Here is a 55,277-nt window from a genome sequence, read left to right on the forward strand (position 1 = left end):
CGCCGAACTGGTAGGCCTGCTTGAGGTAGGAGTCCGGCTCCATCCGCGCCACCCACGCGGTCAGGTCGACCGCCACCTGCTCGTAGGCGATCGTGGTCTCCAGCACCGAGGACACTCCGGGCAGCAGCCAGTTGACCACCTTCTGCTGCTGCGCCTCGATGTAGCGCACCCGGGCCAGCAGCTGCTTGATCTCCGGGTCCGGGCAGTGGCGAGCCAGGTGGTGGCTGAACATGATCGCCTCCACCTCGATCCCGTTCATCGTGATGATCCGGCACCTGGTGTAGGGATCGGCGTGGTCGGGATCGATCGGGACGACGTTCAGCTCACGCCAGTTGCGCAGTTGCTTGTCCAGCGGGATGCCCCGCTCCCGCAACGGGTTGAAGGTCATGTCCATGCGCTCCTTCGCGCTCGTCCGGAATGCCGCGGTCCGCCCGCCTACCCGAGGCTTCCCGGAGCAACCTCTGGCCGCCCTCGGCGAAAGCTCCGCATTCGGTAAGGATCGCGACATGCGCCGGTCTCCGCCCGGCTCCGCTCGTGGTCCAGGCGGGGCCCGAGCGGGCGCGGGAGACGGGCCTGAGCGCGGGCATCGGCGCCAGGGCGTGGCTCGGCGCGGGCACGGACGGCGGCGCGGGAGCGCGGACGCCGCCGGCGGACAGGACCAGCAGGACCGCGAGCGCGGCCAGGCCGAGGGCCACCAGCAGCACGCACCAGAGCTCCCGCCAGGTGGTGTGGGCGGCGTAGCGCTGCGCCCCCGCCCTGCGGCAGGCGGCGTTGAGCGACTCGACGCGGCGGACGAAGGCACGGTCCCCGCGGCGGAGTTCCTGTTCGATCTCGCCCAGGATCCGGCGTTCCCGGTCCGACAGGTCCATCGCCGGGCACCGCGTCAGCCGGACGAGGGCGACGGCGGCCGGCCGCCGGGCTTGGTCGTCGTCATGTCAGGCTCCCGTCCCATCAGGCCCAGTGACGTCAGATACGGTCACAGGCGTAGTCGGTCACCGGCGCCGAGCGGGGGTGAGGGCACGGATCATCGTCGATCGGTACGCGTTCTCCTCACCGGAATGTTGTGCTGCATACCCAGCGATTCCCGGTTCATCCCCCGGTGATCGGGAATCGGGTGATCAGCCGGTTCCCGCGCTGAGCGCTCGCGCCACGGGGCGGCGGGCCGCCAGGCGGGCGGGCAGGGCGGTGAGCGCGGCCGTCGCCAGGAGGGTCGCGAGCGCGCCCGCGAGCAGCCAGGACGAGGGCGCCTCCACCGCGTTCCTGGCGGCGAAGATCGAGAGCAGGCCGCGGCCCAGGGGGATGCCGATGACGGCGCCGGGCAGGGCGGGCAGGAGCTGGGCGGCCGACAGCCCCGCGGAGATCTGGCCGGGGGTGGCGCCGAGCGTGCGCGCGACGGCCATGTTCGCCTCGGCCTCCATGGCCGTGGTCCAGGTGAACATGATGGTGTTCACCACGGCGAGCGTGATGAGCAGGACGGCGACGGCGAGCATGAGCCGGCGGTCGTGCTCGCCGCGCAGGTTGGGCAGGACGGAGGAGCCGCCCAGGCCGTAGCCCCGCTCCGTCTGGGCGTGCAGGGTCAGCAGGGCCACGATCGCGATCACCGTGACGGCGGTGGAGCACGCCTGCAGCACGGCGCGGCCCGGCCGGCGGGCGGTCAGCCGCAGCCCGAGCAGGAGCGGCGTGGGCAGCAGCGCGGACAGCGCGGTGAGCAGGGGACGGTGGCGGGGCGGGCGGGCGGTGGCGGTCAGCGCCGTGACGGTCGCCGTGCGCATGGCCCGCAGCGTGGGGCGCAGCGTGGACAGCACCGCCACCGCCACGGCGAGCAGGGTCGCGGTGACGACGGCGGCCGTGCCTGGCCCGGCCGCGTCGCCGATCCGGCTGTCGGTGGGGCTGGCGATGGCGGGCACGCTCAGCCGGGCGATCAACAGCCCCAGCGCGTCGCCGGCCAGCGCCAGCGCCAGGTATTCGGTGAGCAGCACGGTGGCGATCAGGCCGGGGCCGGCGCCGACGGCCTTGAGCAGCCCGGCCCTGCGTGTCTGCGCGGCGGCGCGCCCGGCGGCCAGCGCCGCCACCCCGGTGATCGCCAGGAAGCCGATCAGCCAGCTTCCGACGACCAGGATCGGCTGGCTGCTCCTGAGCAGGGTCAGGTCCTGCCTGGCCGTGAACTGCCAGGGGTGGAAGCTCAGCCGCAGACCGGCCTCGCGGTGGGCCTCTCGGTGGGCCTCGCGGAAGGTCTCGGCGCGGGCGGGGTCGCGCAGCGCGAGGTCGAGGGCGAGGGTCACCGGCAGGTCATGGGAGGCCGCGAGTGTCTTGGCGTCCGATGTGGTCATCCAGGCCAGGCCGCTGTAGTCGCTGCCCGCGCCGCCGGGGCCGATCTGCGCCGCTCCCGGGTAGACGGAGGTGGCCGCGGTGACGGCGATCCCGACGACGGGGTACGACCGGCCGGCGATGGTGACGCGGTCGCCGACGCCGACGCCGAGCGCGGTGGCGAAGCCGCGTTCGAGTACGGTGCCGCCGGGGCGTACCCAGTGGCCCGAGGTCGTCAGCGGGCGGTTGACCGCGCCCGGCCGCTCCGCGAAGCCGTGCACCACCACGTTGGAGATCCGGCCGCGGACGGCGAGGTCGGCGTAGACGATGCGGTAGGGGCCGTGGTGGGCGGTGACCTGCGGATCCCGCGCCAGCGAGGACAGGGCCGAGGTCACGGCGCGCCCGGACTCGCCGGAGAGCACCACCATGTCCGGTCCCGCGGTGGCCGCGCGGGTCTGCTCGTACAGCGCGTCGCTCACGCCGTTCAGTGACAGGCCCAGGGCCATCGTGGCGGTGGCCACGGTCACCGCGAGCAGCAGCATCGCCGCCTGGAGCCGGTGCCGGCGCACGTCGGCCGGCACCAGGCGCAGGACGAGCACGAGGGAGCCCATGGCGTTCAGTCCCCCAGCCCGATCAGCCCGCCGAGCCCGCGCGGGCGGGCGGCGGCCATCCGCAGGTCGTCGACGAACATCCCGTCGCGCATCGAGATCAGCCGGTCCGCCGTGGCCGCCACCCGCTCGTCGTGGGTGACGATCACGAACGTCTGCCCGGCTGAACGCAGCTCCCCGAAGATGCGCAGCACGTCGTGGGTGGCCGCGCTGTCGAGGTTGCCGGTGGGCTCGTCGGCCAGGACGACCAGGGGGTCGTTGACCAGGGCGCGGGCCACGGCGACCCGCTGGCGCTGCCCGCCCGACAGCTGGGCGGGCAGGTGCCGGGCGCGCGCGGCGAGCCCGACCCGCTCCAGCAGCCGGCCGGCCCGCCGCCTGGCCTGGCGGCGTGAGCGGCCGGCCAGCAGCGCGGGCAGCTCCACGTTCTCCGCCGCCGTCAGCTCCTCCATCAGGTGAAAGGCCTGGAAGACGAATCCCACCGAACGGCGGCGCAGGCGGGCCAGGGCTCGCTCGCTCAGCGTGTCGACGCGCCGCCCGGCCAGCCACACCTCTCCGCCGGACGGCCGCTCCAGGCCGCCCAGCAAATGCAGCAGTGTGGACTTGCCACAGCCGCTGGGGCCCATGATCGCCAGTGTCTGGCCCTGGGGCACCTCCAGGTCGATCTCGTCCACGGCGCGGACCCCGCTCTGGCCCTGGCCGTGCAGTTTCACCAGGCCGCGGGTCACGACCGCGGCGGCATTCGACCCGTTCATCCGTCCTCGGCTTCGTCGTCGGCCCTGGACCAGGCTCGTTCGCAGGCGTCGAGCCAGCGCAGGTCGGCTCGCATCCGGAGCATGACCCCTTCCAGCAGCAGGCCCGCGCCCGGCCCCGCCATCCCCCCAGGCTCTGTTCGCGCCGACCCTGTGTGCGCCGGTTCTGCCAGCGCCGCCTGCTGGGCCTCGCGCAGGCGGCGCAGCAGCTCGCGGCGCTGGGCCGCCACCAGCTCCACCGGGTCGGCGAGCCGGGCCGCCGCGGCGGCGGCGAGCTTGAGATGGAACTCCGCCAGGTCGGGTTTCGGCCAGCCCACCTCGGCCAGCCAGGCGGCCACCCGCTGCTGCCCGGCCGGCGTCAGCGCGTGGACCTTGCGCTCGGGCCGCTCGGGCAGGCCGTCCTCGCGCTCGGAGGTCACCAGGCCCGCTCGCTCCAGCCGGGCCAGCGTGACGTATATCTGCCCCCGGTTCATCGACTCGCCCAGCGGGCCGAGGCTGCGCCGCAGCCGTGCGTGCAGCTGGTACCCGTGCGACGGCTCCTTGGCGAGCATCGCCAGCACCGCGTCCTGCATGACACCCCCTAACGGTTGGGCAATAGATAGCGGTTACCCATAGAAGGTGTCAAAACAGCGCGAAATGGAACGTTCTACGCCGAGGGCAGCGCCCTCAGGCGGGCGGCCACTGGCGCAGGGCCAGGTCGGCCACCAGTTCGAGGTCGTCGCGGGCGACGCCGCCGGCGGCCTGGACGGCGATGCCGTTGGCCACGGTCATGAGGTAGCGGGCGAGCAGCCCGGGATCGGACCCGGCGGGCAGGTCGCCCTCGTCCACGGCCCGCTGGAACCGTTCTTTGAGCAGCGTGACGCCGTTGTCGCGCCAAGCCGCCAGCGTGTCGCGGGCGCCGCGGCCGGACTCGCCCGCCGCCAGCGAACCCTGCACGCCGAAGCAGCCGGCGGGGCAGCCGGGGCGCGTGGTGGCCTCGACGGCGCCGGCGAGGAAGGCGGCGGCGACCTGCCGCGCGACCGGCTCCTCCAGAGCCCGGGGGACGTACGCGGCGGGGCCGTCGTTGTAGCGCCGCAGGGCCAGGTGGAACAGCTCCTCCTTGCTGCCGAAGGCGGCGTACATGCTGGTGCGGCTGATGCCCATGGCCCTGGTCAGGTCGGTGAGGCTGGCGCCCTCGTAGCCCTGCTCCCAGAAGACGCGCATGGCCCGGTCGAGTGCCTCGTCCGGGTCGAAGCCACGCGGCCGGCCGATCGGCGCCTTCCCCTGGGTCTGCATGAGGCGAGTCTACCGCTTTTTGTACCGGACAGTGCGGAAGTGCTATCGTCGACTTCTGTACCGATCGATGCATAAATATGACGAGGTGAGAGCCATGGGAACGCTGGAGAACAAGACCGCCGTCATCACCGGCGGCGGAACGGGCATCGGCCTGGCCACGACGCGGCGGCTGGTGGCCGAGGGCGCGCACGTGTTCATCACCGGGCGCAGGAAGACCGTCCTCGACGCGGCGGTGGAGAGCATGGGCCCGGCGGCGGTGACGGCCGTGCCCGGCGACATCGCGGAGCCGGCCGACCTGGACCGCCTCTACGCCGCGGTCAGGGATCGGGGCCGGGGCCTGGACGTGCTGTTCGCCAACGCCGCCGCCGCCTCGTTCGCGACGCTGGAACAGACCACCGAGGAGCACCTGGACCAGATCCTCGGTGTCAACGTCCGCGGCACGCTGTTCACGGTGCAGAAGGCGCTGCCGCTGCTCAACGACGGCGCGTCGGTGATACTCAACTCCTCGGTACGAGCCGGCGACGGCGTCGCGGCGTTCGGCGCGTACGCGGCCTCCAAGGCGGCGATCCGATCCTTCGCCAGGACCTGGGCCAACGAGCTCAAGGACCGCGGCATCCGGGTCAACGCGATCTCCCCCGGCACCATCGACACGCCCGGGCTCGACGGGGTGGCCGAGGGGACGGAGGACGCGGCCCGCGCCAAGGCACGCTTCATCGAGGCCGTCCCGCTCGGCCGGATCGGGCGCGCGGACGAGGTCGCCAACGTGGTGGCCTTCCTCGCCTCCGACCAGGGCAGCTTCTTCCTGGGCGCCGACCTGGTCGTGGACGGTGGCGAGATGCACCTCTGAGCAGCGCTTCGACGAAGCGCCGCTCCATCGGGGCGCCGCTCCGCCCGAGCGGCGCCGCACCGGGGCATCGCCGGCACCCGACCGCCGCCGCACCCGAGCGCCGCCTCATCCGAGGATTACCTCACCGCAAATTGACGAATCCTCTTTCCTGTAACGGAGTTCCGGCGTAGCCTCGGGAGTGACGGTGAAAGCCGTCCACATCAGGCCGACCTACTCCCCCGGGGGTTGCTCATGCCCGTCAACCGCGCGCACTCGCCGACATGCTGAGGACGACGGCCACCACGCTCAGCGTGAACAGCCGCCTCTCCCCCGCCGGGGTGCACGTCACCGTGGCGGGGGAACTCGACGCCACCAACGCCGGGCGCCTGGAGTCCGCCATCGCCGGCGCGTGGCGGCCCGGCCGCCCGCTGATCCTGGATCTGCACAGGCTCACGTTCATGGACAGCAGCGGGCTGCACGTGCTGCTGCGGGTGCGGGCCGACGTCCTGGCGGGGGCGGGCAGCCTGCGGCTGGCCTCCGTACAGGATCTGCCGGCACGGCTCCTTCAGATCACCGGGGTCTGGGACACCCTGGACATCTACGACAACATGGCGGAAGCCGCCGCCGCGCTCGCCCCGTCCCTGGTCGCCGACCTCGGCTGAGCCCGTCGCGGCCCTGGGCCGGTGACGTTCACTGCTCGCCGAGGCCGGTGCAGTGGGTGATCGTCGCGTCGTCCGGCCGTACCGCGTGGCGGGCCTCCGCCTGCCGGACGCGGCGGATGATCTCGGCGGGCCCGTCCGAAGCCAGCACGGCCAGGACCTCGGGCCAGCCGGTCCTGAACTCGTCCGCGAGGCGGGCGGCTCCGTTGCTGAGCAGGACGGCGCCGGACAGCTCCACGATCGGGCAACTTCCCGTGACGGCCTCGCCGGCCGCCCGCGGGTCGTCCTTGGCCAGCCAGAAGCCGCCCGGCGCGTTCCTGTGGGAGCGCAGGTCGTTCAGGATCCGCTGGTATGCGTCGGTGCCCTGTCCCGCTGCCTCCAGCGCGGGCACGTACGAGCTGCTGATGACCACCTCGCGCGGGTCGGTGACGACGATCGGCGCGCCGTCCGCCCGGTCGAGCACGAGGAACGAGTCGCCGAGCACGAGGTATTCGAGGACGCCGCCGGAAACGCGCAGCATGGCGACGGTCGCCGAAGGGCCGATGGGGTCGGCGACGGCGCAGGTGCCGCGGTGGGCGTCCGTCACCCGCTCGATGGCCTCGGCGAGCAGCTCGCGCAGGCCGCGGTCGGGTCCTGACGCGAGCAGGGCGAGGAGGGTGGCGCCCAGGCGGGAGGCGTACCAGGCGACGCCGTGGCGGCACGTCGCCTCGGCGCCGGGGATGCCGGCGCCGTCGACCAGCACCGCTCCGGCCGGGACTGCGCCGGTGAAGTCCTCGTTGACGCGGCCGGAGCGCGCCGCGACGCTCGCCATCGACACCCGCATGCCCGCCATCCTCCCGCCGATCAACGTGCCGACCATCCAACCATCGGCGCTAGCGTCCCCGCGGTCAGCCGAACATGCCGACGACGTACGCGCCCGGCACCAGCGCGACGGTGAGGGCGACGGCCCACCAGCGGGGGGCCGGGCCGTTCCGCAGCAGCCCGAGCCCGAAGGGCACCAGGGCGACGGCGAGCCCCGCCAGGGCGAGCACCGAGATCGGGTCGCTGCTGCCCTTCAGCACGCCCAGCGGCAGCGCGTGCCCCAGCGCCAGCGCCACGCACCTGACCACACCGAACGGACCCGCGCCGAACGCCCTGGCGCGGAAGGCGCCGACGGCGAGCACGATCCAGCCACCCATGATGCAGACGGAGGTCGCCTTGAAGACGTGGAAGGCGCCGTAGGTGTCCGCCACGGCCCGCCGTGCCGCCTCCAGCCCAAGCTCGTCCACCATCTGGAACGCCAGATGGCTCACGCCGGCGTGGAAGACCCGCCCGAACAGCCCGAGCACGACCAGCATGGCGCCCCACCCGGCCCAGCCGGGATGCGTCACGGCGATGCGCCGGGCCAGCGCCGTGGTGGCCGGCCAGAGCAGCACCACGCCGGCGGCGAACAGCCCGTACGACACGGCCATCCGTCCCGGATCGGCGGCGTAGGCGGCGAGCTGGCCGGGAAAGAAGTCGTCCGCGCCGATCCGGGTGAGGACCGCCGCGATGAGCAGCAAGGGCCCCAGCACCGCGCCGGCGCCTTCGGCCCAACGGCCGGGAATCGAACGTGTGTCTGTCATGCCGACCATCCAAGTGCCGGCCGGGCCCGCGCACACGGGCGCGCGGGTGAGACCTGGAGGTAGTCCTGGCACTAGCCGCCGTTCCCATCGGGAAGATGTTTGAGCTGTTTCGGCGGGGTAGGCCCCAGGGTTTGCGAACGCGGCCGGAGTGCGGAGTAGGTGGCCTTCATCCCGATCGCGCTCATGCCGACCTTCGCGTCGGCGAGCTTGGTGGTCAGCGTACGGGGCAGGCCGGACGGGCCCAATACGAGCGTCCAGTGCACCTTGACGCCGGGGGCGAGCTCCCACCACACGGTGTCCCTGGTCCACGCCGAGACGCGGCGCAGGTCCTTGACGCTCATGCTGCCCGTGTATGTCGTCCCCTTGCGGGCGGAACGGGACAGCAGGGCCTTCAGGGTGCTCGGCTCGGCGGCGTTGACGAAGTCGCCGAACATGGCGGTCGTCCCGCACGTCCAGCCCGGCGACTGCCTGAACCAGGTCTTGCCGTGTCGTCCTGCTCGTCGTCGCCGCCGCTCACGTTCAGCTTGGCCGTGAGGTCGGAGGCGGCGATGCCGCGCCGGTCGAACCGCACCCGCCCCGAGCGGGCCAGAGTGGAGGCGGACTTGCCGACGGTCCGCTGCTTGAGCGTCACCCCTTTGCCGGGTGAGAGCTGGGCGCGCAGGGCGGCGAGCGGGTCCTTGGGGGCGGCCAGCGCCGGCGTGCCGGTCGCCAGGACGACGCCGTCGGCGACGAAGCATAAGATCACGTCTTTCACGCCGATGATCATGCTGGTCGCAGATCACGACGGGACGACGTTTCCACCCTCCGGCGCCCGGCCGCGGCCGCATTTTTCCGGAGACCGAGATTTACATGGAATTTTGTCTGATTTGTGGCGTTTGTCGCTAATTTGAGGAATGTACGGCGAATTTCGCAGCCGCAGTGATCCATACCGGATCTGGAGGCATCATGAGCATGTACGCGGCCCGGATGCACGGCCTCAAGCAGCCGTTGCAGATCGACGAGGTACCGATTCCCGAACCCGGCCCCGAGGAGGTCCTCGTCAAGGTCCGGGCGACGGGGATGTGCCGGAGCGATTACCAACTCATCGACGGATATTTCCCGATCGACCTTACGTTCCCCTACATTCCCGGCCACGAGGTGGCGGGCCAGGTCGAGCGGCTCGGCGCCGACGTTCCCGCCTCGGCGGGCCTGGCGGAAGGGGACCTGGTGGTCGTCTATCCCGCCTGGGGCGACGGCACCTGCCGGCAGTGCCACGAGGGCAATGAGCAGCTGTGCACCGGCAGCGGCGGCTGGATCGGCTTCGGCCCGCCGGGAGGCTTCGCCGAATACGTCAACGTGCCCAGCCGTCATCTCATCCGGATCGACCCGGACGCGGGCCTGGAGCCCGAATACCTCGCGCCGCTGGTGGACGCCGGGCTGACCCCGTACCGGGGGATGAAGCGGCTGCGTGCCGCCGGCCGGCTGGCGCCCGGACGCACGGTGGCCGTCAGCGGGATCGGCGGGCTGGGCGGCTACGGCGTGCAGTACGCGCGCCTGCTCGGCGGCGGAGCCACCGTGGTGGCCTTCGCCCGCGACGACGCCAAGCTCGCGCTGGCCAGGGAGAACGGCGCCGACCACACGATCAACACCCGCGGCAAGACGCCTGATCAAGTACGGGCCGAGCTCGCCGAGCTGACCGGCCGCGGCGAGATCGACGCCGCGCTCGACTGCTCGGGCGCCTCGCAGTCACTGGAGCTCAACGCCGCGCTCCTGGCGGCCGAGGGCACGCTCGTGTCGGTGGGCCTGATGGGTGACAGCGTCGAGTTCCCGGTGTTCCCGTTCGTGTCGGGTGAGCGGACGTTCTCCGGATCCTTCTGGGGCAACCACAACGACCTCACCGAGGTGCTCGCCTACGCCGGCCAGGGGCGGGTCAAGCACACGGTCACTCCGATCAGCCTCGGCGACATCAACGACAAGCTGGACGAACTGGGCCGGGGCCACGTGATCGGCCGCGTGGTCGTCGTCTTCGACTGATCTGTCATCAGCGCAGATCGAGGGGGAAATGTCATGGCGAAGTTCCTGTTCGTGATGACCGGTGCGGCGTACTGGACGCTCAAGGACGGCACCAGGCACGCGACCGGGTACTGGGCCGAGGAGTTCGTGGCCCCGTACCGTGCGTTCACCGAGGCCGGGCACGAGATCACGGTCGCCACTCCCGGCGGGGTGGTGCCGTACGTGGACATGATGAGCCTGCGGCCCGACCTGGCCGGAGGCGCGGAGACGGCGCTCGGCCTGGAGGAGACGATCCGGTCGGCGGAGGCGCTGCGGCGGCCGATCATGCTGCCGGACGCCCGCCTGGACGACTACGACGCCCTCTACCTTCCCGGCGGCCACGGCCCCATGGAGGATCTGTGGCAGGACGCGGACGCCGGCCGGCTGCTGACAGCGGCGCTGGCCTCCGGCAAGCCGCTGGCCATCGTCTGCCATGCCCCGGCCGCGATGCTGGCCACCCGGATCCACGGCCGGTCGCCGTTCGCGGGCCGGCGGGTGACCGCGTTCACCAACGAGGAGGAGAACGCGGTCGGGCTGGCGCCGATGGCGCGCTGGCTGCTGGAGGACGAGCTGGTCGCTCTTGGCGTGGAGTTCAGCAAGGGCGAGATGTGGCGGCCGTACACGGTGACCGACGGCAACCTGTTCACCGGGCAGAATCCCGCTTCGTCGGCGGAGCTGGCCGGGCGGCTGCTCAAGGTGCTGTGAACCGCCACCGAGCCGGCTTCGGCCGCCGACCGTCCGTTGACCATTCGTGACCGGCTTCGGCCGCCGCTAACCGTCCGTCTTGCCCTGCCGGGTGCGCTGGTAGTGGCGCCTGGCCTTCATGCGGTTGCCGCAGCCGGCCATCGAGCACCATCGGGCGTTGTTCGGCCTGCTGTGATCGATCAGGAAGAGCCGGCACTCGTCGTTGGCGCAGGCACGCAGCCGCCCTGGGCCGGACACGCGCAGCGCGTCCCACGTCAGTACGGCGCGCGCCGCCGCGACGCGCCCGACGGGCAACCGCGGGGTCCACTCGATCCCCTCGTCCCCCTCGCCGCCGAGCGAGGCCAGGAACGACACGCCCTCGACGAAGCGGGCGAGCGCGGCGGGGGGCGCGTCGCCGCGTACGACGTCCTGGAGTGCCGAGCGGGCGTCCAGCGCGGCGCGCCACTCCTCCTCCGAGGCCGGCTGACCGTGCGCGGAGAGCCAGCGCAGCCCGTCGGCGGGGTCTGCCAGCAGGTCGGACGGCTGTCCTTCGTGTACGGGCGTGGTGTTCAGCAGGTCGAGGAGCAGCTTCTCGTCGGTATCGATCACCATGACGAACCTAACCTCCAAAGTCTCCTTGACAGGTTACACCAGGCCATGCTTGAGTCTAACCATCAAAATGACTTATAGGAGTTAGACATGACTGCCGTTCACCACCGCTACGCCACCGTCCAGGGCCGGCGGCTGTTCTACCGGGAGGCCGGCCCCGCGGACGCGCCGGTCATCGTGCTCCTGCACGGCTACCCGACCAGCTCATTCATGTTCCGCCACCTGATTCCCGCGCTCGCCGACCGCTATCACGTGATCGCGCCCGACCACCTCGGGTTCGGGCTGTCGGACGCCCCGCCGGCCGACGAGTTCGACTACACCTTCGACGCCCTCACCGGCCTCACCGCCGGCCTGCTCGACCAGCTGGGCGTGTGGCGCTACGCCGTATACGTCCAGGACTACGGCGCCCCGATCGGCTGGCGGCTGGCCCTGGACGACCCGGCGGCCGTCACGGCGATCATCACGCAGAACGGCAACGGGTACGCCGCCGGCTTCGTCCCGGAGTTCTGGCAGAGCGTGTGGGACTACCACCGGGAGCAGACGCCCGAGACGGAGCGCGCGATCCGCACCGCGCTGAGCCTGGAGGCCATCCGCTGGCAGTACCTCACCGGCGTCCCGGACGAGAGCCTGGTCAGCCCCGACACGTGGCACCATGACCACGCGCTGGTGTCCCGTCCCGGCAACGACGCGATCCAGCTCGCCCTGTTCCGCGACTACGCGACCAACCCGCCGCTGTACAAGGAGCTGCACGCCTACCTGCGGGCGAACCAGCCGCCGCTGCTCGCCGTGTGGGGCAAGGGCGATGAGATCTTCGGGCCCGACGGGGCTCGCGCGTTCGCCCAGGACGTCCCGAACGCGGAGATCCATCTGCTGGACGGCGGGCACTTCCTGCTGGAGAGCGCGGGTGACGAGGTGGCCGGCCTGATCCGCGACTTCCTGTCCCGCACCACCGCCGACCGCTGACCCGGCACCGGCCGTGCGGCGCCGGGCCTGCGTCGGCTGGGTGGAGCCCGCGCTCAGGCGGCGGTAATGACCTCGCCCGCGTCCTCATTCTGGTCGCGGGGGAAGAAGGGCAGGTCGAGGTAGACGGCGTCGGCGGCGGCCAGGATCTTCTCCGCGTCGTCGACCGGCGGGTGGATGGCCTGGTTGATCAGCTTCTTGACGGCCGCGCCCTCGGCTCCCGAGGCCATCACCCTGCGATTCCAGCCCCGCGTGAAAATCGCGCCGGCGCCGCCCAGGTCCAGGCAGGTGACGTACGGGCCGGGGGTGAACTCGCGGGGCGGCACTCCGAGCAGGTCGGCCGCCGCGTTGTAGCCGGCGACCTTGCCGAGCGGAGTGGCGTGCTGGCAGGCCTGCATGACCGTGTGCTCGGCGTCGTACGCCGCCGCGGCCACGTCCCCGGCGGCGAACACCTCGGGCAGGGCCCGCAGCCACCGGTCCACCGGCACCCGGCCGAGACGGTCGAGATCGTCCGAGATCTGCCGGGTGAGCCCGCCGGCCCTGAGACCCGCGGCCCAGACCACCACGTCCGCCGCCACCTTGGCGCCGCCGGACAGGACGGCATACCCGTCGCCGACCTCCGTCACCGTGCTGCCGAGCCGGCGTTCGATGCCCAGTTCGTCCAGCGCGGCCTCGATCTCCGCGCGCGGGCCGGGGCCGAGCTCGCGCCCGACCACGTCCGACCGGTCCACGAGCAGCACCCGGCCGCGGGCGGCCAGTGCGGTGGCGGCCTCCAGCCCGACGAACCCGGCGCCGACGACCACGGCGGAGTGACCGTCGCCGCCGCGCAGACGACGTTCGAGCCGCCGGGCGCCGTCCAGGGTGTCGATGTCGAAGAGCCGTTCGGCTCCGGGCAGCCCCTCGGGCCGGACCAGCTCGCTGCCCGGCGCCAGCACCAGGCGGTCGTAGCCGAGCTCCCTGCCGTCGGCCACGACCACCCGCCGGCTGGTGTCGATCGTGTGCACCGAGGCGCGCACGTGCTCGACGCCGATCGGGCCGAGGATCCGGCGGAGCTCGACCCTGGCCGAGTCCGGATCCGGCTCGTAAAGCCTGGGCCGCAGCACCAGGTGGTCGTTCGGCGCGATGAGCGTGATGCGCAGACCATCGTCCCCACGGACCGGATCAGCGTCGCCACGGGCTTCTCTGCGGGCCAGCGCCGCTCCCGCCGCGCTCCACACGCCCGCGAAACCGCCACCGATGATCACTACATGTGCCACTGTCTCGTCCTCTCCGCAGTGCCGCCCCCGGAGGTCGGGGTGCGGGTCGGCAGGGAGACGAGACAGCGTCCTCAGATGTGACCGAGGAGCGCAAGCTTGTCGGGATTGACCAGTCTTCTGAAGGTCGTGATCCGCCCGCCGGCGATCTCCACCGTGTCGAGCCAGACGAGCCGGTCGCCGTCGTAGGTCGCCAGGGCCGGCTGCCCGTTCACCTCGATGATCCGGTACGAGCCGGGCCGCCTCAGCTCGACCTGCCCGACCGCCAGGCGCGCGATCCGCTCAGCACCCTCGATCGGCCTGCGCGCGGCGGTCGCCCGGCCGCCGCCGTCGGCGACGTAGACGGCCTCGGGGTGCAGCAGGCTGACCAGCCCGGCCAGGTCGCCCGCGTCGGCGGCCGCCCTGAACGCCCTGAGCACACGTTCGGTCTCCGCCCTCGACGCCTGAGGCCGCTCCTGAACCTCCGCGACCCGGGCCCGCGCGCGGGAGGCGAGCTTGCGTCCCGCGGCGGGCGTGCAGCCGAGCACCTCGGCGATCTGGTCGAACGGGAAGCCGAAGACGTCGTGCAGCACCAGAGCGACGCGTTCGCCGGGGGTGAGGGTCTCCATGACGATCAGCATCGCGGTGCTCACGGACTCGTCCATGACCACATGGGCGGCGACGTCGGGGCCGGTCAGCAGCGGTTCGGGCAGCCAGGGGCCGACGTAGGCCTCGCGCCGGACGCGCGCCGAGCGCAGCACGTCGTACGCCGTCCTGGCCGCCACGGTCACCAGCCAGGCCCGCAGATCCCGCACCCCGGACAGATCGGCGCCGGCGGCGCGCAACCAGACCTCCTGCGTCACGTCCTCAGCCTCCGCGACGCTGCCCAGGATCCGGTACGCCGCCCCGAAGACGGCGGAGCGATGTGCCCGCCAGTCCGCCTCCCCCGGCGCCCCGCTCACTTCCACCCTTGACCTCCCGCCCCGAGTGTAGGCAGGCCACCGCGCCACCCCGTTCCCGCCCCTGGGCCTCTTCGAGGTGCCCGGCGGACGCGCGCCCGGAAGGCCACACGGCCCCGTCGAGCGCCGGAAACGGCGTCGCTCGCTCCTGGACTCGGCACGAACCGGCCCGGTTGATCGCACGCCGGCACGCCAGGAGCCGCTTCACGGCGCCCGCGTCGCAGCGCAGCGGCGGAGCCGCCGCGTGGTCGTGGGGTCAGTCGCCGGCCGCGCGTTCGCGCTCGTACGCGGCGTTGATGCGCAGTGCCTCGGCGAGCTGGTCCTCCAGGATGATGATCCGGCAGGCGGCCTCGACGGGAGTGCCCTGGTCGACGAGCTCTCTGGCCCGGGACGCCAGGCGCAGCTGGTAGCGGGAGTAGCGGCGGTGGCCGCCACTCGAGCGTCTCGGCTCGATCAGCTTGGCGGCGCCCAGGGCCCGCAGGAACGTCGGGGTGACTCCGAGCAGTTCCGCCGCCGCGCCCATGCTGTAGGCGGGGTAGTCGTCATCGTCGAACCGGTCCTCGGCGCTGTGACCGTCATCGTCGGCGCCGGCGGGCGAAGCCTGCACGGCACCGGGTGTGCGCCCTTGACCCATAGATACCTTTCTTCACGCCAACAGGGGGCCCCGGCGCCATGTGCGCCGGGGCCCCGAAGAGGTTCAACACCATCTGCCGGCCTGGGGCCGGCTTGTTGTCATCCGCATCCGCCGCCCTGTATGGCGGCGATGCGGGGATCGCGGATGCGTGACCGTAGACCACCTTCCCATCTTGTGGAACTGCGGTACCCGAGCGGCGAACGTCAGCCGGCGACGGGCGATCCTTCGATGGCGTTCAACACTCCCTTCCCTATTCCTCTGGACGTGACGTCCACTTACATCAACGGCAGCGCGTCCACGATCTGGGCCCTTACCGACCGCGCTGGCCCTTCACGTCCGACCTTCTGCCTGACCCAACTGACTTCATCCTCATTCCGGGCGGTTCATCGTGTTGCCTGGTACTTCCGCTGCCCGGTGGATCCGTTCCTTGCGATGTCAGAAACTCTAGTACCCGAGCGCGCAAATGTCTACTACGGCGAACACAGATTTTCATCGGCACCTATCGCAGCCTTCATCCGCCGCACGATCTTGGGCGATAGGTCCGTCCCGATCATCACGGCATGCTCGTCGCCACCGGCGAAGGCGGCTCCAGAAACGCCGGCACCAGATCGACCTGCTGGAACGCACCCGCGCGTGGTTCGACGACGGCTCGCCGGCCCCGCGGCCGCCCCAAGCTGAAAGCGGGCGAAAAACGCGTTGCCCTCGATAGCCCACGAAACGTAGAGTCTTGCGCTCGTGATCTCAGTGGTGGAACGAGTCCTGCCGGCTCGCTTGGGGACGGGATTCCGGTGGTTGCTGGCGTCGAGCTGGCTGACGAATCTCGGTGACGGGGTCGCGGCCGCGGCGGGCCCGCTGCTGATCGCGTCGCTGACGCGCGACCCGCTGCTGATCTCGCTGTCGGCGCTGGTGAGCTGGGGGCCGCCGCTGCTGTTCGGCCTGTACGCGGGCGTCCTGTCCGACCGGTACGACCGGCGCAGGATCGTGCTCGTCGCGAACGTGGCACGGGCCCTGGTGCTGACGGCCCTCGTCGTCCTCATGGTGACCGGCACCGTGACGGTGGCGACGGCGCTGGCGGCGCTCACGCTGCGGTCCATCGCCGAGGTGTTCGCCGACAACACGACGGCCACGCTGACGCCCACGCTCGTCGACAGGGACGATCTCGTCATCGCCAACGCCCGCCTGGGCACCGGGTTCATCACGCTCAACCAGCTCGCCGGTCCGCCGATCGGCGCGGCGCTGTTCGGGGTGGGCGTGACCTGGCCGTTCGCCGGACAGCTGCTGCTCGTGGTGGCGGGAATCGTCCTGATCTCCCGGATCACCCTGCCGCCGCGCGTCCGGCCGGCGGACGCGCAGGCGCCGAACGCCGTACGGGAGCTGGTCGCCGGGTTCAGGTGGACGATCCGGCACGCGGCGGTCCGCACGCTGGCGCTCACCATCCTGATCTTCAACTTCACGTTCGGCGCGGCCTGGTCGGTGCTCGTCCTCTACGCCCAGGAGCAGCTCGGCCTCGGCGCCGTGGGTTTCGGCCTGATGACCACCCTCGGCGGGATCGGCGGGCTGATCGGCACCGGTCTGTACGGGTTCATCACCCGCAAGGTGAGCCTCGGCGCGCTGATGCGGATCGGACTCGTCATCGAGACGCTCACCCATCTCGGCCTGGCCCTGACGCATTCGCCATGGGTGGCCGGGGGGATCTTCGTGGTCTTCGGCGCGCACGCCTTCATCTGGGGCACGACCTCGGTCACCGTCCGCCAGCGTGCGGTCCCCCATGAGCTGCAGGGGCGGGTGGGCAGCGTCAACACGGTCTGCGTCTACGCCGGTCTGGTGGTCGGCTCGCTGATCGGCGGCACCCTGGCCACCGCTTTCGGGGTCGCGGCGCCGTTCTGGTTCGCCTTCGCCGGGTCCGCGGTGTTCGTGGTGCTGTTGTGGCGGCAGCTCAGGCTCATCGCCCACGACGACTGAGCCCGCCGAAAGCCGCCTCCCATCGTCCCGTACCGGCCGCCGTACGACGCGAGCTGCCCCGCCTGGACCCAGCGGGACCGAGGCTTCGGCGACACGCGGGCGGAGCACCGGGAGCACGCCTTCCCGTGCCTGGTACGGGGACGCGGGCGGGACCTGGTCGTGGTGTATCCCGGACGGTCGAGCAAGGCGATCGTCCATCGGTCCGGCGACTGACGTACACCGCCCCGTCGCCCGAACGGCCCCGGACTCTCGCGGCGTACGACCTCGAAGGCCCGGGATCAGCAGGCGGAAGGACCGGTGTGATCGAGCGCCGCCCGCAGCTGCGCGATCCACTCCTCACCCAGCCGCCGCCCGTCAGGAAGCTGGTCGTCGCGGTCCCAGCGCCAGGCCGTGATCATCGCCAGGACGAGGGTCCGGCACTGGCGCAGCAGCTCGTGATCGACGTCCGGATAGTGCTCGGCGATCTCCTCGGGCTGGTGGGCGAGGTCGAACTCGACCGGCCCGCGGCAGCACGTCTCGAAGTCGATGAACAGCAGCCCGTCCTTCGTGCTGAGCACGTTGCCAGGGTGCGGCTCGCCGTGCAGGAACTGCTCGGGGGCGCCGCGCTCGGTGATCGACCGCCTCAGATCGCGCAACGTGCCGGCGAGGAGCCGGCGATCGTCGTCGGGGAGCGCCGGGGAGCGGTCGCGGTCCGCCACGAGGCGCTGGGCCTCCTTGGCCCGATCGGTGAAGTGCTGCGCGGGGATCTCCATCCCGCGCATACCGGCGTGCAGCCGCCCGAGCGCGGCGGCGACGTCGGCCGGTGGGACGTCTCCTGACCCCACGGGCTCGTAGTAGGTCCACAGCGTGATCACAAACCCGTCGCGCTCGTAGACGCGCGGCTCGACCCGCGGCTCCAGCGCGGCCACGGGGCTCCCGGATGCGGCGAGCCGTCGCGCGACCTCGATCTCGAACCGGGCCACCTGATCGTCCGCCCCGGGCGCCACTCTGGCCAGGACGTCACAGGGCAGCAGGCGCAGGGTGACCTTGTTCGAGTCGTGCAGGACGATCGCGTCGTCCGCCGCCAAACCTAGTGACGATGCGGTGGACCTGGCCGCGATCATCGCCCGTTCGAGCTCCGCTGCCCGCATCGCCACCTGTCCCCTCTCGCGTACGCACCGTGCGCACGACAGGGGATTCTCCGAGATCTTCCACCGGCCCGGCAACTGGATATCCACCCGGCCGGCCGCAGGGGTCAACAAGCGACAGGGCGTCCCGCCTCGGGTTGGACGCCCTGCCGGTCTACCTTTAGGCGAACGCCAGGTCGAGCTCATGTCGCTTGATCCTGCCGATGAACTCCGCCCAGGCGTGCGGCGAGAAGCTCAGCACAATGTCAGGCATGAGACTTCCACGTATCCGCACGCGACCTCGATGCAGCGCGACCTCGACACAGGTCGAATCTTCAGTGCATCTGCTGCTGCGATACCACGACGATTCACTTAATGACATCATTGTCTCCCGTCGTCTCGTGTCGACGTTCAGTTAACTGGTAAGGAAATCGTGCACGCCCATATGGCCGCGCACGCGAATGGACGAGTTCTCCCGATCCGCCTCGGCCTGACATTCATGGCGGGAATCAGCATCTCGATGGACCTGGAAAAACACAGGACCGGATCCGTGAAAGCCAGAGTGAACCGCACCGAGGGGTCAACCGGAATCGTCTCACGAAGTCACCGGGTCGCCGTGTGATGGGGCAACCACAATGTCAGGCTCGGGGCCTGGGTTGAGCCCTTTGCCGTCCGGCGATTCATCCCAAGGTCTTCCCTGGTGCGACTCGGGGTAAACCGGAGCCCTCATGCGTCAAGTCTAGGCTTGGCCGCCTCGATGTGACACCGTGTGACCGTGCGCCTTAGACTTCTACGACAAGGCAACCGGACCTCTCGCGCGTTACTCCTGCTCACCCTGGTCATGGCGACGGCCGGAGGGGCCGCGCTGACGCTTCTCTCGCCTGTTCTTCTGCAGCAGATAAACCTCGCCCGGGATGCCGACTGGAACAGGTTGAGCCAGATCGGCCAGACTTATGGGGCGGCATCGGCAATTCTGTCGGGATTCGCGCTGATCGGGGTCGTCAGCTCGCTCATCCTCCAAGGGAAGGAGACGCGGGCCACCCGCAAAGAATCCGCTCGCGGTTACCACGTGCAACTGATGGAAATGGCGATGCGGGATCCCGTCTACCTCGATTGCTGGGGGTCGCTGGATCGTCACCGTACGCCGGACGAGTTACGGCAGCACCTGTATCTCAACCTCATCGTCTCGTATTGGGAGATGCGCTACCAGGTCGGCGACATGCCGGATCGCGTGTTACGTTCACTCGCCACCGCGGAGTTGTTCACCACCACTCCCGGACGGAGATTCTGGGCCGAGGCCAGGATCCATCGCCTCAGAGCCGCGAAGAATCGGAAGATGCGCCGGTTCAACGAAATCATGGAGTCGGCGTATCAGGCCACGCCGGAAATTCCCCCGACACCGGCACCACCCGAAGCGTCCAAGGAGAAATCTCGTCTGGTCGCGGGGGTGGCCGCCGGCGCCGCCATCGGACTGGTGGGTGGGTGGATGGCGAGCAGGCGGCGTTCCGTACGCGGGCGACCTCAGTAGAGGCAGGCGGCAAGTGGAGACCGAACGTTCTATCTGGTAGAGTGTTCGCATGGGGAGAAGTGAACCGCTGAGCCGGACCTCCGAAGCGCGGTCACGGCTGCTCGCGACGGCGACCAGGATTTTCTACACCGAGGGCATCCACTCGGTCGGCATCGACCGGATCGTCACGGAAGCGCAAGTGACCAGGGCGACCCTCTACCGGCATTTTCCCGGCAAGGAAGAGCTCGTCCTGTCCTACCTCGACGGCGTTGACCAGGCCGTTCGCGACCAGGTGAACAAGGCTCTGGCCGACGGACGACCCGCCGGTGAGAGTCTGCTGGCCATCAGCCGGTCCATCGCCGGCGACATCGGGTCACCCGGATTCCGCGGCTGCGCCTTCCTCAACGCCGCGGCCGAATACCCCGATCCCGCGCACCCCGCCCACCAGGCGGTCCTCGCGCACCGTCAGTGGTTCCTCGAAACCGTCACCGGGCTGCTGGAGCGGGCCGGCCACACGCGGCCCGAGCGCGCCGGGCGGCACTTCGTCATGCTGCGCGACGGCGCCATGGCGGCCGGCTGCCTCTTCGATCCGCACCTGATCGGCGAGACCTTCCTGCACGGAGTCGAAGGGCTCCTGCGCGACCCCGCCGGCGCGGGCGCTCCTCAGGGGTAGGACCCCGGCCACGACCGGCCCAGGTCGCGGGTGGCCCAGGTCGCGGGTGGCCCAGATTGCAGGTGGCCCGTCCGGAGGCCAGGGGTGATCGGGCCTCCGGACGTCCGGGTCACCGCTCAGATCGCCAGCAGGTCGAATCCGCCGTCGGCCAGGCGGCCCGTGTTGGTGTCGTACACGTGGACGGTGATGGTGTTCTCGTGGTCGCAGCTCGCGGACGGGTTGCGGTACGCGATGTGCGGCAGCCGCCGCGGGTCACGGGGCGTGAGCTGGATGAGCGCGTCAGGCGCCGACACCGGGTGGGCGAGCTGGACGCAGTATCGGCCGGTCTCCGCCAGCCACGACCTGACGACGTTCGTGCCCCGGTTCAGGGTGCCGTCGGCGTTGACGATGGCGGCGGCGCTGTCATAGAACGACGCCGGGCGCGCGTGCGCGCCACTCTGCTCGGCGTGCGCGGGCGAAACCGCTGCCGCGATGAGACCGGCGACCGTCAGGGCGAAGACGCCTGACACAGTACGACGAAGCATGATAATTCCTTTCGATCGCGCCCTTACAGAGAGCAAGATTGAAAGTAGGCCCGCATTCGATATCACGCCGCGCGCCACCCCGGCGGGAACAATCAAGAAACTTTGATCGATCGACCCCGAACCCGTTACCACGTGCCGAGTGCCGCATCCGGCCCTGGTCAAGGCCGGAAAAGCACGGAGGAATGCACCGCTGGTCGGCCGAGCCATCGGAAATGGTGGCCTTTATGGCTAAAAGTGGATAGACGGCCGGGTCGGTTGAAGATCCTGTACCCAAAGGCCTTTCCCGCGACCCGCTTCGGCCGTAGCGTCAGCGGTGACGGCGACGCCGCCGGCACCGTGAGGCCGGCCTACCGTGGAGATCGCTCGTGTTCATCACTCTCGCGCACTCGTCCATCCGCTGAACGCCCGCGACGAGACCTCCATGTCTCCCTTCGGTGTACGCTGCCACTCGCTGGCCGCCGGCGCGCTGATCGTCGTGTCGGGCGAGCTCGACGCCGCCAACGTCGGCCAGCTCGAATCCTTCATCAGCCGGGAGCGACGGCGCGGCCGTCCGCTGATCCCCGATCTGGCCGAGCTGACCTTCATGGACAGCATCGGGCTGCAGGTGCTGCTGCTGCTGGTGCACGCCGACATCCGCAGGGAGGGCGGCACGCTGCACCTGGCCGCCGTCCAGGATCTTCCCGCGCGGATCCTGCAGCTCACCGGCGTGTGGCACGCCCTGAACATCCACGCCGACGTGACGGAGGCCGCCGCGGCCGTACGCGACCTCGAAGCCGGCTCCGGGCGGCTGCGGTCGTAGTCACGGGCGGCCGGGACCACGACCGTCACCGTGTACTCGGCGCGAGCGTGGCTGTGGGACAGTGTGGTGCACCGACTTCAAGATCGAAAGGTGCATGTTGTGGCAGTCCCCCTCGCCGCGTTCCTGCTGGCGTCGTCACTCACCTCCCCGTCGGCCGCGCTGCCCGCATGCCCGCAGATCTTCGGGCACGGCGGCTACCCCACCGGCGCCGACGCGTGGGAACGGGACCAGATCCGCCAGCCCAACAACCCGGCGGCCATCCGTCAGCACAAGGCGTGGGGCGCGGCAGGCGTCGAGGCCGACCTGCAGCTCACCAAGGACGGCACCAAGGCCGTCATGTGGCACAACACCTCGACCTGGGGACTGACCGGCACGAAGAAGAACATCACCGAGATCTGGTGGGCCAGCGGCGCCACGAAGCTGGACGGGCGAACCATCACGCGCGGCCCGTTCAAGGGCGAAAGGGTGCACACGTTCCGTCAGTGGCTGGCCGCGATGAAGTCGGCCGGCATGATCGCGATGGTGGAGGTCAAGCCGGAGGGCCGGCAGTCGCTGTTCCACGCGGACGCCGCGATCAAGGCGCGGGCCTGGGCCGAGGTCCTCGACCCCGTCAAGGAGAGTCACCGTTCGCAGGAGATCATCCTGTACTCGCACGACAGCGGCATCTCCGCCGAGCTGAGGAAGCGGGTGACCGCCGCGGACCTGGCGCAGGTGCTGAGCGGCGGCCCCGTCTGGCCCGACGTCACCAAGTGGGAGGAGCCGCCGCCGCCGTGGCGGCTGAACGAGAGCGCGTGGAACCAGGCGCTCAAGAGCGGCACCAAGCGGATCGCCACCGACTACCCGGCCCAGCTCCGCACGTGGCTCACGGGCAAGTGCCAGTAACCGGCCCAGCCCGCCCGGTCACAGGCAAGTGCCAGTAACCGGCCCGACCCAGCCACCCGGTCAGTGACCCGCCCGGCCCGCTCGCCCGGCCACTGACCCGCCCGGCTCGCCCGCCCGGTCAGTGCCGGGTGGCGAGCGGGTAGCCGCCCTGAGCCGGTCGCGGGTCCGCCCCGTGCAGGCGGTCGACGCCCTGGGCGACGATCAGGCAGCCGAACGCCGTGAGGGCGAGCGCCGTGCGGACGAGATGCAGGTCCGACCACTGCCGGCGGCTCTCCTCCCATCCGGCGGGCAACTGGTCGGGAGTCCAGCCGTCCACGATCCCGTTGATGGGCTCAAGGCCCGCCAGGGTGAGGACGACCGTGCCGACCACCAGGACCAGGGCGGCCACGCTGAGGCCGAAGACGAGCCGGCCGTGCCGCCACGACAGGGCCGCCGCGACGAGTGACGCCGCGATTGCGGCCAGCAGGAGCGGCGGCATGGCCCGGCCGTAGTCGACGTTGAGCGCCTGCCAGTACGTGACGTACGCGGGCCCCGGCATCCGGCCGACGGACGGGGCCAGCACCGTGAAGACGACACCGCCCGCGTACGTGCCGATCAGCAGCAACGCGATCATCCTGGACGCGGTGAGAATCGCGGACATCGTGCGCCCCTCCCTCGGCGAAGACTTGACTAGATTCGACCATATTCATTAGAGAGAAATCTAGTCAATATAGTTCTGGAATCATGGCCTCCGATGACCGAGCAGAAAAAGCGCCGCCGATACTCCAGCGCCCTGCGCCAGGAGCACGCCCAGGCCACCCGCCAGAAGATCGCGACGGCCGCGCACGAGCTGATGATCGGCAAGGGCTATGCCGCCACGACCATGGCCGACGTGGCGCGCGAGGCCGGGGTGGCCGTTCAGACTCTGTACACGTCGTGCCCCGGCGGCAAACCCGCTCTGGCCAAGCTCGTCTACGACATCACGCTCGCCGGGGACGCCCGGCCCGTGCCGCAGAGCGACCGCCCCGAGGTGCGGGCGATCATCGACGAGCCGGACCCCGTACGCAAACTGGCCCTCTACGCCGCCATGGCCACCGGGATCCTGCGGCGCATCACGTCCGTGCACCGTGTCCTGCGCGACGCCGCGGCCGCGTCTCCTGGCGACCACGGGCTGCGGGACGTCCTTGACGGCATCGAACGCGAGCGGCTGACGGGCAGCCACGCACCCGCCGCCCACCTCCACGAGCTCGGGGCCCTGCGCCCCGGCCTCTCCCCCGCCAGGGCGGCCGAGCAGATCTACGTGCTCACCGCGACGGAGAACTTCGAGAAGCTGACCGAGGTGTGCGGCTGGAGCGAGGCCGAGTACGAGGAGTGGCTCGCCTCGATGCTCGCCTCCGCCCTCCTCGCCCGCCCGGACGGCGAGGCGGCACGCGGGCGATGACCCGGCCCGGCGCTCAGGCCGCCGGTGCGTCGAAGACCGCCGTGACGAGCCGCCGCTTCACGTTCTCCATCGCCTCGGCCATGGCGACCCAGTCCACCTTGGCGTCCCCGAAGGTCAGCGAGCCGGTCATGGTCCTGCCGCCGTCGGGCGTGGCGTACATCAGCGTCGCCCAGCCCCAGAAGCCACCGTTGTGCTGGACGATCGTGCCGCCGCCGTCCGTCCGCTCCACGAACACCCCGAGGCCGTAGCCCATGACGGGGTCCGGCGTGCACATCTCGGCCAGCAGCGGCGCGGGCAGGAGCCGGCCGCCCATCAGGGCCGAGAAGAACGTGTGCAGGTCCTGGGTGGTCGAGATCATGTCGCCGGCGGCGGAGATCCACGAGGGGTTGAAGCGGGTGGTGTCGGCCACCTCCCAGCGGTCGCCCTCCTCGTACGGGTAGTAGCCGTGCGCGTGCGGCTCGGGGAGCTCCGGCGCGGCCTCGGGCACCACGGTGCCGGTCAGCCCGAGCGGGGAAAGGACGCGCCGCCGCATCTCCTCCGGGTAGGGGCGGCCGGTGACCTGCTCGATCAGCAGCCTGGCCAGCACGTAGTTGGTGTTGGAGTAGCTCCAGCCCGCTCCCGGCTCGAACCTGGCCGGCCGGGACAGCGCCATCCGCACCAGCTCTTCCGGCCGGTAGGTCCTGTCCCGGTTGTCCACCCACTCCTTGCCCACGCCGGGGACGCCGCCAGCCACGGCTCTCCCGTCCGGGTAGATCTCGCCGGTGAAGCTGAACAGGCCGCTGGTGTGCTGGAGCAGCATCCGCACCGTGATCCGCGGGTCCAGCCCGAACTCGGGCAGGTGGCCGGCCACCGGGCTGTCCAGCCCGATCCGCCCCTCGGCCACGAGCAGCAGCATCAGGGCCGCGGTGAAGGTCTTGGTGACGCTGCCGATCCTGAAGTGACCGTCGATCGGCGGCGCGGCGCTCCCGCCCAGCTCGCTCACCCCGGCGCTGCCGGCCCAGTGGCCGCGCTCGTCGTGCACGCGCAGCTGCACGCCGGCGAAGCCGTACTCGACGAACGACTCGATCGCCTCCCGCAGCTCCGGGCGGTCGGGGGCGGTGGCGGGGTTCTCGACGGTACGGAGGGACTCGTTCATGATCGATCCTTAGCTGGTGGAAGTGGTGTCCTGCGCAGGCGGGCAGGGCGGTGGCGCTCCGGCCCCGTGAAGGCTGCGCTGCGATCAGCCTGGAGCCTGACCTAAGGTCAAGGTCAACCGCCGCGCGTGCCGGTCCTTCGGCGGCGACGTGATGGGCCGGGACGTTCGCGGGTTATCCTCGACCCTGTGATCGCCCGCGACCCGTACCCGACGGCCCGCTGATGGCCGGGGGGCTCACCATCGGCCAGGCGGCCGCGTTCGCCGGCGTCACGATCAAGACGGTGCGGCACTATCACCGGCTCGGCCTGGTCGCCGAGCCAGAACGTGACGGCTCCGGCTACCGGCGCTACCGGTCGGCCGATCTGCTCCGGCTGGTGCAGGCCCGCACCCTGGCCGGGGCGGGGGTGCCGCTGGCCGAGGTCGGCGACCTGCTCGACGCCGATCCCGTACAGTTCAGCGCCGCCCTGGACGACGTGGACCGGCGGCTCACCGAACGGATCGAGGACCTGATCGCGCGCCGTGACACGCTGCGCCGGCTCGACCAAGGCGACCGGGCGCTGCTGCCCGACCGGGCCTGCGCGCTCCTCGACCGGCTGGCCGGCCTCGGCTTCGGCGCCGACTACGTGGACACGCAGCGCGAGGCCATGGTGCTGACGCGGGCCCTGATCCCGGAGATCTTCGACGGCTTCCTGTCCCGGCTCGAAGGCTGGCTCGACGATCCCGAGTTCGTCGAGCTGACCAAGCAGGGCTGGGACGCGCGGTCCTGGGATCCCGGCGATCCGCGGATCGAGGAGCTGGCGGCCGCGGTGGCCGGCCGGCTGCTGGCCGACCTCGAACGGCTGGAGATGCCGGCCGAGCTGCGGCGGCGGCCCGACGCGGACGCCAGGTACGGCTTGATCGACCACCACGGCGAGGACCACGAGCCGGCTCTCGCCCGGCTCAACGCCCTGATCGAGGCGCACCTGCGCGCGGCCGGCGTGGACGTCCCGCGCGCTCAGCACCGGTAACGGGCTGTGCGCTTGGGATCCAGCGCCCACGACGCGACCAGGCCCGCGCTGACGGGCCCGGCCGGCGGTGGCCTCTATACGATGGCAGGGTGATGATGTCCGCCGGCGAGACCCCCGCCCCCGCGTCCGTGCGCCTGACGTCGTCCACGGCCGGCGGCGACATCGTCGTGATCACCGTGGACGGAGTGCTGGACGCGACCACCCGCCAGCAGTTCGCCGACCACCTCGCCCAGGCCGGCACCTCCATCATCCTCGACCTCGCCGGCGCCACCTTCATGGACAGCCGCGCCCTCGGCCTGATCATCCACCACTGGCAGGCCAGCCAGGCCGCCGGCGGCAAATTCGCCCTCATCGGCGTCGACTACCGCCGCGCCAAAATCATGTGGATCACCGGCCTGGCCAAGGTCCTGCCCCTCTACGACGACCTCGACGCAGCACTCGCCGCCCTCGCCTGAGGGGAGCGAGCCCCTCACGGGCGGCTGCATACTGTTGCCATGAAGATACTCACGGTAATCGCCGCCGGCGCTCTCGCCGGCCTGTTCCTGTCCGCGGCTCCGGTCGACGCGCGCTCACTCAAGCGGCCCGCCCTCTGCTCCGTCACGTCCCTGGCGGTGGGCGAGCTCGTCGACAGCTGCCGGCTGGTGAAGTCGGCCGGTCTCTGACCTGAGGGGCCGAGGTGCGGCGCCGGCTCCGCGCGACGCGATGGGCACCGGCCGGCGTCCGCACCACCCGTCCGGCGCGGCGGGGCCTTCGTACGAGGGGAATCGCAGCCCTGAACTGCGAGTAGCGGCGATAATTCGGGTGACATATCCCACTTCATGCCGCATCGTTGGGCGCGGCCGATGAGTTTTGTCGGTGGCACCGGTCAGTCTGTACATGACGACCACATCTTGTGAAACCGAAGCCCGGATCCCCGGTGACGACCGGTTCTCCCCCGACGACCCCGAACGAGGTTCCGTGACCATCTCCGAGCTCGACTCACCCGCCAAGCCCGCGGCCGCCGCGTCCGGCCGCACGCCGCCCGTGATCCGTCTGCTGGTGCTGGCCACGTTCGTGGTCATTCTCAACGAGACGATCATGATCAACGCCATTCCGGGGCTGATGGCGGCGTTGCACATCACCGAGCAGAGCGCGCAGTGGCTTTCGACCGCCTTCATGCTGACCATGGCCGCGGTCATCCCGATCACCGGTTGGTTCCTCCAGCGTGTGTCCACCCGGGCCGCCTACGCCACCGCGATGGGGCTGTTCCTGCTCGGCACCGCGCTGGCGATGGCGGCGCCGTCGTTCGCCGTGCTGCTGGTCGCCCGCATCGTCCAGGCGTCCGGGACGGCCGTGATGATGCCGCTGCTGATGACCACCCTGATGCGGGTGGTGCCCGAGGAGGACCGCGGCCGGGTGATGGGCAACGTCACCCTGGCCATGTCGGTCGCGCCCGCGATGGGCCCGACGGTCTCCGGCGTGATCCTGCAGTTCGGCTCCTGGCGCCTGCTGTTCGCCGTGGTGCTGCCCATCGCCGCCCTGATCGCGTGGGGCGGCCTGAAGCGGCTGCAGAATGTCGGCGAGACCGAGCGCGGCAGCATCGACTGGTTCAGCGTGGTGACCGCCGCGGCCGGTTTCGGCGGCCTGGTCTACGGGCTCAGCCGGTTCGAGGGCGGCGACGCCCGCGTGGCCGTCGCGATCGTGGTGGCCGGGCTGGTCACCATCCTCGGCTTCGTGCTGCGCCAGCTGTGGTTGCAGAAGCACGGCGTGCCGCTGCTCGACCTGCGCACCCTGCGCCAGCGCACCTACACCGTCGCGCTGATCCTCATGTCGGTGGCGTTCATGGCGATGCTCGGCTCGATGATCCTGCTGCCGCTCTACCTGCAGAGCCTGCGCGGGCTCACCGCCCTGGAGACCGGGCTCCTGGTGATGCCGGGCGGCCTGGCGATGGGGCTGCTCGGCCCGACCGTCGGCCGCCTGTTCGACCGGTTCGGCGGCCGGGTGCTGGTGGTGCCCGGCGCGATCGGGATCATGCTCGCGCTCACCGGGTTCACCCAGGTCTCGATGACGATGCCGTTCTGGCAGATCCTCGGCCTGCACGCGCTGCTCATGGTGAGCCTGGCCGCGACGTTCACCCCCGTCTTCACCCTCGGGCTCGGCGCGGTTCCTCCGCGGCTCTACTCCCACGGCAGCTCGATCCTGAGCACGCTGCAGCAGGTGGCCGCGGCCTTCGGCACCGCGCTCGTGATCACCGTGATGAGCGCCAGGGCCGAGGCCCTGACCGAGGCCGGGGTCAGCGAGGGGCTCGCCGATCTGGGCGGGATGCGGCTGGCGTTCATCATCGGCGCGGCCCTGTCCGTAGCCGTGGTCGTCGCCGCCCTGCTCCTCCCGGCCCGCGCGCCCGACACCGGCGAGGGCGACGGCCCCGCCTGGCCCGCCCACTGATTCGGCGGTCTTCCGACCGGCCGTCACCGCCACTTCATGGCGGTGACGGCCGTCGTCGTACCGGGCGGGCGCCGGGCAGCCGGCAGCAGTGCCACGTCCGTGCGGCCGTGTTTGACTTGGCGCATGGATCAGCCCCGGTACGTACACCTGATCGAACGGGACTACGCGCGGATGCGCGAGACCGCCATCCGTGACCTCGCCGCCCCGGTGCCTCACTGCCCCGGGTGGACCACGGCCGACCTCCTCAAGCACGTCGGCGACACGTTCCTGCACAAGGTCGAGACGATGCGCCGCGGCGCCTGGCCGAGGCCCTGGCCGCCCAAGCCGGACCCGGACGGCCCCGCGGCGTACCTTGATCGCGCCATGGCCGGGCTGCGCGGCGAGCTCACCTCCCGCAAGCCGGAGGAGCAGGCGCTGACGTGGTACGACCCCGACCAGACCGTCGGGTTCTGGGCGCGCAGGATGGCGCTGGAGACGGCGGTGCACCGGGTGGACGCCGAACTGGCGGCCGGTGAGCCCATCGTGCCGATCCCGGCCGACCTGGCGGTGGACGGCATCGACGAGATCCTCGTGACCTTCCTCGCCTTCGCCTCTCGCCAGTGGCCGGAGGACTTCGGTGAGGCCCTGTCCGGCGCGGACGGGCGTGCGGTGTCGATCACGGCGGGAGCGGATCGCCTGTTCGTCCGCCTGGCCGCCTCGGGCGTCGAGGTCACCAGGGACGACGCGCCCGGGGAGGCGTCGATCTCGGGTGCACCCCAGGACGTGCTGCTGTGGTTGTGGCGGCGGGCGGACGGCTCGGCGCTGACCTTCGACGGCGATCCCGAGCTGGTGAAACGACTGCGCGACCTGCTGAAGGAGGCGACCCAGTAGGCCGAGCGCCGGGTTCGTTCTCACGCAGGCCCGCCGGAGGGCGGGGCCCGATCGGCGGGGGCAGGCGATTTTCCCTGGGCTGCCATGGACAGAGCGCGGGTTGGCGTCGAAATTGGTCGGCAGGTGTCGTCATCTTCCCGGCGGCGCCGATCGAATGACGTATCGCATGACGTGAGGAGCGCGCATGAGGATCGTGGAGCTCGCCTCGGTGGACGGGTACATCGCCTTCGACCTGGACTGCCCGACCAGCGCGGGCGGGACGCGGCTGGCCCCGGACGTGACCCCCGGCGAGGCGGGGCTGCTGGCGCGGGCGATGACGTACAAGCTGGCCGTGCTCGGCGAGCGGATCGGCGGCGCCAAGGCGGTGCTGCGGGCCGAGGCCGCGGACCGGGAGGCCACCGTGGCCCGCTACTGCCGGGAGATCACTCCGCTGGTCGAGAAGGAGGAGTTCCTCACGGCCTCCGACCTGGGCACGCGTACGCAGGACTTCGCGCCGCTGCCCGGCTACCGTACCGACGCGGTGATGCACCAGGAGGTCGGCGGCGAGCTGGTGGACACGATGGTGACCGGCTTGGGGGTGGTCGTGGCGGCGGAGACGGCGCTCGGCGGCCTGGACGGGCGGACGCTCGCGGTCGAGGGCTTCGGCAAGGTGGGCGGCGCCGTCGTACGGGAGGCCGCGCGGCGGGGCGCGCGGATCGTGGCGCTGTCGACGCTGCGGGGATGTGTGACCGACCCGGCCGGGCTGGACGTCGCCGCTCTGGAAGAGCTGCGGGCCGAGCACGGCGACGGCTGCGTGGAACGGCTCGGGCTGCCCGTGCATCCGGCCGAGTCGCTGTACGAGGTGGCGGCGGACGTGCTCGTGCCCGGCGCCCGCACCGGCACCCTGACCTCCGGGCGAGCCGCCAAGGTCCGCGCCCGCGTCGTCGCCCCGGCGGCGAACGTCCCCTACACCGACGCCGGCCTGCGTGCGCTGCGCGAGCGCGGCGTGCTGACGCTGGCGGACTTCGTCTGCGGGGCCGGCGCCACGATCGGCTACATCTCCGAGCGCAACCGCCAGGTCACCGACGCCGCCACCGCCCGGACCCTGGTGGAGCAGCGGGTCGCCGAGCTCACCGGCACGGCACTCGAGCATCCCGACGGGCCGTTCGCGGGCTCGTGCGCCGTGGCCGAGGGCTTCCTGTCCACCTGGCGCGCCCCCGACGGCCTCCCCGAGGGCCCGCCCCTCGCCCCCGAACCGGCGCGCTGATACACCTCAGCGCCCGAGACAGGACGCCGCACCCTGCGCCGCTCTCACTTGCCGCGCATCACCGCCGGCTCGTGGCGGCGCAGCATGCGGGCCACCAGGAAGGCGCAGACGACGGCGAGGAGCGCCAGGACGCTCATGTCCAGGAGCCACGTGCCGAGGTCCTGCTTCCACAGCGGGTCCGGCGGGTCCGAGATGTGCGGGATGAGCTGGCCCACGTCGAGCGTGGCCGCCAGCGCGGCCAGGGCCCAGCGGGCCGGGACGAGCCACGAGAGCTGCTCCATCACCGGCTTGTCGTCCAGGTGCACCAGCGCCCCGCAGAAGACCAGCTGGACCAGGGTGACGAGGACGAGCAGCGGCATCGTGGTCTCACTGGTCTTGGCCAGCGCGGAGATGAGCAGGCCCACGGTCATCGCGGTGAACGACAGCAGTGCGACGGCGAGCGACAGCTCGATCATCGGCGCCGTGAACACGCCCGTGTCGTACGTCTTGACGTTCAGCATCGCCACGTACGTCAGCACCACGCCCTGCGCCACGGTGATCACGCCGAGGACGAGCAGTTTGGAGCAGAGATAGGCCGAGCGGGACAGCCCGACCGCCCGTTCTCGCTGGTAGATGGCGCGTTCCTTGACCAGTTCCCGTACGGCGTTCGCGGAGCCGGTCAGGCAGCCGCCGATGCACAGGATCAGCAGCAGGTTCGCCGAGTTGCCGTTGCTGTTCGGCGGGCCCATCAGGTTGCCGGTCGGGACGACACGGGCCATCAGGCCCATCACGATGGGCAGCGCGATGGTGATGCCGAGGAAGAGCCGGTCGGCCACGATGCCGCGGCAGTAGCGGCGCACCAGCGTGCTGAGCTGCTCCGGCCAGCTCTGCTGCTTCGGCGGCAGCTCCCGCTGGACGGGGTGGTGCGTCGCGACGGGCTGGATCAGGTCGGCCGCGATGTACTTCTGGTACAGCTCGGATCGCGTGAACTCGCCGGCCCAGTCTCTGGAGGGGTCGTCGAAGGCGATGAACACGTCCGCCCAGTCGGTGAAGCCGAGGAACGGCAGCGCCTCCCCCGGCGGGCCGAAGTAGGCGATCTTGCCGCCCGGCGCCATCACGAGGAGCCGGTCGCAGATGTCCAGGTTGGCGACGCTGTGGGTGACGACGGCGACGGTACGGCCCTCGTCGGCCAGGCCACGCAGCATCTGCATCACCGACTTGTCCAGGCCCGGGTCCAGGCCGGAGGTCGGCTCGTCGAGGAAGAGCAGGGACGGCTTGGTCAGCAGTTCGAGCGCGACGCTGACGCGCTTGCGCTGGCCGCCGGAGAGCGACGAGATGCGGTTGTCCTTGCGGTTGGCCAGCCCGAGCTGCTGCAGCACCTCGTCGACGCGGGCCTTGCGCTCGTGCTGCCGGGTGTCGTCGGGGAAGCGCAGCTCGGCGGCGTAGATGAGGGCGCGGCGGACGGTGAGCTGGTGGTGCAGGATGTCGTCCTGCGGGACGAGGCCGATGCGGGAGCGCAGCTCGGCGTAGTCGCGGTAGAGGTCGCGCCCGTCGTACGTGACGACGCCCTGGTCGGCGGGGCGCAGGCCGGTGAGGGCGCGCAGCAGCGTGGACTTGCCCGACCCGCTGGGGCCGACCACGGCCAGCAGGCACTTCTCGCCCACCGGGAACGACACGTGGTCGAGGAGCACCTTGCCGTCCCCCACGGTGACGGTGAGATCGTGGGCCTGGAGGCAGACCTCGCCCGTGTCGGCGTACTCCATGAGCGTGTCGCCCACGAGCTGGAACGACGAGGGGCCGATGCCGATGAGGTCGTCGGGCGTGACGCGGGCCCGCTGCACGAGCTGTCCGTTGACGTAGGTGCCCATCCTGCTGCCCACGTCGACGATCTCGTGGCCGCCGGCGTCGATGCGCAGCTCGGCGTGCCGCCGCGACACCCTCAGGTCGGTGACGACGATGTCGTTCTCGGGCGCCCGGCCGATGCGTACGATCTGCGCCCCGCCGAGATCCCTGACCGTCGCCGGCTCCCGCCACTGCCCGGTACGGGGGAGGCGGAGGGTGGGCGTCGGCCCGGCGCCACCCGGCTGCCCAGGCCCCGAGGTAGGCGCTGTCAGCCGGAGCGTGGGCGTGGGCGAAGGCGTGGCGCCTCCCGGCTGCGCGGGCTGCCAGGCGGGCGCCGGGGGCGCGGGCCGAGGCGGGGGAACAGGCGCCGGTGCGGGCGAAGGCGGTGGGATGGCAGCGGGTCTGGACGTGGGCGGAGGCGGAGGGACGGCAGCGGGTCTGGACGTGGGCGGAGGCGGCGTCCAGGCGGCCGGCTCTGGCCGCGAGATCCGTGCGTCCGGCTGCGGGGGCGAGGTCCGGGCGTCCGGCTGTGAGGGTGAGATTCGGGCGCCCGGTGGTGGGGGTGGGGTCCAGGCGCCCGGTCGCCACGGGGTCTCCTGCGGCGGAGGCAGGGTGGGGGTGCGGAAGGTGATGGCGCCGCCGTCCGTCGGGTGGCCGAGGTCGATCCTGCTGCCCGGGCCGACGGCGACCCGCTGCACCCGCCGGCCGCCCAGGTACGTGCCGCCGCGGCTGCCGACGTCCTCCAGGATCCACTGGCCGCCCTCGAACCGCAGCTCGGCATGCGTCCGCGAGACCCGCTCGTCGCTGATGACGACGTCCGACCTCGGGTCGCGGCCCAGCCGGTACGCACGTCCGGGATCGAGGGTCACGGACACGCCATGGCCTTCGACGACAAGCTGCGTCACGGAAGCGCCTTTCTCACGGAGGACCAGAGGCGACGATAGCCCCGAACAGCCGACCGTAGACAGACTTTCCCGGTGAAGACGGATGTTTCAAGAATGCTCGTACTAAGAGCGGCGACGAGCTCAAGCGCCAGGCGAGCGAGTGAGGAGGGCAGGCAGGTGCCTCCGATCAGGTCGGAAGCTCCCGGCGTACACTCGCCGGAGAGATCACCGACTGGAACGGGCACTCGCATGACCGCTGCCACCGAAGCCGTCCTGGCCGGGCTCGACGACGCCACGTGCGACGAGCTCACGGCCCTCTACCGTGACCTGCACCGCCACCCCGAGCTGTCCTTCCAGGAGGAGCGCACGGCGGGCGTCGCCGCCGAGCGGCTGCGCGCGGCCGGGTTCGAGGTGCGCACCGGGGTCGGGGGCACGGGCGTCGTGGGCGTGCTGCGCAACGGCGACGGGCCCGCGGTGGTGCTGCGCGCCGACATGGACGGGCTGCCGGTGGCCGAGGCGACCGGCCTGCCGTACGCGAGCACCGCGACCACCCAGGACGCCGAGGGCCGCCGGGTGCCGCTGATGCACGCCTGCGGCCACGACATGCACGTGACGTGCCTGGCCGGCGCGGCCGCCGCGCTGGCCGCCGGGCGTGAGCGCTGGCGGGGCACGCTGGTGGCGGTGTTCCAGCCGGCGGAGGAGGTGGCGGGCGGGGCGCGGGCGATGGTGGACGACGGGCTGCTGGATCTGGTCGGCCGCCCCGACGTCGTGCTCGGCCAGCACGTCTTCCCGCGGCCTGCGGGCACGGTGCTGGTCAGCCCTGGCGAGGTCATGGCCGCCGCCGACAGCCTGGAGATCCGCCTGTACGGCCGGGGCGGCCACGGCTCGCAGCCCGAGCACACCGTGGACCCGGTGGTGCTGGCCGCGGCCACCGTCATGCGGTTGCAGACGGTCGTCTCGCGCGAGGTGTCGCCGTTCGACCGGGCCGTGCTGACCGTGGCCCAGATCCACGCGGGTCACAAGGAGAACGTCATCGCCGACGAGGCGAGCATCACCGTCAACCTCCGCTCGTTCTCGCCCGAGGTGCGGCGCAGGCTGCTGGACGGGGTCGAGCGGGTGGTGCGGGCCGAGGCCGCGGCGTCGGGGGCGCCTCGCCCGCCCGAGCTGCGCACGCTGAACTCCTTCCCGCTGACCGTGAACGACCCCGGCGCCACCGCCGTCGTCCGGGATGCGTTCAGCGCCCGGTTCGGGGCGGAGCGGGTGACGGACCTGGCGCCGCTGATGGGCAGCGAGGACTTCGGCGTCTTCGGCTCCGAGGCCGGGGCGCCCTCGGTCTTCTGGGGGCTGGGCTGCGCCGACCCGGAGACGTACGAGCGGGCGGTGCGGGAGGACCGGCTGGCGGAGGACGTGCCGGGCAACCACTCCCCCGCCTTCGCACCGGTGCTCTCGCCGACGCTGCGCATGGGCACGGAGGCGCTGGTCACGGCGGCACTGGCCTGGCTCGCCCCCGGGCCCGGCCTTGATCCGTCACCGGCGTGATCGAGTATCGTCCGGTGTTTGTGGCAGCTGAGGGCACGAAGCCGGTCGAATACCGGCAGGGCCGGTTCCTTACCCCGCCAGGAGCGACCGAGGTCCTCCTCGTCCGGCACGGCGAGTCCGAGCCCGCCCGCCCCGACCAGCCGTTCGCCCTGGTGGACGGCCAGGACGATCCGGGGCTCGCGCCCGAGGGCCATGAGCACGCGCGGCGGGTGGCCGAGCGGCTGGCCGCCGAGCGCGTCGACGCGATCTACGTGAGCTCGCTGCGGCGCACATCCCAGACGGCCGCGCCGCTGGCCGCCCGGCTCGGCCTGACGCCGGTGGTGGAGCCGGAGCTGCGCGAGGTGTACCTCGGCGAGTGGGAGGGCGGCCTGTTCCGGCGCATGGTCGCGGAGGGGCATCCGACCGCGGACCGCATGGCGGCCGAGGAGCGCTGGGACGTGATCCCGGGCGCCGAATCCGCCGCGGACTTCTCCGATCGCGTGCGCGAGGCGCTCGGCAGGCTGGCCGCCGCCCACCCCGACCAGCGGATCGTGGTCGTCACCCACGGCGGTGTGATCGCCGAGGCGCTGGCGGCGGCCACGGGGTCGCGGCCGTTCGCGTTCCTGGGCGCGGACAACGGCTCGGTGTCACATCTGGTGCTGACCGAGGCCCGGTGGATCCTGCGCCGCTTCAACGACACCGCGCACCTCGGCCCCACCTTCTCCACCACGGCCGCGCCGCCCACCTGACGCCTCGATCAGGAGGCGGTGCGACTCCAGCAGCCCTTCTGGCAGGTCGCCGGGGGCGCACCAGCGGGCCTCCAGGATCTCCGTCGGGTTGAGCCGCAGGGTGCCGCCGCCGGCGTAGCGGGCCTCGTACGCCACGTCCACCCGCAGCTGGAACCCGCTCCTGAGCTGCACCAGCTCGCCCACGGTCACCTCAAGCCCGGTCTCCTCGCGCACCTCGCGGGCGACCGTCTGCTCGAACGTCTCCCCGCGCTTCGCCCCGCCCGTCGGCAGTCCCCACGGCCGCCGCTCGTTCCAGAAGCGGTGGCGCAGCAGCAGGACGTTGCCATCGCGGTCGCGTACGACGCCCGTCACCCCGACCATGAACGTGGCCTGGGACAGGTAGAGCAGCCGCCACCGCACCCGCGCGCCGAGCCGGAGCCAGACCCGGGCGAGCAGCCGCCTGCCCGGCCGGGCGCGGACCGTCAGTCCCACCAGCCCTCGACCACCTCGACGCCCTCGCTCTCGATGGCGGCGTGCCACACCGGATCACGCAGCAGCCGCGCCTCCCATGAGCGTACGACGCCGTCCGGCCCCTCGACCGCGTCCTCGCGGGACGGGTGCAGGAACAGCTCGCTGGTGCCCTCGGGCAGGGCCGCGAGCCGGCGGAGGTAGTCGTCCCTGAGTGTCTCGTACGTGCCCAGCTCTGCGGCCGTGCGGCGGTTGGTGGCGATCGTCTGGGGGATGGCCACGCCCAGCTCGTCGGCGCGGGCCACGGCGCGCCGGTGGGCCGCCGCGAGCGGCGGCGGGAGCGGCCCGCCGAAGTACGGCTCGGGGTCGCGGGGCAGCCGGAAGGCCAGGCCGTGGGCCGCGCACCAGTCGAGCGTCTCGGCCAGCCACGACCTGCCGTGCAGGCCGTAGAGGGTGCCGGCGTGGGAGTCGGCCGCCACGGGCGCGAGGTCGCGCTCGCGCATCCAGCGCAGCTGCGCCTGCGCCTCCCCGATGACGTCGGGAGCCTCGCCGCGGGCGCCGAGGACCATCGGGTCTGCGCTGAGCGTTCCGTCCTGATCGGCGAGGCTGCCCGGGCCGGCCAGCGGCTGCCAGCGCGGGACGCCGCGTTCGCTGGTGAGCGTCACGTGCAGCCGCGGCAGCACGCCGAGCTCCCTGACCTGCTTCGCGGCCGCCTCCGCGACCGGCGAGACGCAGATGAGCGTCGTCGCGGAGACGTGTCCCTCGGCCAGCAGCGCGGCGATGACCTCGGTCGTCCCCTGCTCGCGGGCGAGGTCGTCGGCGGTGATCACGACGCGGCGGCTCATCGGGGACGCTCCACGGCCGGTCCGTCCACGGGTTCCTCCCCCGAGCCCGCGACCGGGCCGTCCGCGAGGCCCGAGCCGTCCGAAAGGCCCGGACCGTCCGCAGCGCCCGAGTCGTCCGCAGGACCCGGCCCCGCCGGCGGGGCCGGGTCTGTCGCCTCGGGCGGCGTCTCGATCGGGACCGAGACCAGCCGCGCCGCGACCGCGCCGATCGTCGTCAGCACGAACGGATACACGCACAGGTACACCCGGAACGCGAGCCCGGGATCGGCGCCGGGATCGTCGCCCGAGTTGTAACCGAGGAACACGCCCAGCGAGGTGAGCGCGAGCCCGGTCACGATCCCGTTGAGCCGCCCGAAGAAGCCGAACGCCGACAGGAAGAGCCCTTCGCGGTGCTCCCCGTTGCGGGCCGCGTCCGCGTCCAGGACCCGGGCCACGATCAGGTCGTTCGTCGCCAGCATGCCCGACCACCCGGCGCCGACGAGCATCCCCGCGGCGATCGCGGTGACCAGGCCGGTGGCGAAGAACAGAGCGGCGAAGCCGGCCGCGAGGACCGCGAAGGCGATCCGCCAGGCCCACAGCGCGCCACGTCGGGCCACCAGGCGGGTCCACAGGACGAGCCCGCCCGCGGTGACCAGGATGACGATGCCCTGGAGATAGAGGGCGTTCACCACGGGGAGCCCGAGCGAGTAGCGGACGTACAGCTGGATGCCCGACAGCACCAGCGCCATGGCGATGCCGTAGCAGGCGCCGATGAGCCCGACCGACCAGAACATCGGGTTGCGCACGATGGACCACAGGCTCGGCAGCAGCCGCGGCCGCTCGCGCGTGGAGTAGCGGGGCCGCTCGCGCGCGCTGAGCGCCATGAACGCGATCACGACGAGCGCGACCGCGCCGTAGATGATCGCCGTGGTGCGGAAACCCTCGGTGGACTCCTCGGTGCCGAACACGCTCGTCGTGAGCAGCGGGGTGACCGCCAGCGAGAGCACGAGCGCCACCAGCTGGAAGCCCTGGCGCAGGCCGTTGGCGACCGCGCGGTCGCGCTCGCGCGGGTAGAGCTCGGGCAGCAGCGCGCCGTAGTTGGCGTTGATCATCGAGTCGAAAGCCTCGCACAGGATCGCGAACACCGCGAACCACAGCACGAGCCCCATGCCCCGCAGCGAGGACGGCGCGGAGAAGAACGCGATCATGCAGGCCACCAGCATCGGCGCGCCGACGAGCAGCCACGGGCGGCGCCGGCCGAAGCGGCTGCGGGTGCGGTCGGACAGGTGGCCGAGCAGGGGGTTGTCGACCGCGTCGATGACCGCGTAGATCACCATGACCACGCCGTAGGCGCGTACGTCGAGCCCGAGGATGTCGACGTAGTAAAGGATCATCGATCCTTTGATCAGGTTGATCGGGATGGAGGTGCCCAGCATCCCGATGGCGTAGCGCCAGGCGGGGGTGGTACGGGGTTCGGACACGCGATCACTTCCTTCTCCCTGAGCCGGCCGGCGGGGGCGTCAGCTCGCCCAGGACTCCGTGCCCGTGGTGACCGGGCCGCCGCTCTTGGCCGACTCCCCGATGGCGAGCCCGATGAGGTGGTCCTGGCACGCCTCGGCCAGCGGGTACGGCGCCGGCCCCTCCTGCCGCGCCCAGGCGCCCGTGCGTTCGAGCAGGTCCGCGACCGCGATGTCGTCGTCCGACAGGCCCGCACCGGCGAACGGGTTGCGATAGACCACCCGCCCGTCGAAGCTGATGTGCCGCAGGTCGCGCGCCTCCAGGTCGAGGTCCACACCGGTGTCGCGGCGGAGCAGCCGTGACTCCACCGGCGTGAGCGGGTCGGCCAGCCGGATCACCCGGTCGTCGGCCAGTTCGCCGGTCGAGCCGCGCACGACGATGCGCCGCGACAGCAGCGGGTTCCACCACTGGTTGTCGGTGAAGTCGTACAGGCCCATCCGGCCGCCGAAGCCGATCGTGGCGATGGTGGTGGTCGCCGGGCGGGGCGTGGCGTCGCCGCGCCAGCCGCCGGGGCCGAGCGGGTCGGCGAGGGGCGCCTCGAACGCGCCCGCGCGGACCTCGGCGGGCTCGAACCCGACGCCGAGCAGGCCGCGGATCATCGACACCGCGTGGTAGAGGTGCGTCGAGGAGACCTGGACCGAGGTCGGCTCGCCGATCACGCCGTCGCGGACGATCGCCAGCCGGGCCGCGTGCCCGGGCATCAGCAGGTACTGCTCGGCCACCTGCACCAGCCCGGTGCCGCCGACGTCGGCCCAGAGCGAGCGCAGCCCGGCCAGGTCGGGCGCGGGTGGCGTCTCGGCGAGCACGGGCAGCCCGCGCGCGGCCACCTCGCGGACGGCGCCCGGCATCGCGTCCCAGGTCACCGCGGCGGCGAGGTAGCCGGGCCGCTCGTGGCCGAGCAGCTCGTCGATCGAGCCGAAGGCCGGTACGCCCCACTCCGCGGTGATCGCGGCGCCCCGGTCGGTGCTGCGGGTGACGACGCCGGCGACCCGCAGCCGGTCCGGCATCGCCTTCGCCAGCCGCAGGAAGAACCGGGTCCGCCGCCCGCTGCCGATCACACCGAACGTCGTGGTCATCGAAGCCGGACCTCCCCGGGAGACGCTGGAACGGTTCCGCGTGGGACGAAACCGGCAACAGCGTACTTCGCCGGAGATCAGGACGGGAGCTAGAGGGCCTTGCGGAACTTCCGCACCTCGTTCCAGACCTTCTGCCCAGCGGCTTGAACTCGACGGTGAGCTCCCCCTCACGTCGGCGTACGGGGAGGGCCATCGGGTCGGAGGACGCCCCGCGGGCGTTAAATACGTTGCGCCCGCACGGGTGGTCCGCTCAGCATCAAGATCGGACGCTGCGAAAGGGGAACCCATGAACGCGGTCCTGCTCGACACGATCCGCCACAACACCTGGGCCACCGGACGGCTCATCGAGTTCTGCCGGGATCAGCGGCTCTCGGCGGAGCAGCTGGAGGTGCGCGGGGTCGGCACGTTCGGCGGCATCCGCTCGACCCTGCAGCACATCGTCGAGTGCGACGGGAGCTACGTACGGCGCCTGGCCGGGACCGAGATCTCCTGGGTTGACGACGAGGCCGAGGCCGGCCTGGACGAGCTGCTGAAACGGGCGTCGGAGGCCGCGCGGCTGTGGGAAGAGGTGCTGGCCCGGCCGATCGACGTCGAGGCCGTGCTCGTCATCGACGAGGGCACGCGCGAGACCCGCACCGGCATCTTCCTGGCCCAGGCCGTCAACCACGCCAACCACCACCGCGAGCAGGTCTGCGCCATCCTGACCGGCCTCGGCATCCAGCCGCCCGACATCCAGGCCTGGGAGTACGCCTGGGACACCGGGCGCATCTGGGACCGGCCCGCCGTCTCGTAGCAATACCGGGCGAAAAAGACGACCATGTGAATACGGCGGATGATCCGCGAACCGCCGAGTGCGACGGCCCGGAGCAGGAGAGCGCCACCGGAGGACTCTCATGACGACGCGACCCCCGCGCGTGATCATCGCAGGAGCCGGCATCGCCGGGCTGACGGCGGCCCTGAGCCTGCACGCGGCCAGCATCACGGACGTGACCGTGCGCGAGGCGGTGGCGGAGCTGCACCCGCTCGGGGTCGGCATCAACCTCCTCCCCCACGCTGTGCGCGAGCTCATCGAGCTCGGCCTGGGCGAGCGCCTGGCCGCGATCGGCGTGGCGACCGCCGACCTGACCTTCCTCACCCACCGCGGGCAGCGGATCTGGTCCGAGCCGCGCGGGCTGCACGCGGGCTACCGGTGGCCTCAATACTCGATCCACCGCGGCCGGCTGCAGCTGATGCTGCTGGAGGCCGTACGCGAGCGTCTGGGGCCTGAGTCGGTCGTCCTCGGCTCCCCCGTCACCGGCCTCGACCACGACGCCGACCTGCTCGTCGGCGCCGACGGCATCCGTTCCAGCGTCAGGCGGGCCCTGTTCCCCGGCGAGGGCGAGCCGCTGCCGGGCGGCGACGTGCTGTGGCGCGGCACCACGTACGCCAAGCCGTTCCTGACCGGCGGCTCCATGCTGATGATCGGCGACAGCACGCAGAAGCTGGTCATCTACCCCGTCGCGCCGCCCGGCGACGACGGCACCCAGCTGATCAACTGGGCGATCCAGCACCGGGCGCGCGTCGAGGGCGTGCCCACGGGCGACTGGAACCAGCCCGTCGAAGTGGAGCACGTCCTGCCCCACGTGCGCGGCTGGCACTGCGACGAGCTGGACATCCACGCGCTCATAGAGGGCGCGGAGCAGGTGTTCCAATACCCGCTCGTCGACCGTGACCCGTTACCCCGCTGGTCGGCGGAGCGGGTGACGCTGATGGGCGACGCGGCGCACCCGATGTACCCGACCGGTTCCAACGGCGGCACCCAGGCCGTCATCGACGCCCGCGTCCTGGCGTACGCGCTGGCCCACGGCCTGGGCCTGGAGTTCTACGAGGAGCAGCGGCGGCCGGTCACCGGCGGCATCGTGCTGGCCAACCGCCAGGACGGGCCCGAGGTCATCCTGCGGCTGGCCCACGAACGCGCCCCCGGCGGCTTCACCGACGTCGAGCAGGTGCTGCCGCTGGCCGAGCGCGAGGAGATCGCCCTGCGCTACAAGCGGCTGGCCGGATTCGAGCCCGCCACGCTCAACGCCCGCCGCAGCTGGACGGTGCGCCCCCAGCCGCTCCGCTGAGCTCCGGCGGCCCTCGGCGATCGAACCTCGGAGGTGGGCGCCGCGTATCCCCAGCCGTAACGCAGGCGCCTTTCAACGAGCGAGAAGAGAGCCCCGCCATGTCTGATGCCTCCCTGTCTGATGCCTCCCTGTCTGATGCCACTGTCACGCGGATCGCGATCAAGGACGTGACCCCGGACGTCTCCAGTGCGATGCGCGCCCTGCACGAGGCCGCCCTGGCCGCGGCGCGGGCCGCCGGCATCGAGCCGGAGTTGCTGCAGCTGGTCAGGATCCGCGCGTCGCAGATCAACGGTTGCTCCCTCTCGCTGGCCCGGCATCTCCGGGACGCGCGGGCCATGGGTCAGAGTGAGCAGCGCATCAGCGACGTGCGGGCCTGGCGCAACAGCAAGGTGCTCAGTCCCAGGGAGCGGGCCGCGTTGTCGCTGACGGAGGCGATCACGCTGGTCTTCGCCGGTCAGGTGCCGAACGCGGTGTACGCCGAGGCGGCCGGCCTCTTCGACGAGACCCAGCTGGCGGCGCTGATCTGGGCCGCGACGGTGATCAACACGCACAACCGGATCGCGATCACCACCCGGCTGGAGGGCAGCGGCGCGCCACCGATCGCGGCCGCCGGATAAACGTGCCGGTGCGGCGTCCCTGGCTGCGTCCGGGACGCCGCACCGGGCGTGTCAGCCGTAGACGCCGAAGTGCCACAGCGAGTAGCCGTACGCGGTGCCGCGCCGGGTGAGGTTCAGCCGGACGTAGCGGGCGGAGGTGTTCAGCGCGATCTCGTCGAAGCCGCCGTCCCCGCTCGCCGTGCTGTGCACGGTCGTCCAGCCGGCCCCGTCGGCCGACGTCTGCACCTCGTACGCCGCGCCGTAGGCGTCCTCCCAGCCGAGCTGGACGTGCCTGATCGCGGCCGTCCGCCCCAGGTCGACCTGGATCCACTGCGGATCGGCCCACTCGCTGGCCCAGCGGGTGGTGAAGCTGCCGTCGGTGGCCCGGTCGGGGGTGAACGGGCCGCCGTCGCCGTTCGCCTGATAGGTCGAGGCGGTGGTCGGCCTGCCCCCGGCCAGGTCGGTGCCCGCGATGACCGGCGGCACCACGCGGAACGAGCGCTGCTCGATGCCGGCGTTGCCGTGGCCGTCGTAGGCGTAGACGTACACCTTCCACACGCCCATCCGCTCCGGCGCCGTCACCGCGAACCGGCCGGGGCCCGTCTCGGTGAAGCGCGCCTGGGTCAGGCCGCGGTTGGCGGTGATGTGCTTGTCGCCGACCATGACGTTGTAGCGGATCAGGTCGCCGTCCGGGTCGGACGCGGCGACCTCGACGGTGAACTCCTTGCCCGCCTGCACGGCGGTCTGCGAGCCGACCGTCATCGAGGTGATCGCGGGCGGCGTGTTGCCGGTGGCCTGGCCGGTGTAGGCGCGCTTGAGCGCGTGGTAGCCGTGGCGGCGCCAGCCGCCGGTGGTGGTGTTGAGCCAGACGCCGCCGAAGTCGTTCTCCATGCCGTAGTGGAACTCGGTGGCGCCGAGCGCGACGCCGGCGTGGCCGGTGACGGCGTTCCAGCTCGCCAGGTACATGTCCCGCTTCTCCAGGTCGCCTGGCTCGTCGGGCACGCCGTTGACGTCGTTCGGGACCTCCCACTCGCCGTCGGGTCCCGCCTCGGTGACGATGTACGGCCGGGTGTGCCCGCCGGCGATCCAGTCCTGCCTGACGGTGCCGATGGCGCCGTAGGAGTTGACCGCCAGCAGGTCGAGCGCCGGGGCGTGCGCCTTGTAGTAGGTCCAGGCGTGGGTGTAGGCGTCGGTCGAGGTGACCGGGTGGTTGGGGTCGGCGGCGTGGATCGCCTCGGCCACCTCGTCCACGAACCTCGCGTACGCGGCCCGCCGCTGCTCGACCACGTCGGCAGGCAGGCCGTGGTCCTGCATGGTGAGGATCACCTCGTTGCCGACGTCCCACATCAGCACGCCCTGACGGTTCTTCAGCGCGTTCACGCGGGCCACGATCTCGTTCTTCACGCTCGTCTTGTACGCGGTGTCGTTGACGTAGTCGGCGCCCTGGTTCAGCCAGTGCCCGACGATGACCTTGATGCCGTGCCTGGCCGCGGTGTCCAGCAGCGCCGGGGTGTGCGTGTCGTCCACGCCCCAGGTGCGGATCGTGTTGACGCCCATGGCCTTCAGGTCGCGCATGTAGCCGTCGGCGGCGGCCTGCGGCGGCCCGTAGGTCACCCCCTTGATCAGGTACGGCGAGCCGTTCACGGTCAGCCGCCAGTCGCCCTGGGAGCCGGTCACCCGCACGACGCTCGGCCCTGCGGGGACGGGCGGGTCGGTCAGCTCGGCGGGGACGGAGCCGGCCTGCCGGGAGACCGCGACCCAGTCCACGCCGAGCTCGCCGCCTGAGGTGGTGGCGGCGGTGGGCGTGGTGAGGCCGGCCAGAGCGTTCGGCAGCGAGCCGCCGATGGCCAGGTCGAGGCGGAGGTAGAAGCCGTGGTGCACGGCGGCCTTCCAGGCGGCCACGCCGACCTGGCTCTCGCGTACGACCCACGTCTGCCGGCCGTCGAGGTAGAAGCGGATCTCCTCGTCGGTCTTCGTCCTGTCGATGATCTGCGTGTACTCGTGGTAGCCGGTACGGCAGCCCGCGCAACTGGCGAAGCCGCTGGTGCGGCCGTTGTACTCGTTGCACACCCCCTCGGGGGCGGTGCCGCAGTGCAGGGTGTTGGCGAGCTGGTCGCGGCCGTTGACCGCGGTCATGATGTCGGTCTCGCCGATGCCCGGCCAGTTCGTGTGGTTACCGCGGAAGGCTGCGCCGGTCGCGCGGAAGCCGGGCCAGTAGCCGAGCCCGTTCGCGACGTCCGGCTGCTTGATCATGGCGCTGAACTTCAGCAGCTCGCCCGGCCGCGGCTCGAAGTCGGCCCGCTGGGTCTCGATCCGGCCGGAGGTCCAGCGGCCGGCGCCGTCCCTGATCGCCTTGATGGTCAGCCGGCCGTCGCCGAGGTGCACGTTGGCCGTCGAGTCGGTCATGGTCTCGACCTCGCCGGTGCCCCAGTTCGCCGGGCCGCCGGGGTAGGAGGTGCCGGTGCGCGGGATCCAGTTCGCGGCCGACGGCGAGCTGCCCGCCGGGCCGGTGAAGTCGTCCCGCCACACCTCGCTCCACGTGCCCGGATCCGGGCCCGGGTCCGTTCCCGTGCTGCCGTAGACCTGCATCTCCCAGAGGGAGTAGCCGTAGCCGGTGGCTCGGGTGGTGCCGTAGAGGCGGATGTGGCGGCCGGTGGCGGTGAGGTCGATGGTCTGGGTGCCGCCGGCGCCGTTGGTGGTGGTGTGGGCGTCGGTCCAGCTGTTGCCGTCGTTCGAGGTCTGGATCCTGAACGCGGTGGCGTACGCGGCCTCCCAGGTGAGGACGACGCGGCTGATGCTCGCGGAGGTGCCGAGATCGATCCGCAGCCACTGCGGATCGCTGAACGAGCTGGACCACCGGGTGCCGGTCAGGTCCCCATCGAAGGCGGCCGCCGCGCTGTAGGCGGCCCCTTCCTCCGAGGAGGCGGTCGCCGGACGGCCCTGGGACAGCAGGCTGTCGGCCGCCGCGGGAGCGGGGAAGCCCAGCAGGGACACGATCAGGCCCGCCAGCGCGACGGCGACCACCGTCAACCGGCGCGGGCCCGGACTGCGAGTTGGATGCACGACCTCTCCTACCGACGGGGGGTGCCGGGCCGTGGGCACGGCTCAGGTGGGAGAGCGCTCTCCGTATCGGAGAGTCCTCCCGCCCGGCCGCCGAGTCAAGACCCATTTCTTCACCGAGGCGAAACACCCTGCTCATCCACCGGAAACGCGGCAGGTCGCGGCGCTTGCGGCTCCTCCCCACTTGACAACCGGTCACCGCAGCGGTCACTCTTTTGGAGAGCGCTCTCCTACGTGTGTCGTTCCGACCCGTTGGAGGAGAGACCATGCCGCCCGCAGCCCCGCCAAGCTTCCCCTGAGAGCGATGTGCGTCGCACTCGCCGCGGCCATCGCGCTGGTCGCGGCCGGCCTGACCACGATGGTGCCCGCCGTCGCCGCCGACGGCCTGCTCTCGCAGGGGCGGCCGGCGACCGCCTCCTCCGTCGAGGGCACGGGTTACAGCGCCGGCGCCGCCTTCGACGGCAGCACCACCACGCGCTGGTCGAGCGCCGCCGCCGATCCGCAGTGGCTGCGGGTCGATCTCGGCGCTCCCGCCACCATCAGCCGTGTCGTGCTGACCTGGGAGAGCGCGTACGCCACCGCGTTCAGGATCCAGACCTCGAACGACGGCAACAGCTGGACCGACGCCCACACCACCACCAACGGCGCCGGCGGCACCCAGACCATCGACCTCACCGCCACCGGCCGCCACATCCGCCTCTACGGCACCACCCGAGCCACCGGCTACGGCTACTCCCTCTGGGAGATGCAGGTCTACGGCAGCGGCGGCTCGCCCACCACGCCGAGGCCCAGCCCGACGTACACCGACGAGGTCACCCACCACGAGTTCCAGGCCAACTGCTCGTGGACGGCGAACCGGCCCGACGACCCCATCGTCTACCCCGGCCTGCCCGGCGCCTCGCACATGCACACGTTCGTCGGCAACCGGACTACCCACGCGGGCAGCACGGCCGCCTCGCTGCTCGGCGGCGGCACCTCGTGCACCAACCCGCACGACCGGTCGGCGTACTGGTTCCCGAGCTTCTACAAGGGCGACCAGCTGATCCAGCCGACCGGTGACCAGGTCATCTACTACAAGTCGGGCATTCTGGAGTACTGGCGGGTGCAGCCGTTCCCGCAGGGCCTGCGCTTCGTCGTCGGCAGCCCGTACGCGAGCCTGGAGGAGTTCCGCGACGCGCCCGGCGCCGTGGAGGGCTTCGAGTGCGGCGACCTGTCGCGCAGCTGGGACATCCCCCGCTCCTGCGCGCCCGGCACCCAGGTCAACGTCCGCTACCAGGCGCCGAGCTGCTGGGACGGGGTCAACCTGGACAGCGCGGACCACAAGAGCCACATGGCCTACCCCGTCGGCGGCTACTGCCCGGCCGGGCATCCGGTGGCGGTGCCGATGCTGGAGTTCAAGATCGCCTTCCCGGCGGACGGCGACCTGTCCCAGGCCCGCTTGTCCAGCGGGCGCGGCTACACCTGGCACTACGACTTCTTCAACGCCTGGGACGACCCGGCGATCCTCGACGCGCTGGTGACCCACTGCATCAACGGCGGTCTCCAGTGCAACCCGCGCGGCTACGACCTGTACAAACCGCATCGCGGCGCCGCACTCACCGAGGACTTCCAGCTCCCCCGGCCATGAGAGGAGCCCCTGGAGAGCTTGGAGAGCGCTCTCCGGCCGTTGTGCTATAAAGGGCTGATGAGGCAAGATCCCTCGCCGTCATCAGGCTCGTCCATCACTCTGGAAGACGTGGCCCGCGCGGCGGGAGTCTCGCGGTCCACGGTCTCCCGGGTGATCAACGGCATCCGCAACGTCGACCCGGCGATCCAGGAGACCGTCAGGCGGGCCATCGCCACCACCGGCTACGTGCCCAACCACGCCGCCCGTTCCCTCGTCACCCGCCGCACCGGCGCCATCGCGCTCGTCGTCTCGGGGGCGGGCGGCGAGGGCGCCGACGCCCCCTTTCCCGGCCAGGTCTTCGCCGACCCGTTCTTCGGCCGCGTCGTCGGCGGCATCGTCGGCTTCCTGCGGCCCCGGGGCATCCACCCGATCCTGATGTTCGCCGAGAGCGCCGAGATCCACGCCCAGGTCCTCACCCATCTGCGCCACGGCAACGCCGACGGGGCGCTGCTGGTCTCCACCCACGCGGCCGACCCGCTCCCCCGGCTGCTCGTCGAGGCGCGGGTGCCGGCCGTGCTGTTCGCCAGGCCGGCCGAGCCGATCCCGATCAGCTACGTGGACGTCGACCATCGGGCCGGGGCCAAGCTCGCCGCCGACCACCTCGTCTCGCGTGGCCGCCACCGCGTCGCGACGATCTCCGGCCCGCTCGACGTGCCGGCCGGGCAGTCCCGGCTGACCGGCTTCCTGGACGCGATGGCCGCCCACGGCCACGCCTACGTGCCCCACGCCGAGGGCGGCTTCACCCATCACAGCGGCGAGGCGGCCATGGAGCGCCTGCTGGACGAGCATCCCGGCCTCGACGGCGTGTTCGTGGCCAACGACCTGATGGCCCAGGGGGCGCTGGTCGCGCTGCGCCACCACGGCCGCAGGGTGCCGGAGGACGTGGCCGTGGTCGGCTTCGACGACAGCAGCGCGGCGACCGCGTGCCGGCCGCCGCTCACCACGGTCCGCCATCCGGTGGAGGACATGGCCGGGGAGATGGCCCGGATGTTGCTGACCCACATCGAGCAGCCGGGACGGCCGGCCACCTCGAAGATCTTCGACCCCGTCCTCGTCGTCCGCGACTCCGCCTGAACCACCCTTCCCGGACAGCCAGCGTCCCCGTTGATCCATCGGCCTGAGTCGCCCGTCCGGACCGCCCGTCTGGCCCGCCCGCTTGAGCCGCCCGGTCTCCCCGGCGGCCGGCGTCCCGTCGTGCGTGCTCGCCGCCGCGTTCTCCGGAACGGCGGACCGCTCGCACCGGAGCCGCACCGGGGATCCGTGAGACCGGGCACCGGGCGGAGGGCGGATCGCTAGACTTGGCGATCTTCCTTGACGACGGGAGCGCTCCCTTGAGACTGGAGATCAGGTGCCTCGGGCCCTGGGAGGTCGAGGCGGACGGCGAACCGGTGCACATCGCCGGGGCGCGACGGGTGGGGGTGCTGGCCCGGCTCGCGCTGGCCGCGGGGCGGTCCGTACCGGCCGAGCGGCTGCTGTCCGACGTGTGGGAGAGCAGCTCCGCCGCGACCGCGGGCAAGCAGGTGCACATCGTGATCTCGAAGCTCCGCGAGGCGTTCGCCGCCCACGGCGGCGCTGAGCTCATCGAGACCGTGCCCGGCGGCTACCGGCTGGCGATCGAGCCGGAACACGTGGACGCGCACGCCTTCACCGGCCTGGCCAGGCGGGCCAGGGCCGCCTGCGCCGAAGGCGGCTTCACGAGCGCGGACGGGCTGTTCCGCGGGGCGCTCGCACTGTGGCGGGGCCCGGCGCTGGGCGAGGTGGACGCGACCTGGGCGCGGATCGAGGCCGACCGGCTGGAGGCGGAGCGGCTGTCCGTCCTGGAGGACCACGCCGAGCTGCGTCTGTCCGCCGGCGACCACCGCGCCCTGACCGGTGAGCTCGCCGCGTACGTCAGCAAGCATCCGCTGCGGGAACGACCGGCCGCCCAGCTCATGCTCGCCCTGTACCGCGACGACCGGGCGCCCGAGGCCCTTGAGGTCTACCAGCGCCTGCGCCGGACCATGGTCGAGGAGCTGGGCATCGAACCCGGCACCGAAATACGACGGCTCCAGCAGGCCGTACTCGTCAAGGACCCCGAACTCGACCTGCCGCCGGAACGGCGGAGCACGCCCGGCCGGCCCGCCGCCCCCGCCGAGCTGCCCGCCGGCACCCAGGCGTTCACGGCGCGAACGGCCGAGATCGAACAACTCGAAGCCGACCTGACCGGCACCCCCGAGACCGGCTCGACGAGTGGGAGCGCGGTCAGCGTGATCAGCGGGCCGGGTGGCATCGGCAAGTCCGCGCTCGCCGTCCACGTCGCCCACTCCGTCGCCGGACGTTTCACCGACGGCGTCATCTACGTCGACCTGCACGGATCCACCGCCGGGCTCACCCCCTTGACGCCCGTCGAAGCCCTCGGCCACCTGCTGCGCTCCCTGGGCCTGGACGGCACCGCCGTCCCCGTGGACGCCGAGGAGGCCGCCGCCCGTTACCGCTCGCTCACCGCGGCGGGCCACCTGCTGGTGATCCTCGACAACGCCCGCGACGCCCGCCAGGTCCGCTCGCTGCTGCCCGCGGGGCCGGGCTGCCGCGTCCTGGTCACCAGCCGCGATCCGCTGGTCACCCTGGACAACTCCCGGCACCTGCGGCTCGACCGGCTCGACGACGCCGAAGCCGTCGCGCTGCTCGCCCGGGTCGCCGGAGCCGGCCGGGTACAGGCCGAGCCGGAGGCGGCGGTGGAGATCGCCCGGCTCTGCGGCGGTTTCCCGCTCGCGCTGCGCGTCATGGGAGCCCGCCTGGCGGCCCGTCCCGACTGGTCGCCGGCCGATCTCGCGGTCCGGCTGGCCGACGCCACCCGGCGGCTCGACCTGCTGGAGTACGCCGACCTGGCCGTACGCGCCAGTCTCGCGGTCAGCCACGAGCAACTGCGCGAGGAACCGGGAAGGCAGGACGCGGCGCGGCTGCTGGCCCTGCTGGGGCTGGTGGACCTGCCCACGCACACCTTGGCCACCACCGCCGCGCTGACGGACTGGACCGAGCACCGCGCCGAGACCGCCCTGGAGCACCTGACAGACGCCCGCCTGCTCGAACCCGCCGGATCCGGCCGTTACCGGATCCACGACCTCGTCCGGCTGTACGCCCGTGAGCAGAAGGTCTCCGGCGAGGACCGGGCCGGCGCGGCCGGGCGCGTGCTGGACCACTACCTGGCCACCGCGCAGCGGGCGTGCGGGCTCCTCTTCGGCGACGGCGTGGCCGGTAACCTGTTCCCCACCGCGCGGGCAGGGGAGGAGCTCACCTCCCTGGCGGACGCCAACGACTGGGTGCACCGCGAGCGGGACAACCTCCTCGCGGCGGCACGGCAGGCGGCGCGCGACGCCGACCCTTCGACGGCGGGCCTCGCGAACGCCATCACGTGGCTGTTCGAGCGCCGGGGCTGGTTCCCCGAGCTCATCGAGGTGACCGAAGCGGCGCTGCGGCTGGCCGGGAAACAGGAGGACTGGACCGCCCGCGCATACCTGCTGCAGGGGCTCGGCGGCGTCCATCAGCAGCTCGGGCGCTTCCTGACGGGCGCGACCTACCTGGAGGAGGGCCTGGCCTGCTGGGACCGGGCGGGGCTGCCGGACAGGAAGGCGGGCATCCTCAACGACCTCGGCGTCACCTACACCTTGATGGGCCGCTACGACGACGCGCACGCCGCGCTGGACCAGGCCCTCGCCATCACCGAACGGACGCGGCGCAGGGCCCACGAGTCCTACGTGCGCAACAACCGGGTGCATGTCTTCTACCGTCAGGGGAGACACGAGGAAGCGGTGAGCGAGGCGCGGCACACCCTGGCGCTGACGGAGGAGTCGGGCGACACCGGCGACCTCGGCATCGCCAACGACTCCCTGGCCGACGCCTACCGGGCCTGCGGGATGGCGCACGATGCCGTCGAGAGGTACCGGCAGGCGATCGAGCTCCAGCGCACGGCCGGGCACCTGATGGGCGCAGCGGTGTCCTGCTGGTGGCTCGGCCACACGCTGTACGACCTCGGGCGGCACGAGGAGGCCAGGCGGTCCTGGCAGGAGTCGCTGGAGATCCTGCGCGAGGCGCACCTGCTCACCCCCGCCGAGGTGGCGGGATACCTCGCCCAGCCGTTCCCGGACACCCCCGGACCGATCAGGAACCAGCTCTGACCATGCACGACGAACCGGCTGATGAGTTGAGGCAACGGCTGCGCCACGTCCATTGGATCGGCGGCGGCAGCGGAGCCGGCAAGTCCACCGTCGCCCGCCGCCTCGCCGACCGCCACGGCATGCGCCTGTACGACACCGACGCGGTCATGCCCGATCATGCCCGCCGCCTGCCCGCGGACCGGGCTCCCTGCCTGGGCCGGTTCGCCACCATGGACATGGACGAGCGCTGGGTGAGCAGGAGCCCGCGCGAGATGCTGGACACCTTCCACTGGTATCGCGGCGAAGGCTTCGAGCTGATCGTCGAGGACCTCCTGGCTCTGCCCGCCGATCGCCCGGTGGTCGCCGAGGGCTTCCGGCTGCTCCCGGACCTGGTCCGGCCGCTGCTCGCCGGCGTGGACCAGGCGGTGTGGCTGCTGCCGACGCCTTCCTTCCGCCGGGCGGTGTTCGACGGCCGCGGCGGACCGGACTGGGCCTTCCTGGCCAGGACCGGCGATCCGCGGCGGGCGCTGCGGAACGTGCTCGAACGCGACGCGCTGTTCACCGAGCGGCTCGCCGGGCAGGTCCGGCGCCTGGGGCTGCACGGGATCGAGATCGACGTCGGGGACGCCGAGGACGACCTCGTCCGGCGGGTCGCCGTGACGTTCGGGCTGGAGCGATAGGGCGTTCCGCGATAACTTGGTCGTATGACCAACTTGGCCGATCGGCCAACTTCGTCGCGGGGCGACCGCCGTCGCGAGCAGCTGGTGGAGACCGGCGTCGCACTGCTGGGCCAGGACGGATGGCCGGGAGTCACCACGCGCGCCGTGGCCGAGCAGGCCGGCACCAACCCGGGCCTGATCCACTACCACTTCGGCGGGCTGGCCGGGCTGCACGCCGCTATCTTCCGCCGGGCCACCGACCTGGTCATCAGCCCGCTGCTCACCGAGTTGCTCGGCGTCACGGACGAACGGGCGGCGCTGCGCACGATGCGCGGCACGCTGCCCCACGCGAGCGGCGACGAGCGGACGACCCGCCTGGCCGCGGAGCTGATCGTGGGAGCCACCCGCGACCCCGCGCTCGGCGCGGTGCTCCGCGACGAGCTGCGCCGGGTGCGCGCCCAGGTGGCCGACCGGCTCGGCCTGCTGCATCCCGGCTGGCCGGCCGCCCGGCGGGAGGGCGCGGCCACCCTGATCGTCGCCGCGATCGACGGGCTGATGCTGCACCACATGGTCGACGCGGACCTGCCCATGGACCAGGCGCTGGCCGCGGCGGAAGACCTGCTGGGGGACGACGGCCCCTGAAGACCCCTCCCCCATGGCGACACCCCTCACGAGAAAGGCCGACCACCATGGAGATCGTCAACCGGCCCGCGCCGCCGACCGGGCTGCGCCGCAGGCTCTGGCGCCTGCCCATCGTGCTCTACCGCCTGGGCCTGGGGCGGCTGCTGGGCGAGCGCGTCATGCTGCTCACCCACACCGGCCGCGTCTCGGGGCTGCCCCGCCAGGCCGTCATCGAGGTCGTCCAGCACGACGAGCTCGGCTACGTCGCCGCCTCCGGCTTCGGGGAGCGGGCGGACTGGTACCGCAATGTCATGACCGCCCCCGAGGTCGTCCTCCAGGTGGGCGGCAGGACGCTCAAGGCTGCCGCGGCGCCACTCTCCGCCGACGACGGCGCGGAGCTCATGGCCCGGTACGCGCCCCGCCATCCGGTCGCCGCCCGCCGGCTCTGCCGGATCATGGGCTTCGCCGTGGACGGCAGCGAGGCCGACTACCGCGAAGTGGGGCGGCGCATCCCCTTCGTCCGCTTCACCCCGGCCTGATCAGCGATCACCGGCGCGCCGGGGAACGGCCTTCCCGATGAACGATTCACTGCCACCCGGCAAGGAGCCGGAAACTTTCAAGCGACAGGCATTGATGAAAAGAAGTTTCGGGGATATCTTCACGATCATCCGCCCGGGCGCCCGACCTCCACCCCCCTCCAGAGGTGAGCATGCCTATGCCCGCACGGCCGGCACGAATGACGGCCATGAAGCCCACGATCCTCGCCCTCTCGATCGCCCTGGCGGCGGCGCTGTCCCCCCAGGCCGCCTCCGCCGCCCCTGCCGCCTCGTCATCCTCCGCCTCCGCCTCCGCGCGGGTGATGGCCTCGCACAAGAGCCCGTTCAACTGCGGCAAGACGTTCTACGCCAACAACTGGATCGACACTCCGGCGCACAACCCCGAGGGCTCCATCGACTGGCAGACGTACGGGAGCGACGCCATCAACGGCGAGCCCGTGCGCGCCACCGCCGCGGGCACCGCGTACTTCAACGACGCGGGCAGCACGAGCTACGGCAAGTGGGTCGAGGTCCGTCACAGTGACGGCACCAGGACCCGGTACGCCCACCTGGCGACCATGGTGCGGGCGGCCGGCGGCTCGATGAGCGTCGGCCAGGGCACCCAGATCGGCACGGTCGGCTCCACGGGCGGCTCCAACGCGCCTCACCTGCACTACGAGCAGCGCACCTCCGGCGGAGCCGTCGACACCAGCCCCACGGTCGAGGGCGTGACCGTGTCCCTGGGCCAGAAGAAGGCCGTGACCAGCACCAACGCCTGCGGCGGCAACCCGTACACGCCCGAAGAGGTCTGCGGCAGCGGTTACGAGACCATCGACTCGGCCGCCCTCACCGGCGGGCGGGTGTACCTGCTCTACAACTCCGGCAACGGCAACAACTGCGTCACCACGCTGAAGACGACGAACGTCGGGACGCCGTCGTCGATGTCGGCCTTCCTGGAGCCCGAGGGTTCCAGCAGGACGACGAACTCGGGCAGCTTCGGCTACTACGCCGGGCCGGTGACGCGGTCCGCGCCCGGGACGTGCGTCAAGTGGGGCGGCTCCATCGGCAGCGACTCCTACACCAGCCCCTTCGAGCACTGCGGTTCCTGACGACCGAGCCCCCGCCCCCCACCACCGGTGCGGGGGCTCGCCGCCGGTCAGGTGAAGGCGGGCATGATCCGGTCGTGGATCAGCCTGAGCTGGGTGTCCACGTCCGCCACCTCGGGCAGCTCCCGCCCCATGAACTGCTTGACCAGCGTCGCGTCCGTGACGGCGAGGATCATGTGGTTGACGCCGGCCGGCTCGATCTCGCGCTTGATCTTGGCCACGCACTCCTCCGGCGTTCCGGAGATGGACAGCCGCTCCCCCAGCTCGGGCGTGGTCAGCTCGACCGCCCTGGCCAGGTCGCCGGCGCCGAGGGCGTCCACGATGGGCTTCATCGCGCCCGGGTCGACGCCGTTGCGTTCGAGCTGCTCGGCGGGCATGGACGAGGCATACAGGCCGACCATGCTGCGGGCGGCCTCCTTGGCCACGGCCGAGTCGGGGCCGGTGGCGAAGACGACCCAGGCGCCGATGTCCATCGACGAGGGGTCCTTGCCCGCCTTCTCCGCGCCGGCCCGGAAGTTCTCGACCAGGTAGTCGTAGGCTTCGCGGGTGTAGCTGAGCGCGTGGTGCACGCCGTCGGAGAGCTCGCCGGCCGCCCGGAACGAACGCGGCCCGCGCATCGCGCCGAGCTTGACCGGCACGTGTTCCTGGACCGGCCGGGCGAAGGTGAACAGGCCGCTGTACTTGAAGAACTCGCCGTCGAAGGTGATCGCGCCGTCGTCCAGCAGGGTGCGGACCACGTGCGCCGCCTCCTTGACGCGCGACAGCGGCTTGGTGACCGCCCAGTCGATGCCGTACTGGGCGAGCAGCCCGAAGTTGCCGCTGGACAGGACCACCTCGGCGCGGCCGTCGCTGAGCTCGTCGAGCGTGGCCGCCGCCTGGGCGATCAGCGTCGGCTCGCGCAGCACCACCGAGGAGACGCTGGGCCCGAACCTGATGCGCGACGTCTGCTGGGCGGCGGCGGCGAAGAGCAGCCACAGGTCCTTGTGCCAGGTCTCGTCGGCGGCGTAGCAGGCGTGGAAGCCGAGTTCGTCGGCCAGGCGGATGGAGGCCAGCGACTCGCGCAGCGGGTAGTCGGGGAGCATCACGTAGCTGAACTTCATTGGGGGACCTCCTGTGGGATGGCGTCGCCCGAGGGGGCTCCGCCCTTGTCGTACGGCCGGGCGGCCAGCAGGTAGGCCAGCCCGGCGGCGATCACCACCAGCCCGGACAGGGCGACCAGGTAGTCGTCGTACCAGGGGGCGCCGGGCGTTCTCGGCCAGGCCATGT

Annotated in this window: 56 protein-coding genes (2 of these 56 running past the window's edge); 29 read left to right on the top strand and 27 right to left on the bottom strand. The window is 71.9% G+C overall.

Annotated elements, in window-relative coordinates; all coding sequences use genetic code 11:
• The 6 genes from AB0C27_RS29475 to AB0C27_RS29500 form a co-directional block, all read right to left on the bottom strand.
• A protein-coding gene (locus AB0C27_RS29475; protein WP_357850043.1) for a ferritin-like domain-containing protein crosses the window boundary here: on the bottom strand, window positions 1-388 show its 5' portion. The gene continues 815 nt to the left of window position 1, outside the view; the window shows 388 of its 1,203 coding nt (coding positions 1-388); the start codon lies at window positions 386-388; its stop codon lies beyond the left edge, outside the window.
• Complete coding sequence (locus AB0C27_RS29480) at window positions 324-869, bottom strand: DUF3040 domain-containing protein (protein WP_357850046.1); 546 nt, start codon at window positions 867-869, stop codon at window positions 324-326. The genes AB0C27_RS29475 and AB0C27_RS29480 overlap by 65 nt, the downstream gene beginning before the upstream one ends.
• 249 nt (window positions 870-1,118) lie before the next feature.
• Window positions 1,119-2,918 carry an FtsX-like permease family protein gene (locus AB0C27_RS29485; RefSeq protein ID WP_357850049.1) on the bottom strand — a complete coding sequence of 600 codons (1,800 nt, stop codon included), beginning with the start codon at window positions 2,916-2,918 and terminating at the stop codon, window positions 1,119-1,121.
• 5 nt (window positions 2,919-2,923) lie between these two features.
• Window positions 2,924-3,667, bottom strand: a complete 744-nt coding sequence (locus AB0C27_RS29490; RefSeq protein ID WP_357850052.1) for an ABC transporter ATP-binding protein — start codon at window positions 3,665-3,667, stop codon at window positions 2,924-2,926.
• Entirely contained in the window at window positions 3,664-4,236 is a 573-nt protein-coding gene (locus AB0C27_RS29495) for a PadR family transcriptional regulator (RefSeq protein WP_357850056.1), read from the bottom strand. Before AB0C27_RS29495 ends, AB0C27_RS29490 begins: the two co-directional genes overlap by 4 nt.
• Before the next feature lie 94 nt (window positions 4,237-4,330).
• On the bottom strand, window positions 4,331-4,939 hold the full coding sequence (locus AB0C27_RS29500; RefSeq protein ID WP_357850059.1) for a TetR/AcrR family transcriptional regulator: 609 nt from the start codon (window positions 4,937-4,939) through the stop codon (window positions 4,331-4,333).
• A 94-nt stretch (window positions 4,940-5,033) separates the two neighbouring features.
• Here AB0C27_RS29500 and AB0C27_RS29505 point away from each other — a divergent pair, with 94 nt between their 5' ends.
• Window positions 5,034-5,786: an SDR family oxidoreductase gene (locus AB0C27_RS29505; protein ID WP_357850062.1), complete on the top strand. Its 753-nt coding sequence runs from the start codon at window positions 5,034-5,036 to the stop codon at window positions 5,784-5,786.
• Window positions 5,787-6,046: 260 nt separating this feature from the next.
• Window positions 6,047-6,427, top strand: coding sequence for an STAS domain-containing protein (locus tag AB0C27_RS29510; RefSeq protein ID WP_357850065.1), 381 nt, complete (start codon window positions 6,047-6,049; stop codon window positions 6,425-6,427).
• A gap of 28 nt (window positions 6,428-6,455) precedes the next feature.
• Here AB0C27_RS29510 and AB0C27_RS29515 read toward each other — a convergent pair whose 3' ends face one another.
• The 4 genes from AB0C27_RS29515 to AB0C27_RS29530 form a co-directional block, all read right to left on the bottom strand.
• On the bottom strand, window positions 6,456-7,283 hold the full coding sequence (locus tag AB0C27_RS29515; RefSeq protein ID WP_357850068.1) for an integrase: 828 nt from the start codon (window positions 7,281-7,283) through the stop codon (window positions 6,456-6,458).
• A gap of 28 nt (window positions 7,284-7,311) precedes the next feature.
• Complete coding sequence (locus tag AB0C27_RS29520) at window positions 7,312-8,028, bottom strand: hypothetical protein (protein WP_357850071.1); 717 nt, start codon at window positions 8,026-8,028, stop codon at window positions 7,312-7,314.
• Window positions 8,029-8,099: 71 nt separating this feature from the next.
• On the bottom strand, window positions 8,100-8,462 hold the full coding sequence (locus tag AB0C27_RS29525; protein ID WP_357850074.1) for a hypothetical protein: 363 nt from the start codon (window positions 8,460-8,462) through the stop codon (window positions 8,100-8,102).
• A complete protein-coding gene (locus tag AB0C27_RS29530) occupies window positions 8,420-8,782 on the bottom strand; it encodes a hypothetical protein (RefSeq protein ID WP_357850077.1) in 363 nt (120 codons plus the stop codon). The genes AB0C27_RS29525 and AB0C27_RS29530 overlap by 43 nt, the downstream gene beginning before the upstream one ends.
• Before the next feature lie 191 nt (window positions 8,783-8,973).
• On the opposite strand from AB0C27_RS29530, the gene AB0C27_RS29535 reads away from it, so the two are divergent.
• Together AB0C27_RS29535 and AB0C27_RS29540 are read left to right on the top strand one after the other, a co-directional pair.
• Complete coding sequence (locus AB0C27_RS29535) at window positions 8,974-10,041, top strand: alcohol dehydrogenase catalytic domain-containing protein (RefSeq protein ID WP_357850080.1); 1,068 nt, start codon at window positions 8,974-8,976, stop codon at window positions 10,039-10,041.
• 33 nt (window positions 10,042-10,074) lie between these two features.
• Window positions 10,075-10,764: a type 1 glutamine amidotransferase domain-containing protein gene (locus tag AB0C27_RS29540; protein WP_357850083.1), complete on the top strand. Its 690-nt coding sequence runs from the start codon at window positions 10,075-10,077 to the stop codon at window positions 10,762-10,764.
• Window positions 10,765-10,830: 66 nt separating this feature from the next.
• Here AB0C27_RS29540 and AB0C27_RS29545 read toward each other — a convergent pair whose 3' ends face one another.
• Complete coding sequence (locus AB0C27_RS29545) at window positions 10,831-11,355, bottom strand: CGNR zinc finger domain-containing protein (protein ID WP_357850086.1); 525 nt, start codon at window positions 11,353-11,355, stop codon at window positions 10,831-10,833.
• An 87-nt stretch (window positions 11,356-11,442) separates the two neighbouring features.
• Here AB0C27_RS29545 and AB0C27_RS29550 point away from each other — a divergent pair, with 87 nt between their 5' ends.
• On the top strand, window positions 11,443-12,315 hold the full coding sequence (locus AB0C27_RS29550) for an alpha/beta fold hydrolase (RefSeq protein WP_357850089.1): 873 nt from the start codon (window positions 11,443-11,445) through the stop codon (window positions 12,313-12,315).
• Window positions 12,316-12,368: 53 nt separating this feature from the next.
• On the opposite strand, the gene AB0C27_RS29555 is transcribed toward AB0C27_RS29550, so the two are convergent.
• From AB0C27_RS29555 to AB0C27_RS29565, 3 genes are all read right to left on the bottom strand, one after another.
• Window positions 12,369-13,568 carry an FAD-dependent oxidoreductase gene (locus tag AB0C27_RS29555; protein ID WP_357850092.1) on the bottom strand — a complete coding sequence of 400 codons (1,200 nt, stop codon included), beginning with the start codon at window positions 13,566-13,568 and terminating at the stop codon, window positions 12,369-12,371.
• 71 nt (window positions 13,569-13,639) lie between these two features.
• Window positions 13,640-14,512, bottom strand: coding sequence for an RNA polymerase sigma factor SigJ (sigJ, locus tag AB0C27_RS29560; RefSeq protein ID WP_357850095.1), 873 nt, complete (start codon window positions 14,510-14,512; stop codon window positions 13,640-13,642).
• Window positions 14,513-14,759: 247 nt separating this feature from the next.
• Window positions 14,760-15,026 carry a MerR family transcriptional regulator gene (locus AB0C27_RS29565; RefSeq protein ID WP_357850258.1) on the bottom strand — a complete coding sequence of 89 codons (267 nt, stop codon included), beginning with the start codon at window positions 15,024-15,026 and terminating at the stop codon, window positions 14,760-14,762.
• A gap of 846 nt (window positions 15,027-15,872) precedes the next feature.
• On the opposite strand from AB0C27_RS29565, the gene AB0C27_RS29570 reads away from it, so the two are divergent.
• A complete protein-coding gene (locus AB0C27_RS29570) occupies window positions 15,873-17,099 on the top strand; it encodes an MFS transporter (RefSeq protein ID WP_357850098.1) in 1,227 nt (408 codons plus the stop codon).
• Between the two features lie 278 nt (window positions 17,100-17,377).
• On the opposite strand, the gene AB0C27_RS29575 is transcribed toward AB0C27_RS29570, so the two are convergent.
• Both AB0C27_RS29575 and AB0C27_RS29580 read right to left on the bottom strand, forming a co-directional pair.
• Window positions 17,378-18,229, bottom strand: coding sequence for an aminoglycoside phosphotransferase family protein (locus AB0C27_RS29575; RefSeq protein WP_357850100.1), 852 nt, complete (start codon window positions 18,227-18,229; stop codon window positions 17,378-17,380).
• A gap of 157 nt (window positions 18,230-18,386) precedes the next feature.
• Entirely contained in the window at window positions 18,387-18,590 is a 204-nt protein-coding gene (locus AB0C27_RS29580; protein WP_357850103.1) for a DUF397 domain-containing protein, read from the bottom strand.
• Between the two features lie 456 nt (window positions 18,591-19,046).
• Here AB0C27_RS29580 and AB0C27_RS29585 point away from each other — a divergent pair, with 456 nt between their 5' ends.
• On the top strand, window positions 19,047-19,733 hold the full coding sequence (locus tag AB0C27_RS29585; protein WP_357850106.1) for a DUF6082 family protein: 687 nt from the start codon (window positions 19,047-19,049) through the stop codon (window positions 19,731-19,733).
• A 49-nt stretch (window positions 19,734-19,782) separates the two neighbouring features.
• Window positions 19,783-20,385, top strand: coding sequence for a TetR/AcrR family transcriptional regulator (locus tag AB0C27_RS29590; protein ID WP_357850109.1), 603 nt, complete (start codon window positions 19,783-19,785; stop codon window positions 20,383-20,385).
• A gap of 116 nt (window positions 20,386-20,501) precedes the next feature.
• Here AB0C27_RS29590 and AB0C27_RS29595 read toward each other — a convergent pair whose 3' ends face one another.
• On the bottom strand, window positions 20,502-20,909 hold the full coding sequence (locus AB0C27_RS29595) for a hypothetical protein (RefSeq protein WP_357850112.1): 408 nt from the start codon (window positions 20,907-20,909) through the stop codon (window positions 20,502-20,504).
• A 421-nt stretch (window positions 20,910-21,330) separates the two neighbouring features.
• Here AB0C27_RS29595 and AB0C27_RS29600 point away from each other — a divergent pair, with 421 nt between their 5' ends.
• Window positions 21,331-21,708, top strand: coding sequence for an STAS domain-containing protein (locus AB0C27_RS29600; RefSeq protein WP_357850115.1), 378 nt, complete (start codon window positions 21,331-21,333; stop codon window positions 21,706-21,708).
• A gap of 99 nt (window positions 21,709-21,807) precedes the next feature.
• Window positions 21,808-22,590, top strand: a complete 783-nt coding sequence (locus AB0C27_RS29605) for a glycerophosphodiester phosphodiesterase family protein (protein WP_357850118.1) — start codon at window positions 21,808-21,810, stop codon at window positions 22,588-22,590.
• Window positions 22,591-22,708: 118 nt separating this feature from the next.
• On the opposite strand, the gene AB0C27_RS29610 is transcribed toward AB0C27_RS29605, so the two are convergent.
• Window positions 22,709-23,230 (bottom strand): DUF1772 domain-containing protein, encoded by a 522-nt coding sequence (locus AB0C27_RS29610; protein WP_357850121.1) that lies wholly within the window; start codon window positions 23,228-23,230, stop codon window positions 22,709-22,711.
• A 93-nt stretch (window positions 23,231-23,323) separates the two neighbouring features.
• Here AB0C27_RS29610 and AB0C27_RS29615 point away from each other — a divergent pair, with 93 nt between their 5' ends.
• Entirely contained in the window at window positions 23,324-24,010 is a 687-nt protein-coding gene (locus AB0C27_RS29615; protein WP_357850124.1) for a helix-turn-helix domain-containing protein, read from the top strand.
• Between the two features lie 13 nt (window positions 24,011-24,023).
• On the opposite strand, the gene AB0C27_RS29620 is transcribed toward AB0C27_RS29615, so the two are convergent.
• A complete protein-coding gene (locus AB0C27_RS29620) occupies window positions 24,024-25,145 on the bottom strand; it encodes a serine hydrolase domain-containing protein (RefSeq protein WP_357850127.1) in 1,122 nt (373 codons plus the stop codon).
• A 221-nt stretch (window positions 25,146-25,366) separates the two neighbouring features.
• Here AB0C27_RS29620 and AB0C27_RS29625 point away from each other — a divergent pair, with 221 nt between their 5' ends.
• The 6 genes from AB0C27_RS29625 (at window position 25,367) to AB0C27_RS29650 (ending at window position 30,692) form a co-directional block, all read left to right on the top strand.
• A complete protein-coding gene (locus tag AB0C27_RS29625; protein WP_357850130.1) occupies window positions 25,367-26,152 on the top strand; it encodes a MerR family transcriptional regulator in 786 nt (261 codons plus the stop codon).
• A 92-nt stretch (window positions 26,153-26,244) separates the two neighbouring features.
• Window positions 26,245-26,607: an STAS domain-containing protein gene (locus AB0C27_RS29630; RefSeq protein WP_357850261.1), complete on the top strand. Its 363-nt coding sequence runs from the start codon at window positions 26,245-26,247 to the stop codon at window positions 26,605-26,607.
• A 39-nt stretch (window positions 26,608-26,646) separates the two neighbouring features.
• Window positions 26,647-26,814, top strand: coding sequence for a hypothetical protein (locus AB0C27_RS29635; protein WP_357850133.1), 168 nt, complete (start codon window positions 26,647-26,649; stop codon window positions 26,812-26,814).
• Window positions 26,815-27,109: 295 nt separating this feature from the next.
• On the top strand, window positions 27,110-28,576 hold the full coding sequence (locus AB0C27_RS29640; RefSeq protein WP_357850136.1) for an MDR family MFS transporter: 1,467 nt from the start codon (window positions 27,110-27,112) through the stop codon (window positions 28,574-28,576).
• Window positions 28,577-28,699: 123 nt separating this feature from the next.
• On the top strand, window positions 28,700-29,446 hold the full coding sequence (locus AB0C27_RS29645; protein WP_357850140.1) for a maleylpyruvate isomerase family mycothiol-dependent enzyme: 747 nt from the start codon (window positions 28,700-28,702) through the stop codon (window positions 29,444-29,446).
• A gap of 184 nt (window positions 29,447-29,630) precedes the next feature.
• A complete protein-coding gene (locus AB0C27_RS29650; protein WP_357850143.1) occupies window positions 29,631-30,692 on the top strand; it encodes a Glu/Leu/Phe/Val dehydrogenase dimerization domain-containing protein in 1,062 nt (353 codons plus the stop codon).
• A 44-nt stretch (window positions 30,693-30,736) separates the two neighbouring features.
• On the opposite strand, the gene AB0C27_RS29655 is transcribed toward AB0C27_RS29650, so the two are convergent.
• Entirely contained in the window at window positions 30,737-33,418 is a 2,682-nt protein-coding gene (locus AB0C27_RS29655) for an FHA domain-containing protein (RefSeq protein WP_357850146.1), read from the bottom strand.
• A gap of 228 nt (window positions 33,419-33,646) precedes the next feature.
• Here AB0C27_RS29655 and AB0C27_RS29660 point away from each other — a divergent pair, with 228 nt between their 5' ends.
• A complete protein-coding gene (locus AB0C27_RS29660; protein WP_357850149.1) occupies window positions 33,647-34,936 on the top strand; it encodes an amidohydrolase in 1,290 nt (429 codons plus the stop codon).
• A gap of 14 nt (window positions 34,937-34,950) precedes the next feature.
• Window positions 34,951-35,664 carry a histidine phosphatase family protein gene (locus tag AB0C27_RS29665; protein ID WP_357850152.1) on the top strand — a complete coding sequence of 238 codons (714 nt, stop codon included), beginning with the start codon at window positions 34,951-34,953 and terminating at the stop codon, window positions 35,662-35,664.
• Here the strand turns inward: AB0C27_RS29665 and AB0C27_RS29670 are convergent.
• Genes AB0C27_RS29670 through AB0C27_RS29685 form a run of 4 tightly spaced genes read right to left on the bottom strand, consistent with a single transcriptional unit; the run spans window position 35,563 to window position 39,529 of the window.
• Window positions 35,563-36,135 carry an NUDIX domain-containing protein gene (locus AB0C27_RS29670; RefSeq protein WP_357850155.1) on the bottom strand — a complete coding sequence of 191 codons (573 nt, stop codon included), beginning with the start codon at window positions 36,133-36,135 and terminating at the stop codon, window positions 35,563-35,565. The two genes, AB0C27_RS29665 and AB0C27_RS29670, sit on opposite strands and share 102 nt — an antisense overlap.
• Window positions 36,126-36,956, bottom strand: coding sequence for a ChbG/HpnK family deacetylase (locus tag AB0C27_RS29675; protein ID WP_357850158.1), 831 nt, complete (start codon window positions 36,954-36,956; stop codon window positions 36,126-36,128). The genes AB0C27_RS29670 and AB0C27_RS29675 overlap by 10 nt, the downstream gene beginning before the upstream one ends.
• Window positions 36,953-38,416 (bottom strand): MFS transporter, encoded by a 1,464-nt coding sequence (locus AB0C27_RS29680; RefSeq protein ID WP_357850161.1) that lies wholly within the window; start codon window positions 38,414-38,416, stop codon window positions 36,953-36,955. The genes AB0C27_RS29675 and AB0C27_RS29680 overlap by 4 nt, the downstream gene beginning before the upstream one ends.
• A gap of 39 nt (window positions 38,417-38,455) precedes the next feature.
• Entirely contained in the window at window positions 38,456-39,529 is a 1,074-nt protein-coding gene (locus AB0C27_RS29685) for a Gfo/Idh/MocA family oxidoreductase (protein ID WP_357850164.1), read from the bottom strand.
• Window positions 39,530-39,815: 286 nt separating this feature from the next.
• Between AB0C27_RS29685 and AB0C27_RS29690 the strand changes: the two genes are divergently transcribed.
• From AB0C27_RS29690 to AB0C27_RS29700, 3 genes are all read left to right on the top strand, one after another.
• Entirely contained in the window at window positions 39,816-40,322 is a 507-nt protein-coding gene (locus AB0C27_RS29690; RefSeq protein ID WP_357850167.1) for a DinB family protein, read from the top strand.
• A gap of 100 nt (window positions 40,323-40,422) precedes the next feature.
• Complete coding sequence (locus AB0C27_RS29695) at window positions 40,423-41,634, top strand: flavin-dependent oxidoreductase (protein WP_357850170.1); 1,212 nt, start codon at window positions 40,423-40,425, stop codon at window positions 41,632-41,634.
• A gap of 98 nt (window positions 41,635-41,732) precedes the next feature.
• A complete protein-coding gene (locus AB0C27_RS29700) occupies window positions 41,733-42,251 on the top strand; it encodes a carboxymuconolactone decarboxylase family protein (RefSeq protein ID WP_357850172.1) in 519 nt (172 codons plus the stop codon).
• A 51-nt stretch (window positions 42,252-42,302) separates the two neighbouring features.
• On the opposite strand, the gene AB0C27_RS29705 is transcribed toward AB0C27_RS29700, so the two are convergent.
• Window positions 42,303-45,293: a discoidin domain-containing protein gene (locus tag AB0C27_RS29705; RefSeq protein WP_357850175.1), complete on the bottom strand. Its 2,991-nt coding sequence runs from the start codon at window positions 45,291-45,293 to the stop codon at window positions 42,303-42,305.
• Window positions 45,294-45,594: 301 nt separating this feature from the next.
• On the opposite strand from AB0C27_RS29705, the gene AB0C27_RS29710 reads away from it, so the two are divergent.
• From AB0C27_RS29710 to AB0C27_RS29740, 7 genes are all read left to right on the top strand, one after another.
• Window positions 45,595-46,917, top strand: coding sequence for a DUF1996 domain-containing protein (locus tag AB0C27_RS29710; RefSeq protein ID WP_357850178.1), 1,323 nt, complete (start codon window positions 45,595-45,597; stop codon window positions 46,915-46,917).
• A 57-nt stretch (window positions 46,918-46,974) separates the two neighbouring features.
• Window positions 46,975-48,030, top strand: a complete 1,056-nt coding sequence (locus tag AB0C27_RS29715) for a LacI family DNA-binding transcriptional regulator (RefSeq protein ID WP_357850181.1) — start codon at window positions 46,975-46,977, stop codon at window positions 48,028-48,030.
• 257 nt (window positions 48,031-48,287) lie between these two features.
• On the top strand, window positions 48,288-51,110 hold the full coding sequence (locus AB0C27_RS29720) for a BTAD domain-containing putative transcriptional regulator (RefSeq protein ID WP_357850184.1): 2,823 nt from the start codon (window positions 48,288-48,290) through the stop codon (window positions 51,108-51,110).
• A 2-nt stretch (window positions 51,111-51,112) separates the two neighbouring features.
• Window positions 51,113-51,769 (top strand): shikimate kinase, encoded by a 657-nt coding sequence (locus tag AB0C27_RS29725; protein ID WP_357850187.1) that lies wholly within the window; start codon window positions 51,113-51,115, stop codon window positions 51,767-51,769.
• A gap of 24 nt (window positions 51,770-51,793) precedes the next feature.
• Window positions 51,794-52,390, top strand: coding sequence for a TetR family transcriptional regulator C-terminal domain-containing protein (locus tag AB0C27_RS29730; protein WP_357850189.1), 597 nt, complete (start codon window positions 51,794-51,796; stop codon window positions 52,388-52,390).
• 47 nt (window positions 52,391-52,437) lie between these two features.
• On the top strand, window positions 52,438-52,908 hold the full coding sequence (locus AB0C27_RS29735) for a nitroreductase family deazaflavin-dependent oxidoreductase (RefSeq protein WP_357850192.1): 471 nt from the start codon (window positions 52,438-52,440) through the stop codon (window positions 52,906-52,908).
• Window positions 52,909-53,114: 206 nt separating this feature from the next.
• The gene (locus AB0C27_RS29740; protein ID WP_357850195.1) at window positions 53,115-54,014 is read left to right on the top strand and encodes a M23 family metallopeptidase; all 900 of its coding nucleotides are present in this window, start codon (window positions 53,115-53,117) and stop codon (window positions 54,012-54,014) included.
• Between the two features lie 47 nt (window positions 54,015-54,061).
• On the opposite strand, the gene AB0C27_RS29745 is transcribed toward AB0C27_RS29740, so the two are convergent.
• Both AB0C27_RS29745 and AB0C27_RS29750 read right to left on the bottom strand, forming a co-directional pair.
• Window positions 54,062-55,111: an LLM class flavin-dependent oxidoreductase gene (locus AB0C27_RS29745; RefSeq protein ID WP_357850198.1), complete on the bottom strand. Its 1,050-nt coding sequence runs from the start codon at window positions 55,109-55,111 to the stop codon at window positions 54,062-54,064.
• Window positions 55,108-55,277, bottom strand: the end of a protein-coding gene (locus AB0C27_RS29750) for an amino acid permease (protein WP_357850201.1). The gene runs 1,315 nt beyond the window's last position; only the last 170 of its 1,485 coding nucleotides appear in the window; the start codon falls outside the window, past its right edge; the stop codon is at window positions 55,108-55,110. Before AB0C27_RS29750 ends, AB0C27_RS29745 begins: the two co-directional genes overlap by 4 nt.

The sequence above is a fragment of the Nonomuraea sp. NPDC048882 genome (assembly GCF_040649755.1).
GTDB lineage: Bacteria > Actinomycetota > Actinomycetes > Streptosporangiales > Streptosporangiaceae > Nonomuraea > Nonomuraea maheshkhaliensis.

Bases quoted from the DNA above. Each gene is read 5' to 3' on its own strand.
- AB0C27_RS29545 (WP_357850086.1), bottom strand. From the start codon at position 11,355: ATGGTGATCGATACCGACGAGAAGCTGCTCCTCGACCTGCTGAACACC.
- AB0C27_RS29535 (WP_357850080.1), top strand. From the start codon at position 8,974: ATGAGCATGTACGCGGCCCGGATGCACGGCCTCAAGCAGCCGTTGCAG.
- AB0C27_RS29715 (WP_357850181.1), top strand. From the start codon at position 46,975: ATGAGGCAAGATCCCTCGCCGTCATCAGGCTCGTCCATCACTCTGGAA.
- AB0C27_RS29700 (WP_357850172.1), top strand. From the start codon at position 41,733: ATGTCTGATGCCTCCCTGTCTGATGCCTCCCTGTCTGATGCCACTGTC.
- AB0C27_RS29675 (WP_357850158.1), bottom strand. From the start codon at position 36,956: ATGAGCCGCCGCGTCGTGATCACCGCCGACGACCTCGCCCGCGAGCAG.
- AB0C27_RS29505 (WP_357850062.1), top strand. From the start codon at position 5,034: ATGGGAACGCTGGAGAACAAGACCGCCGTCATCACCGGCGGCGGAACG.
- AB0C27_RS29620 (WP_357850127.1), bottom strand. From the start codon at position 25,145: ATGAACGAGTCCCTCCGTACCGTCGAGAACCCCGCCACCGCCCCCGAC.
- AB0C27_RS29520 (WP_357850071.1), bottom strand. From the start codon at position 8,028: ATGACAGACACACGTTCGATTCCCGGCCGTTGGGCCGAAGGCGCCGGC.
- AB0C27_RS29600 (WP_357850115.1), top strand. From the start codon at position 21,331: ATGTCTCCCTTCGGTGTACGCTGCCACTCGCTGGCCGCCGGCGCGCTG.
- AB0C27_RS29515 (WP_357850068.1), bottom strand. From the start codon at position 7,283: ATGGTCGGCACGTTGATCGGCGGGAGGATGGCGGGCATGCGGGTGTCG.
- AB0C27_RS29595 (WP_357850112.1), bottom strand. From the start codon at position 20,909: ATGCTTCGTCGTACTGTGTCAGGCGTCTTCGCCCTGACGGTCGCCGGT.
- AB0C27_RS29585 (WP_357850106.1), top strand. From the start codon at position 19,047: ATGGCGACGGCCGGAGGGGCCGCGCTGACGCTTCTCTCGCCTGTTCTT.
- AB0C27_RS29625 (WP_357850130.1), top strand. From the start codon at position 25,367: ATGGCCGGGGGGCTCACCATCGGCCAGGCGGCCGCGTTCGCCGGCGTC.
- AB0C27_RS29500 (WP_357850059.1), bottom strand. From the start codon at position 4,939: ATGCAGACCCAGGGGAAGGCGCCGATCGGCCGGCCGCGTGGCTTCGAC.
- AB0C27_RS29645 (WP_357850140.1), top strand. From the start codon at position 28,700: ATGGATCAGCCCCGGTACGTACACCTGATCGAACGGGACTACGCGCGG.
- AB0C27_RS29735 (WP_357850192.1), top strand. From the start codon at position 52,438: ATGGAGATCGTCAACCGGCCCGCGCCGCCGACCGGGCTGCGCCGCAGG.
- AB0C27_RS29550 (WP_357850089.1), top strand. From the start codon at position 11,443: ATGACTGCCGTTCACCACCGCTACGCCACCGTCCAGGGCCGGCGGCTG.
- AB0C27_RS29710 (WP_357850178.1), top strand. From the start codon at position 45,595: ATGTGCGTCGCACTCGCCGCGGCCATCGCGCTGGTCGCGGCCGGCCTG.
- AB0C27_RS29660 (WP_357850149.1), top strand. From the start codon at position 33,647: ATGACCGCTGCCACCGAAGCCGTCCTGGCCGGGCTCGACGACGCCACG.
- AB0C27_RS29485 (WP_357850049.1), bottom strand. From the start codon at position 2,918: ATGGGCTCCCTCGTGCTCGTCCTGCGCCTGGTGCCGGCCGACGTGCGC.
- AB0C27_RS29495 (WP_357850056.1), bottom strand. From the start codon at position 4,236: ATGCAGGACGCGGTGCTGGCGATGCTCGCCAAGGAGCCGTCGCACGGG.
- AB0C27_RS29650 (WP_357850143.1), top strand. From the start codon at position 29,631: ATGAGGATCGTGGAGCTCGCCTCGGTGGACGGGTACATCGCCTTCGAC.
- AB0C27_RS29510 (WP_357850065.1), top strand. From the start codon at position 6,047: ATGCTGAGGACGACGGCCACCACGCTCAGCGTGAACAGCCGCCTCTCC.
- AB0C27_RS29630 (WP_357850261.1), top strand. From the start codon at position 26,245: ATGATGTCCGCCGGCGAGACCCCCGCCCCCGCGTCCGTGCGCCTGACG.
- AB0C27_RS29610 (WP_357850121.1), bottom strand. From the start codon at position 23,230: ATGTCCGCGATTCTCACCGCGTCCAGGATGATCGCGTTGCTGCTGATC.
- AB0C27_RS29635 (WP_357850133.1), top strand. From the start codon at position 26,647: ATGAAGATACTCACGGTAATCGCCGCCGGCGCTCTCGCCGGCCTGTTC.
- AB0C27_RS29580 (WP_357850103.1), bottom strand. From the start codon at position 18,590: ATGATGTCATTAAGTGAATCGTCGTGGTATCGCAGCAGCAGATGCACT.
- AB0C27_RS29685 (WP_357850164.1), bottom strand. From the start codon at position 39,529: ATGACCACGACGTTCGGTGTGATCGGCAGCGGGCGGCGGACCCGGTTC.
- AB0C27_RS29695 (WP_357850170.1), top strand. From the start codon at position 40,423: ATGACGACGCGACCCCCGCGCGTGATCATCGCAGGAGCCGGCATCGCC.
- AB0C27_RS29725 (WP_357850187.1), top strand. From the start codon at position 51,113: ATGCACGACGAACCGGCTGATGAGTTGAGGCAACGGCTGCGCCACGTC.
- AB0C27_RS29480 (WP_357850046.1), bottom strand. From the start codon at position 869: ATGGACCTGTCGGACCGGGAACGCCGGATCCTGGGCGAGATCGAACAG.
- AB0C27_RS29565 (WP_357850258.1), bottom strand. From the start codon at position 15,026: ATGGGCGCGGCGGCGGAACTGCTCGGAGTCACCCCGACGTTCCTGCGG.
- AB0C27_RS29490 (WP_357850052.1), bottom strand. From the start codon at position 3,667: ATGAACGGGTCGAATGCCGCCGCGGTCGTGACCCGCGGCCTGGTGAAA.
- AB0C27_RS29745 (WP_357850198.1), bottom strand. From the start codon at position 55,111: ATGAAGTTCAGCTACGTGATGCTCCCCGACTACCCGCTGCGCGAGTCG.
- AB0C27_RS29615 (WP_357850124.1), top strand. From the start codon at position 23,324: ATGACCGAGCAGAAAAAGCGCCGCCGATACTCCAGCGCCCTGCGCCAG.
- AB0C27_RS29690 (WP_357850167.1), top strand. From the start codon at position 39,816: ATGAACGCGGTCCTGCTCGACACGATCCGCCACAACACCTGGGCCACC.
- AB0C27_RS29730 (WP_357850189.1), top strand. From the start codon at position 51,794: ATGACCAACTTGGCCGATCGGCCAACTTCGTCGCGGGGCGACCGCCGT.
- AB0C27_RS29575 (WP_357850100.1), bottom strand. From the start codon at position 18,229: ATGCGGGCAGCGGAGCTCGAACGGGCGATGATCGCGGCCAGGTCCACC.
- AB0C27_RS29740 (WP_357850195.1), top strand. From the start codon at position 53,115: ATGAAGCCCACGATCCTCGCCCTCTCGATCGCCCTGGCGGCGGCGCTG.
- AB0C27_RS29590 (WP_357850109.1), top strand. From the start codon at position 19,783: ATGGGGAGAAGTGAACCGCTGAGCCGGACCTCCGAAGCGCGGTCACGG.
- AB0C27_RS29525 (WP_357850074.1), bottom strand. From the start codon at position 8,462: ATGTTCGGCGACTTCGTCAACGCCGCCGAGCCGAGCACCCTGAAGGCC.
- AB0C27_RS29540 (WP_357850083.1), top strand. From the start codon at position 10,075: ATGGCGAAGTTCCTGTTCGTGATGACCGGTGCGGCGTACTGGACGCTC.